At 67.0% G+C, this 44,482-nt stretch carries 45 protein-coding genes, 4 tRNA genes, 1 other RNA gene and 1 pseudogene (1 of these 51 running past the window's edge); 29 read left to right on the top strand and 22 right to left on the bottom strand.

All coding sequences use genetic code 11. The annotated features are described in order from the left end of the window. Window positions 1-407: pseudogene (locus BLR03_RS14580) on the top strand (NADP-dependent phosphogluconate dehydrogenase); the annotation flags it as partial. Between the two features lie 90 nt (window positions 408-497). Continuing rightward, entirely contained in the window at window positions 498-1,331 is an 834-nt protein-coding gene (locus BLR03_RS14575; RefSeq protein WP_091253807.1) for an oxidoreductase, read from the top strand. Window positions 1,332-1,337: 6 nt separating this feature from the next. Here the strand turns inward: BLR03_RS14575 and epsC are convergent, their stop codons facing one another. The 3 genes from epsC to msrA all read right to left on the bottom strand — a co-directional run bounded on the left by epsC (window position 1,338) and on the right by msrA (window position 3,486). Next, window positions 1,338-1,922, bottom strand: coding sequence for a serine O-acetyltransferase EpsC (gene epsC / locus BLR03_RS14570; RefSeq protein ID WP_091253804.1), 585 nt, complete (start codon window positions 1,920-1,922; stop codon window positions 1,338-1,340). Between the two features lie 38 nt (window positions 1,923-1,960). Then, the gene (gene cysK / locus BLR03_RS14565) at window positions 1,961-2,896 is read right to left on the bottom strand and encodes a cysteine synthase A (protein WP_091253801.1); all 936 of its coding nucleotides are present in this window, start codon (window positions 2,894-2,896) and stop codon (window positions 1,961-1,963) included. A gap of 65 nt (window positions 2,897-2,961) precedes the next feature. Next, window positions 2,962-3,486: a peptide-methionine (S)-S-oxide reductase MsrA gene (msrA, locus tag BLR03_RS14560; RefSeq protein ID WP_091253799.1), complete on the bottom strand. Its 525-nt coding sequence runs from the start codon at window positions 3,484-3,486 to the stop codon at window positions 2,962-2,964. A gap of 99 nt (window positions 3,487-3,585) precedes the next feature. Between msrA and BLR03_RS14555 the strand changes: the two genes are divergently transcribed. Both BLR03_RS14555 and BLR03_RS14550 read left to right on the top strand, forming a co-directional pair. Continuing rightward, complete coding sequence (locus BLR03_RS14555) at window positions 3,586-4,515, top strand: Nif3-like dinuclear metal center hexameric protein (RefSeq protein WP_091253796.1); 930 nt, start codon at window positions 3,586-3,588, stop codon at window positions 4,513-4,515. A 61-nt stretch (window positions 4,516-4,576) separates the two neighbouring features. Continuing rightward, window positions 4,577-5,314, top strand: coding sequence for a zinc ribbon domain-containing protein (locus BLR03_RS14550; protein WP_091253793.1), 738 nt, complete (start codon window positions 4,577-4,579; stop codon window positions 5,312-5,314). 22 nt (window positions 5,315-5,336) lie between these two features. Here the strand turns inward: BLR03_RS14550 and yaaA are convergent, their stop codons facing one another. Both yaaA and BLR03_RS14540 read right to left on the bottom strand, forming a co-directional pair. Next, window positions 5,337-6,101, bottom strand: coding sequence for a YaaA family protein (gene yaaA / locus BLR03_RS14545; RefSeq protein ID WP_091253790.1), 765 nt, complete (start codon window positions 6,099-6,101; stop codon window positions 5,337-5,339). Window positions 6,102-6,348: 247 nt separating this feature from the next. Then, window positions 6,349-7,314 (bottom strand): slipin family protein, encoded by a 966-nt coding sequence (locus BLR03_RS14540; protein WP_091253787.1) that lies wholly within the window; start codon window positions 7,312-7,314, stop codon window positions 6,349-6,351. Between the two features lie 72 nt (window positions 7,315-7,386). Here BLR03_RS14540 and rnpB point away from each other — a divergent pair. From rnpB to BLR03_RS14515, 5 genes are all read left to right on the top strand, one after another. Continuing rightward, window positions 7,387-7,779, top strand: an RNA gene (gene rnpB / locus BLR03_RS14535) — RNase P RNA component class A. Window positions 7,780-7,970: 191 nt separating this feature from the next. After that, window positions 7,971-9,638: a GMC family oxidoreductase gene (locus BLR03_RS14530; protein ID WP_091253785.1), complete on the top strand. Its 1,668-nt coding sequence runs from the start codon at window positions 7,971-7,973 to the stop codon at window positions 9,636-9,638. 231 nt (window positions 9,639-9,869) lie between these two features. Next, window positions 9,870-11,360 carry a glyceraldehyde-3-phosphate dehydrogenase gene (locus tag BLR03_RS14525; protein WP_091253782.1) on the top strand — a complete coding sequence of 497 codons (1,491 nt, stop codon included), beginning with the start codon at window positions 9,870-9,872 and terminating at the stop codon, window positions 11,358-11,360. Between the two features lie 95 nt (window positions 11,361-11,455). Next, window positions 11,456-11,665: a hypothetical protein gene (locus BLR03_RS14520; RefSeq protein WP_091253779.1), complete on the top strand. Its 210-nt coding sequence runs from the start codon at window positions 11,456-11,458 to the stop codon at window positions 11,663-11,665. 148 nt (window positions 11,666-11,813) lie between these two features. After that, the gene (locus BLR03_RS14515) at window positions 11,814-12,611 is read left to right on the top strand and encodes an HNH endonuclease family protein (protein ID WP_091253774.1); all 798 of its coding nucleotides are present in this window, start codon (window positions 11,814-11,816) and stop codon (window positions 12,609-12,611) included. A 48-nt stretch (window positions 12,612-12,659) separates the two neighbouring features. Here BLR03_RS14515 and BLR03_RS14510 read toward each other — a convergent pair whose 3' ends face one another. After that, window positions 12,660-13,628 (bottom strand): 1-phosphofructokinase family hexose kinase, encoded by a 969-nt coding sequence (locus tag BLR03_RS14510; protein ID WP_217639795.1) that lies wholly within the window; start codon window positions 13,626-13,628, stop codon window positions 12,660-12,662. Between the two features lie 127 nt (window positions 13,629-13,755). Here BLR03_RS14510 and ppk2 point away from each other — a divergent pair, with 127 nt between their 5' ends. Further along, complete coding sequence (ppk2, locus tag BLR03_RS14505) at window positions 13,756-14,673, top strand: polyphosphate kinase 2 (RefSeq protein ID WP_091253769.1); 918 nt, start codon at window positions 13,756-13,758, stop codon at window positions 14,671-14,673. Window positions 14,674-14,778: 105 nt separating this feature from the next. After that, on the top strand, window positions 14,779-15,483 hold the full coding sequence (locus BLR03_RS14500; protein ID WP_091253766.1) for an alpha/beta fold hydrolase: 705 nt from the start codon (window positions 14,779-14,781) through the stop codon (window positions 15,481-15,483). A gap of 138 nt (window positions 15,484-15,621) precedes the next feature. On the opposite strand, the gene def is transcribed toward BLR03_RS14500, so the two are convergent. From def to orn, 4 genes are all read right to left on the bottom strand, one after another. Then, window positions 15,622-16,194: a peptide deformylase gene (gene def, locus BLR03_RS14495; RefSeq protein ID WP_091253763.1), complete on the bottom strand. Its 573-nt coding sequence runs from the start codon at window positions 16,192-16,194 to the stop codon at window positions 15,622-15,624. 38 nt (window positions 16,195-16,232) lie between these two features. Then, window positions 16,233-17,387, bottom strand: a complete 1,155-nt coding sequence (locus tag BLR03_RS14490) for an acyl-CoA dehydrogenase family protein (protein WP_175460560.1) — start codon at window positions 17,385-17,387, stop codon at window positions 16,233-16,235. 93 nt (window positions 17,388-17,480) lie between these two features. Next, a tRNA-His gene (locus BLR03_RS14485) sits at window positions 17,481-17,553 on the bottom strand. 162 nt (window positions 17,554-17,715) lie between these two features. Next, window positions 17,716-18,363, bottom strand: a complete 648-nt coding sequence (gene orn / locus BLR03_RS14480; RefSeq protein WP_091253761.1) for an oligoribonuclease — start codon at window positions 18,361-18,363, stop codon at window positions 17,716-17,718. A gap of 158 nt (window positions 18,364-18,521) precedes the next feature. Here orn and mptB point away from each other — a divergent pair, with 158 nt between their 5' ends. Further along, window positions 18,522-20,183 (top strand): polyprenol phosphomannose-dependent alpha 1,6 mannosyltransferase MptB, encoded by a 1,662-nt coding sequence (gene mptB / locus BLR03_RS14475; RefSeq protein ID WP_091253758.1) that lies wholly within the window; start codon window positions 18,522-18,524, stop codon window positions 20,181-20,183. 5 nt (window positions 20,184-20,188) lie between these two features. Here the strand turns inward: mptB and BLR03_RS14470 are convergent, their stop codons facing one another. Next, window positions 20,189-20,875, bottom strand: a complete 687-nt coding sequence (locus tag BLR03_RS14470; protein ID WP_091253755.1) for a DNA alkylation repair protein — start codon at window positions 20,873-20,875, stop codon at window positions 20,189-20,191. 77 nt (window positions 20,876-20,952) lie between these two features. Here BLR03_RS14470 and map point away from each other — a divergent pair, with 77 nt between their 5' ends. After that, window positions 20,953-21,720 carry a type I methionyl aminopeptidase gene (map, locus tag BLR03_RS14465; RefSeq protein ID WP_091253753.1) on the top strand — a complete coding sequence of 256 codons (768 nt, stop codon included), beginning with the start codon at window positions 20,953-20,955 and terminating at the stop codon, window positions 21,718-21,720. 257 nt (window positions 21,721-21,977) lie between these two features. Here map and BLR03_RS14460 read toward each other — a convergent pair whose 3' ends face one another. Further along, a complete protein-coding gene (locus tag BLR03_RS14460; RefSeq protein ID WP_091253749.1) occupies window positions 21,978-22,475 on the bottom strand; it encodes a LapA family protein in 498 nt (165 codons plus the stop codon). 165 nt (window positions 22,476-22,640) lie between these two features. Here BLR03_RS14460 and BLR03_RS14455 point away from each other — a divergent pair, with 165 nt between their 5' ends. Next, entirely contained in the window at window positions 22,641-23,657 is a 1,017-nt protein-coding gene (locus tag BLR03_RS14455; protein ID WP_091253745.1) for a magnesium and cobalt transport protein CorA, read from the top strand. A gap of 140 nt (window positions 23,658-23,797) precedes the next feature. On the opposite strand, the gene BLR03_RS14450 is transcribed toward BLR03_RS14455, so the two are convergent. Then, window positions 23,798-23,870: transfer RNA gene (locus BLR03_RS14450), tRNA-Arg, on the bottom strand. 254 nt (window positions 23,871-24,124) lie between these two features. Here BLR03_RS14450 and BLR03_RS14445 point away from each other — a divergent pair. Continuing rightward, window positions 24,125-24,703 (top strand): single-stranded DNA-binding protein, encoded by a 579-nt coding sequence (locus BLR03_RS14445; RefSeq protein ID WP_091253742.1) that lies wholly within the window; start codon window positions 24,125-24,127, stop codon window positions 24,701-24,703. Window positions 24,704-24,879: 176 nt separating this feature from the next. Next, the gene (ettA, locus tag BLR03_RS14440) at window positions 24,880-26,562 is read left to right on the top strand and encodes an energy-dependent translational throttle protein EttA (protein WP_091253738.1); all 1,683 of its coding nucleotides are present in this window, start codon (window positions 24,880-24,882) and stop codon (window positions 26,560-26,562) included. A 76-nt stretch (window positions 26,563-26,638) separates the two neighbouring features. Here the strand turns inward: ettA and BLR03_RS14435 are convergent, their stop codons facing one another. Continuing rightward, the gene (locus BLR03_RS14435; protein ID WP_091253735.1) at window positions 26,639-27,547 is read right to left on the bottom strand and encodes an acyl-CoA thioesterase; all 909 of its coding nucleotides are present in this window, start codon (window positions 27,545-27,547) and stop codon (window positions 26,639-26,641) included. Between the two features lie 62 nt (window positions 27,548-27,609). Between BLR03_RS14435 and BLR03_RS14430 the strand changes: the two genes are divergently transcribed. Both BLR03_RS14430 and BLR03_RS14425 read left to right on the top strand, forming a co-directional pair. Beyond that, window positions 27,610-28,269 (top strand): DUF8185 domain-containing protein, encoded by a 660-nt coding sequence (locus tag BLR03_RS14430; RefSeq protein WP_091253733.1) that lies wholly within the window; start codon window positions 27,610-27,612, stop codon window positions 28,267-28,269. A gap of 79 nt (window positions 28,270-28,348) precedes the next feature. Further along, the gene (locus BLR03_RS14425; protein WP_091253730.1) at window positions 28,349-29,056 is read left to right on the top strand and encodes a Pr6Pr family membrane protein; all 708 of its coding nucleotides are present in this window, start codon (window positions 28,349-28,351) and stop codon (window positions 29,054-29,056) included. Between the two features lie 24 nt (window positions 29,057-29,080). Here the strand turns inward: BLR03_RS14425 and BLR03_RS14420 are convergent, their stop codons facing one another. Together BLR03_RS14420 and BLR03_RS14415 are read right to left on the bottom strand one after the other, a co-directional pair. Beyond that, window positions 29,081-29,539, bottom strand: coding sequence for a globin (locus tag BLR03_RS14420; protein ID WP_091253726.1), 459 nt, complete (start codon window positions 29,537-29,539; stop codon window positions 29,081-29,083). A 4-nt stretch (window positions 29,540-29,543) separates the two neighbouring features. Beyond that, the gene (locus BLR03_RS14415) at window positions 29,544-30,203 is read right to left on the bottom strand and encodes a mechanosensitive ion channel family protein (RefSeq protein WP_091253723.1); all 660 of its coding nucleotides are present in this window, start codon (window positions 30,201-30,203) and stop codon (window positions 29,544-29,546) included. A gap of 229 nt (window positions 30,204-30,432) precedes the next feature. On the opposite strand from BLR03_RS14415, the gene BLR03_RS14410 reads away from it, so the two are divergent. Then, the gene (locus BLR03_RS14410) at window positions 30,433-30,885 is read left to right on the top strand and encodes a hypothetical protein (protein WP_254788503.1); all 453 of its coding nucleotides are present in this window, start codon (window positions 30,433-30,435) and stop codon (window positions 30,883-30,885) included. A gap of 43 nt (window positions 30,886-30,928) precedes the next feature. On the opposite strand, the gene BLR03_RS14405 is transcribed toward BLR03_RS14410, so the two are convergent. Both BLR03_RS14405 and pepN read right to left on the bottom strand, forming a co-directional pair. Beyond that, window positions 30,929-31,408: an OsmC family protein gene (locus BLR03_RS14405; RefSeq protein WP_091253719.1), complete on the bottom strand. Its 480-nt coding sequence runs from the start codon at window positions 31,406-31,408 to the stop codon at window positions 30,929-30,931. Window positions 31,409-31,488: 80 nt separating this feature from the next. Further along, on the bottom strand, window positions 31,489-34,044 hold the full coding sequence (gene pepN, locus BLR03_RS14400; RefSeq protein WP_091253715.1) for an aminopeptidase N: 2,556 nt from the start codon (window positions 34,042-34,044) through the stop codon (window positions 31,489-31,491). 238 nt (window positions 34,045-34,282) lie between these two features. On the opposite strand from pepN, the gene BLR03_RS14395 reads away from it, so the two are divergent. The 3 genes from BLR03_RS14395 to BLR03_RS14385 all read left to right on the top strand — a co-directional run bounded on the left by BLR03_RS14395 (window position 34,283) and on the right by BLR03_RS14385 (window position 36,929). Then, complete coding sequence (locus tag BLR03_RS14395; protein WP_091253713.1) at window positions 34,283-35,284, top strand: hypothetical protein; 1,002 nt, start codon at window positions 34,283-34,285, stop codon at window positions 35,282-35,284. 206 nt (window positions 35,285-35,490) lie between these two features. Next, window positions 35,491-35,982, top strand: a complete 492-nt coding sequence (locus BLR03_RS14390; RefSeq protein ID WP_091253711.1) for a ribose-5-phosphate isomerase — start codon at window positions 35,491-35,493, stop codon at window positions 35,980-35,982. Further along, the gene (locus BLR03_RS14385; protein WP_091253709.1) at window positions 35,982-36,929 is read left to right on the top strand and encodes an Fpg/Nei family DNA glycosylase; all 948 of its coding nucleotides are present in this window, start codon (window positions 35,982-35,984) and stop codon (window positions 36,927-36,929) included. The genes BLR03_RS14390 and BLR03_RS14385 overlap by 1 nt, the downstream gene beginning before the upstream one ends. A gap of 73 nt (window positions 36,930-37,002) precedes the next feature. Here BLR03_RS14385 and BLR03_RS14380 read toward each other — a convergent pair. After that, window positions 37,003-37,076, bottom strand: a tRNA-Gly gene (locus BLR03_RS14380). Window positions 37,077-37,248: 172 nt separating this feature from the next. Between BLR03_RS14380 and BLR03_RS14375 the strand changes: the two genes are divergently transcribed. From BLR03_RS14375 to BLR03_RS14350, 6 genes are all read left to right on the top strand, one after another. Further along, window positions 37,249-37,323 (top strand) — tRNA-Pro (locus BLR03_RS14375). A 67-nt stretch (window positions 37,324-37,390) separates the two neighbouring features. Next, window positions 37,391-38,785: a trigger factor gene (gene tig / locus BLR03_RS14370; RefSeq protein ID WP_091253708.1), complete on the top strand. Its 1,395-nt coding sequence runs from the start codon at window positions 37,391-37,393 to the stop codon at window positions 38,783-38,785. 238 nt (window positions 38,786-39,023) lie between these two features. Beyond that, on the top strand, window positions 39,024-39,662 hold the full coding sequence (locus tag BLR03_RS14365) for an ATP-dependent Clp protease proteolytic subunit (RefSeq protein ID WP_091253706.1): 639 nt from the start codon (window positions 39,024-39,026) through the stop codon (window positions 39,660-39,662). Window positions 39,663-39,700: 38 nt separating this feature from the next. Then, window positions 39,701-40,360 carry an ATP-dependent Clp protease proteolytic subunit gene (locus BLR03_RS14360; protein WP_091253833.1) on the top strand — a complete coding sequence of 220 codons (660 nt, stop codon included), beginning with the start codon at window positions 39,701-39,703 and terminating at the stop codon, window positions 40,358-40,360. A gap of 131 nt (window positions 40,361-40,491) precedes the next feature. After that, the gene (clpX, locus tag BLR03_RS14355) at window positions 40,492-41,781 is read left to right on the top strand and encodes an ATP-dependent Clp protease ATP-binding subunit ClpX (RefSeq protein WP_091253704.1); all 1,290 of its coding nucleotides are present in this window, start codon (window positions 40,492-40,494) and stop codon (window positions 41,779-41,781) included. A gap of 70 nt (window positions 41,782-41,851) precedes the next feature. Continuing rightward, window positions 41,852-42,469, top strand: coding sequence for a mycothiol-dependent nitroreductase Rv2466c family protein (locus BLR03_RS14350; protein WP_091253701.1), 618 nt, complete (start codon window positions 41,852-41,854; stop codon window positions 42,467-42,469). Between the two features lie 418 nt (window positions 42,470-42,887). Here the strand turns inward: BLR03_RS14350 and BLR03_RS24455 are convergent, their stop codons facing one another. Together BLR03_RS24455 and BLR03_RS14345 are read right to left on the bottom strand one after the other, a co-directional pair. Next, the gene (locus BLR03_RS24455; RefSeq protein ID WP_156135027.1) at window positions 42,888-43,043 is read right to left on the bottom strand and encodes a hypothetical protein; all 156 of its coding nucleotides are present in this window, start codon (window positions 43,041-43,043) and stop codon (window positions 42,888-42,890) included. Between the two features lies 1 nt (window position 43,044). Next, the gene (locus tag BLR03_RS14345; protein ID WP_091253699.1) at window positions 43,045-43,524 is read right to left on the bottom strand and encodes a DUF6325 family protein; all 480 of its coding nucleotides are present in this window, start codon (window positions 43,522-43,524) and stop codon (window positions 43,045-43,047) included. Window positions 43,525-43,819: 295 nt separating this feature from the next. Between BLR03_RS14345 and BLR03_RS14340 the strand changes: the two genes are divergently transcribed. Next, window positions 43,820-44,113 (top strand): putative quinol monooxygenase, encoded by a 294-nt coding sequence (locus BLR03_RS14340; protein WP_091253697.1) that lies wholly within the window; start codon window positions 43,820-43,822, stop codon window positions 44,111-44,113. Between the two features lie 99 nt (window positions 44,114-44,212). Here BLR03_RS14340 and valS read toward each other — a convergent pair whose 3' ends face one another. Next, window positions 44,213-44,482, bottom strand: partial view of a valine--tRNA ligase gene (gene valS, locus BLR03_RS14335; RefSeq protein WP_091253694.1) — the final stretch only. 2,349 nt of this gene lie beyond the right edge of the window; 270 of the gene's 2,619 nt are visible here — the last part of the coding sequence; the start codon falls outside the window, past its right edge; it ends in the stop codon at window positions 44,213-44,215.

The raw sequence follows: 44,482 nt of genomic DNA, 5'->3' as shown, positions 1-44,482 counted from the left end.
AGGAATACGGCTGGGACCTGAAGCTGGACGAAATCGCCTCGCTGTGGCGCGGCGGCTGCATCATCCGTGCCGAACTGCTCAAGGAGATCACCAAGGCCTACGCCGCGGCGGAGAAGCCGGCCAACCTGCTCTTCGCCCCGGCCTTCACCAAGGCGATCGCCGACGTCCTCCCGGCATGGCGCCGCGTGGTGTCCACCGCGGTCCAGCTCGGCATCCCGGTGCCGGTGTTCTCCTCCTCGCTGGCCTACTACGACGGCCTGCGCCGCAAGCGCCTCCCGGCCGCCGTCATCCAGGGCCAGCGCGACCTCTTCGGCGCGCACACCTACGGCCGCGTCGATGCCGAAGGCACGTTCCACACCCTCTGGGGCGAGGACAAGTCCGAGATCGAGGCAGTCGACACCCACTAGCGTGACCCCGGACGGCCGGCCCCTTTCCAGATACTCTGGGAGGCGCCGGCCGTCCGTGTTTCCGGCGACACCTGCCAAGGAGTTCAGCCCATGTCCCAGCCCGTAGCGTTCGTCACCGGTGCATCCACCGGGATCGGCTTTGAAACCGCGAGGAAGCTCGCCGCGGCCGGCTTCACGGTCTACGCCGGGGCCCGCCGGGTGGAGAAAATGGAGCCGCTGAAGGCCTCCGGCGTCAACGTGGTGGCCCTGGACGTGACGGACGAGGACTCGATGAGCGCCGCCGTCGGGGAAGTGCTGGCCGCGCACGGCCGCATCGACGTCCTGGTCAACAACGCCGGCTACGGGACGTACGGCTCGCTCGAGGAAGTGGAGCTCGCCGAGGGGCGGCGGCAGTTCGACGTGAACGTCTTCGGCCTGGCGCGCATGACGCAGCTCGTGATCCCGGCCATGCGGGCCGCCCGAGCGGGGAGAATCATCAACATCTCCTCCATCGGGGGAAAGATGTACGAACCGCTCGGCGCCTGGTATCACGCGACGAAGTTTGCCGTGGAGGGCCTGAGTGATTCGCTGCGGCTCGAGCTCAAGCCGCACGGCATTGACGTGGCGATCATCGAGCCGGCCGGGACGCAGTCGGAGTGGGGCGCCATTGCGGCGCAGGGCCTGTTGGACAGTTCCGGGAGCGGCCCCTATGCGGCCCAGGCCAGGGTGGTGGCGGCCGCACTGGGCACCACGGACAACCCCGCCAGCTCGACCCGGCCGGAGCTCGTCGCGGAGGCAATCCTGCACGCGGCCACCGCCCGCCGGCCCAGGACGCGGTACCCGGTGGGCGCCAGCGCCCGGGGGATCCTGCTGCTGCGCCACCTGCTGCCGGACCGTGCGTTCGACGCCGTCCTCTGGAACATCTACAAGCGGTTCCCCGGGTAAGTCCGCCTAGATGCGGTATTCGATCAGGTACTCGGCCGGGTCGACGGCGGGTTTGGTCTCGCGCTGGGCGTCGCGGTGGCGCCAGGTGGCGGGCACGCCGGTGACGATGGATTCGGCCGGGGCGTCTTTGACCACCACGGCGTTGGCTCCGATGGCGCTGTCGCGGCCGATCGTGATGGGCCCCAGGACCTTGGCGCCGGCACCGATCACGACCCGGTCCTCGATGGTGGGGTGGCGCTTGATCTTCGCGAGCGAGCGGCCGCCGAGGGTCACGCCGTGGTAGATCATGACGTCCTCGCCGATCTCGGCGGTCTCGCCGATGACCACGCCCATGCCGTGGTCAATGAAGAAGCGCCGGCCGATGGTGGCTCCGGGATGGATCTCGATGCCGGTGAGGAACCTGGCCAGCTGGGAGATGAGCCGGGCCGGGAACCGCAGGGCGGGGTTTTGCCACAGCCGGTGGGTCAGGCGGTGGAACCAGATCGCGTGCAGGCCGGAGTAGGCGAAGAAGTTCTCAAAAGAACCCCGCGCCGCCGGGTCGTGGGACCGGGCGGCGTCGAGGTCTTCCTTCAGTCTTGCGAAGAAGCTCACAAAGACCTTTCTGGGGAATCGTGGGGCAGCGGCCGGACTTAGCCGCGGATGTCGTCGTACAGCACGGTGGAGATGTAACGCTCACCGAAGTCGCAGACGACGGCAACAATGAGTTTACCGGCGTTCTCCGGGCGCTTGGCGAGCTCCAGGGCCGCCCAGACGATGGCGCCGGAGGAGATGCCGCCCAGGATGCCTTCCTTGATGCCGAGATCGCGCGCGACGCGGACGGAATCCTCCAGCGTGGCGTCGATGACCTCGTCGTAGACGTTGGTGTCGAGGATATCGGGGATGAAGTTCGCGCCGAGGCCCTGGATCTTGTGCGGGCCCGGGGCGCCGCCGTTGAGGATGGGGGAGTCCTTGGGCTCGACGGCGATGATCTGGACGTCCGGCCTGCGCTCCTTCAGGACCTGCCCGACGCCGGTGACGGTGCCGCCGGTGCCGACGCCGGCGACGAAGATGTCCACCTTGCCGTCGGTGTCCGCCCAGATTTCCTCGGCCGTGGTGCGGCGGTGGACCTCCGGGTTGGCCTCGTTGGCGAACTGCTGGGCCCAGATGGAGTTCTCCGTGTTGGCCACGATCTCCTGGGCCTTCTCCACGGCCCCGCGCATGCCCTCGGAACCGGGAGTCAGGACAATGTCGGCGCCGTACGCGCGCAGCATGACACGGCGTTCCGTGGACATGGTTTCCGGCATGGTCAGGATGACCTTGTAGCCGCGGGCCGCGCCCACCATGGCCAGGGCGATTCCGGTGTTGCCGGACGTGCCTTCGACGATCGTACCGCCGGGCTTGAGGGCCCCGGACTTCTCCGCAGCATCGACGATCGCGACGCCGATCCGGTCCTTGACGCTGTTGGCCGGGTTGTAGAACTCCAGCTTGACTGCCACGGTGGCGTCAAGGCCTTCGGTCAGCCGGTTCAGCCGGACCAGCGGAGTTCCGCCCACCAGCTGGGTTACATCGTCATAGATCGGTGCCATGTATGTATGCCTGTCTTTGAAGAGGGATAACTGAGGTCAGCCTAACGAGCGCGTGCAGACCCTAGCTAAGCATTAAGCCATGCAGAGTAATATTTCCTCGCCTTGGCCAGCTTCGGGTTGATGATCACCTGGCAGTAGCCCTGCTCGGGGTACTTGGCGAAGTAGTCCTGGTGGAAATCCTCGGCCACATGGAACTTCGGCAGCCGGCTGACCTCGGTGACGATCGGATGCCGCCACAGGGCCTGGTTACGTTCGATGGCGTCCTCGAACAGGATCTTTTCCTCGGTGGTCTCGTAGAACATCGAGGACCGGTACTGTGTCCCGACGTCATAGCCTTGCCGGTTCAGGGTGGTGGGGTCGTGGAGGGCGAAGAACATGTCCAGGATGACGTCGGCGGGAATGACGTCCTCGTCGAACGTCACCGCCACCACCTCGGCGTGGCCGGTGGTTCCGGAGCATACGGAGTAGTAGTCGGGGTTGCGGTCATGGCCTCCGGTGTAGCCCGAAACGACCGAGCTGACGCCCTTGGTTTTCTGGTAGACGGCGTCGAGGCACCAAAAGCAGCCTCCGCCGAGGACAAAAGTTCTCATGATCTCTTCAATGGTTCGGTGCCTCCGATGATTCCCCAGCCACCTTACGGGAGTGTTACAGGTGACGGGGCCGGGCGCGGATAGGGTAAAAATGGGGGTATGGAACCTGTGAACACCGATGTTTCAGCTGAGTCCGACGGCGTTGCTGTCGCCGTCGACGGCGCTACCGGCACCGGGGAGGCCCCTGGCACGGCGACGCTGGGGGCGATCCAGCTGGCGGTGGAGGAGCTCTGGCCCGAATCGCTGGCCGAGGACTGGGACGAGGTGGGCCTCGTGGCGGGCCACCCGAACGCCGAGGTGCACAGGGTCCTCTTCGCCGTCGACCCCACCACCGAGGTGATCGAGGAAGCCATCGAATTCGGCGCCGAGCTGCTCATCACCCACCATCCGCTGCTGCTCAAGGGCGTCACGAGCGTCGCGGCGAACACGGCCAAGGGCAAAGCCGTTCACCGCCTCATCGAGTCCGGAACCGCGCTGATGACCGTGCACACCAACGGTGACTCCGCCGTCGGGGGCGTCTCCGACGTCCTGGCCGATGCGCTGGGCCTGCAGAACGTGGCCCCGCTGACCCCGGCCGCGAACGGGCTGCCCGAGGAAGGGATCGGCCGGGTCGGCGATCTTGAAGAGGTCCTGACCCTGGGTGACTTCGCGGCCCGCGTGTTCGGCATCCTGCCCTCGGTGGCCGGCGGCGTGCGTGTTTCCGGGGACCGGGACGGGCTGGTCCGCCGGGTGGCTGTCTGCGGCGGCGCCGGCGATTCCCTCTTCGGGGAGGTCCGGGCCAGCAACGCCGATGTCTACCTGACGGCGGATCTGCGCCACCACCCGGCGTCGGAAGCCCGGGAAGCGGCGGTCAACGACCGGCCCTACCTGATTGACGTCTCACACTTCGCCAGCGAGTGGCTGTGGCTGCCTGCAGCCGCCGAAGCGCTGGGCAATGTGCTCGCCGATCAGGGGCACGACGTCGAGATCCGCGTCAGCACCACCAACAGCGACCCCTGGGACTTCATTCTGACTCCGGGCGGGGACTAGAGTCTTAGGAGCGCCGGTACGGTGCCCGGCTCCGGCCGGAAGGGAACAAGCGGAGGTAATAGTGGCCAAGGCAGCACCGGCGGAACAGTTGAAGTTGCTCGAATTGCAGGGACTGGACGCCAAGCTCAAATCCCTGTCCAACCGCCGCCGAAGCCTTGAAAGCGACTCCCGGATCACCGACCTGGAATCAGCCCTCGGCATCGCCAACGGCGAACTTGGTGCCGCCAAGGTGGCAGTCCACGACGCTGAGCTGGAACTCAAGCGTGCCGAGGCGGACGTAGAGCAGGTGGCCTCGCGGATCGAACGCGATGAGGCCAAACTCAACAGCGGCACAGGCCTGTCCAAGGACCTCGTCGCCCTGCAGCGGGACCTCGTCTCCCTCAACAAGCGCCGCTCCGACCTCGAGGACGTCGAGCTCGAAGTCCTCGAACGCCTCGACTCGCTCCGCGCCCGCCAGGCCGCGCAGCAGCAGATCGTCGACGACATTCAGGGCTCCTTCGGCTCCATCCGCGCCGAACTCGACGAGCAGCTGGCCGAGATCGACGCCGAAGCCACCGTGGTGCGCGGCAAGCGTGCCGAGTTCGCCGCCGGACTCGACGCGGGAATGCTCGCGGTCTATGAGAAGACCCTGGCCAAGCGAGGCGTGGGTGCGGCGCGGCTGTTCCACGGCACCTCCGAAGGCTCCGGCATGCAGCTCAGCCCGGGCGACCTCGCCGAGATCAAAGCCGCCGCCGAGGACGACATCGTCTTTTGCCCGGACTCCGGCTGCATCCTGGTCCGGTCGGCCGAGTGGGCCTAGGCGGTTCCTAACTCAACTCCCATCAGCCGGGCAGGATGATGTTCAGGGTGTGCGGCTTCCTGGCCGTGCCCTCGACGAGTTCCGCAACCCACTTCTCGGCCGCCGCTTTCTGCAGCTGGGCGGGCGTCCGGGGCGCGTTGCCCCTGCGCGTGAGCAGGTGCCGGGCCAGCTCACCCCGGGTGTGTTTGGCGAAGTGGCTGACCACCTTGCGCACGCCGGCGTTCTCGGTGAAGACGTTGACGGCGACTGTCTGTTCCGGCGGGGGAGTCCAAGCCGCGGCGTAGGTGCTGGACCGGCAGTCCACCAGCAGCTCGCCCGCGGTGGCCGCCGCCAGGGCATCGCCCAGTTGCGGCTTCCAGAACGAGGCGAGCCGTCCGACGTCGGGCAGTGAGGTTCCCATTGACAGCCGGTAGGCCGGCACGCGGTCCGCGAAGCGGATGGCACCCCACAGCGCCGAAATCACCAGGACTGATGCGTCGGCCTTCTTCCGCTGCGCCGGGGTCAGGGAGTCATAGCCCAGGGCGTCATAGAGCACCCCGGAATACACCTGGTGGGCCGGGGCGGCCGGTTCTGCGTGCAGGCGTGTGTTGCGTTCGACGTCGGCACTCAGCGACGCGCCGACGCCGAGCAGGGACAGGGCGTCCTCGTGGGCGCTGACGGTGCCGAGGGCGTCCAGGACCTTGGCCCGGGCGCCGTTGAGGACGGAAAAGCTCAGGGTGTTCCAGTCGGCGGCGTCCCCGCCCGTCGCGGGAGTCTTGCCCTCCGAGGGCGGCAGCAGAATTAGCACCGTACGATCTTACCGGCGGGCCCGCTGCCCGGGATGTCAGCTCACCGGACGTGACCGGCGGCCCCGCTGCCGGTGCGGGCCGGCGCACGATGACACTGCGGCGGCACCCAGTAGGCCGGCCCCAAGTTCCAGCATCCTCCGGCGTCCCGGCAGCGGCCTCTGCATCGTCTGATCATAGGGGGCTGATCATTTGGCCGTCTGTGGACCTTCGGGGCGTGTGTGTTCCCAGGGTGCGCCGCCCTGGACGCTACGCGGCCTTGATCGGGGACTCCGGGGGCTCCGGGGACGCTGCCGGTGGCTCCGCGGGTACAGGTGCCGGTGACTCCGGTGGTGCCGCGCCCGGTGCCGCTGCCGGGTTGCCCGCCAGCCACGCTGCCGCACTCCCGGTCCCTGCCCTGGCCGCGAGGTCCTCGCGCGCCAGGAAGGCGCCCAGCTCGGCGATGGTGCTCATCAGGGGAGCCGGGAAGACGACGGTGGAGTTCTTGTCCACCCCGATCTCCACGAGCGACTGCAGGTTCCGCAGCTGTAGGGCCACGGGATGGGCCATCATCGTGTCGGACGCCTCGCCGAGGGCCACGGCCGCGATCGACTCGCCTTCGGCCGAGATGATCTTGGCCCGCTTCTCCCGCTCCGCCTCGGCCTGACGGGCCATGGCCCGCTTCATGCTGTCCGGGAGCTGGATATCCTTGAGCTCCACGAGGGTCACTTCAACGCCCCACGCCAAGGTCAGGGCGTCCAGGATTTCCCGGATATCGGTGTTGATGCGCTCGGTCTCGGACAGCGTCTGGTCCAGGCTGTGGCGGCCGACCACCTTCCGCAGGGTGGTCTGGGCGATCTGGTTGATGGCCGCCGCGACGTCCTCGATCGCCACGACGGACTTCACGGCGTCGATCACGCGGTAGTAGGCCACGGCCGAAATGTCCACACTGACGTTGTCCTGGGTGATGATGCCCTGCGACTGGATCGGCATGGTCACGATCCGCAGGCTCACCAGCTGAAGGCGGTCCACCACCGGGATGATGAGCCGCAGGCCGGGCATCCGGACCGCGACCACGCGCCCCAGCCGGAACAGGACGCCTTGTTCGTACTGGCGCACAATCTTGATCGACATCCTGGCGACAATAAGCACCAGGACGAGCGCGAGCAACCAGCTGAAGATGGCGGTCCAGTTCATCGAAATCGCTTCCTTGGCTAGCAGGAATCCTGGTCCCATTCTCCCACCGTGCGCCCCAAAAGGCTCCGGTGGGGCGGCGACGCCGGGCGAGACCGTAGAATGAACTGCGGATGGGTTGACCAGGCGGCCGCGCGTCACGCAAGTGGCTCGAGGAACGTCCGGGCTCCGCAGAGCAGGGTGGTGGGTAACGCCCACTCGGGGTAACCCGCAGGCCAGTGCCACAGAGAACAGACCGCCTGCGTGCGGCGTGTGCTTGCACAGGCCGCAGGCAGGTAAGGGTGAAACGGTGGTGTAAGAGACCACCAGCTTCCCGGGTGACCGGGAAGGCTAGGTAAACCCCACCCGGAGCAAGGCCAGACAGGGCACGATTGAGGGCTGCTCGCCCGAGTGTCCGGGTAGGCCGCTGGAGGGCGTCGGCAACGGCGTCCGTAGATGGATGGCCGCTACTCCCGCGCCGGCAACAGCGCGGGAACACAGAACCCGGCGTATCGGTCAACCCATCCACACACACCGCCGGGAATCCCCGTGTTCTGGGCGGGATTCGGCCGTCGCGGGCTGCGGACCGGGGGTCGCGCGCCTGCAATGGTGAAACCTTGAGGAAACCTTGAGGCATCCTTGACTTCATCCGGGCGGCACCCGAGACTTCAATGAACGTTTCAACTCATGGTGCATTCGGTGATGGTTGAGGAGTCATAGTGCCGAACGACCTAGCATACGACTATGTGATCGCCGGCGGCGGTACCGGTGGCAGCGTCCTGGCCGGCAGGCTGAGTGAAGATCCCTCAATTCGCGTGCTGCTGCTCGAGGCGGGCAGATCCGACCGCCACCCGTTCATCCACGTGCCCGCCGGCTTTCCCAGACTCAAGGGAGGCCCGTACCAGTGGGCATACAACAGCATTCCGCAAGAACACAGCAACGGCCGCAGCATCCCGCTCCCTCAAGGCCGCGGGCTCGGCGGCGGCGGCTCCATCAACTCCCAGGTCTTCACGCGGGGCGTAGACGAGGACTATGACGGATGGGTCGCGGACTACGGATGCGAGGGCTGGACCGCCGCTGAGGTGTCCAAGTATTTCGTCCGATCGGAGTCAAACAGCCGGCTCTCGGCACCCCACCACGGAATCCAAGGGCCGCTTAGTGTCTCGGACCCCCGGCGTCCGCACACGCTCTCGGCGGCATTCGTGCAGGCTGGCCGGGAGTTCGGCCTACCCTACAACAACGATTTCAACGGCGCGGAGCAGTACGGCGTCGGTTTCTACCAGACCACCACCAGGAACGGCCGTCGGTGCAGCGCCTCCGCCGCCTACCTGAAACCCGCGCGCAAGCGGCGCAACCTCACGGTTCGCGTTAATGTGTCGGTATCAAAGGTGGTCATCAGGAACGGACGCGCCGTCGGCGTCCAGGCGGTCGAAGATGGAGTGGCACGAACCTACAGCGCACGGCGCGAGGTCATAGTCGCCAGCGGCGCTTTCGGATCTCCTAAGTTGCTGCAGCTCTCCGGCATTGGCGACCCGGCAGACCTTGCAGCCGCCGGCATCGACGTTCTCCATGCTCTGCCAGGTGTCGGGAAGAACCTGCAGGACCATCTGGACCTGGACATCATCTATGAACTCACCGCCGACCACAGCCTGGACCGGTTCAATCGCGTGCGCCCGGCGACCGTCCTGGCCGGCCTCGAGTACCTGGCCTTCCGGACGGGACCGTTTGCGTCCAACCTTGTGGAGGCCGGCGCCTTTAGCTATGCCAACAAGCATGAGACGACCCCGGATCTGCAGTTCCACTTCCTGCCCGCAGCGAGGTCGGAGCCGGGTATAGCGTCGCTGCAGCCCGGGTTCGGCATGACGCTGAACTCCTATTTCCTGCGCCCACTCAGCCGGGGAACAGTCCGGGTCGCGTCCGCAGACCCCGCACAGCTACCGCTCATCGATCCGAATTTCCTCGCGGAAGACTACGACCTCGAGATGACGATCGCCGGCGTGCAACAGAGCCGCCAGATCATGGAGCAGCCATCTATGGCAGCCTTCATCAAGAGAGAGCACATCGGCGACGGTTCACGGGTGGAGTCCCGCGACGAGTACGTGAACTTCGTGCGATCCTACGGACGGACCTCGTACCACCCGGTGGGCACGTGTTCCATGGGCACCACCGATGAGTCCGTCGTCTCCCCCCGGCTTACGGTCCACGGGCTGGAGGGACTGCGAGTGGTCGATTCCTCGATCATGCCCCGCCTGATCAGTGCCAACACGCAGGCGCCCACCATCATGATCGCGGAAAAAGCCGCCGACATGATCCTCGAGGACGCGGGCAGGCTGACGCCAGGCGTGAGTGGTTTCGCCGGCTCGTCCAGGGCCCCGGATGGTGTGTGAGTCATTTCACGCGTAACGGGGCACCGGAGGCCGCCGGGCCGCCCGTAGAATTGATGGTGAACGTAGAAGTTCCGCCGCCGGGTCTGCGTTCGCAGCCGGCGGATTTTCTTTGCGTTCAGTGAGGCGCCCGGGGTGGACCGAATCCCTGGTGACGCCAAGGTACCGGACACCCTCCGGCGGCCGACTTCCCCGTACGAGGACGTATGGGGTGGATTCTAGGAAGGTAGTTCTGTGAGCCAGACGTCAGATTCTTGTCTTGATACGTGGATGGGCCGTGAGGCGCTCGCCGAGGCCATGATCCCGGTGATCGGCCGGCTGTACCGCGAGAACAACGTGGTGACCTCGATCCACGGACGCAGCCTGATCAACAAGTCCACCATGAACATCCTCAAGGCACACCGTTTCGCCCGCCGGATGAGCAAGGAAGAACTGCGCCTCGAGGAAACGGCCCCGCTGCTGGAGGCCCTGACCAAGCTGGAGCTCGGCGCTGCGGCGATCGATATTGCCCGCCTCACCGAGAAGTACCGTGCCGAGGGCGACGGCGCCAGCCTGGACGATTTCCTGCGCGAGGAACTCGCGGAGATCGTCGGCAAGCGCGGCGGCGACGACCGCACCAGCACCGACGTCGTCCTCTACGGCTTCGGCCGCATCGGCCGGCTCCTGGCCCGCCTCCTGATCGAAAAGGCCGGCGGCGGCCACGGCCTGCGCCTGCGCGCCATCGTGGTGCGCCGCGGCTCGGACAACGACCTCGCCAAGCGGGCCAGCCTGCTGCGCCGCGACTCGGTCCACGGCTCCTTCGAGGGCACCATCAAGGTGGACCTGGAAAACGACACCATCACCGCCAACGGTGTCCAGATCCAGGTCATCTACTCGGACAACCCGGCCACGGTCGACTACGCCGCCTACGGCATCCACGATGCCCTGGTGGTGGACAACACGGGCCGCTGGCGCGACGCCGAGGGCCTGTCCCAGCACCTGCAGAGCACCGGCGTCTCCCGGGTCCTGCTGACCGCTCCGGGCAAGGGCGAGCTGAAGAACATCGTGCACGGCATCAACCACGGCACGATCACAGACTCGGACAAGATCGTCTCCGCGGCCTCCTGCACCACCAACGCCATCACCCCGGTCCTGAAGGCGATCAACGACCGCTACGGCGTGGTGCACGGGCACGTCGAAACCGTCCACTCCTTCACTAACGACCAGAACCTGATCGACAACTTCCACAAGGGTGACCGGCGCGGCCGCTCCGCCGCGCTGAACATGGTGATCACCGAGACCGGTGCCGCCAAGGCCGTGGCAAAGGCCCTGCCGGAACTGCTGGGCAAGCTCACCGGCAGCTCCATCCGTGTCCCCACCCCCGACGTGTCCCTGGCCATCCTGAACCTGAGCCTGGAGAACGGCACCACCAAGGATGAGGTCAACGACTACCTGCGGGAAATGTCGCTGCACTCGGAGCTGCGCAAGCAGGTCGACTACATTGATTCGCCCGAAGTGGTCTCCACGGACTTCGTCGGCTCGCGCCGTGCAGGCATCGTCGACGGCCTGGCCACCATCTCCAACGACAAGAACCTGGTGCTCTACGTCTGGTACGACAACGAATTCGGCTACTCCTGCCAGGTGGTCCGCGTCATGGAGGAAATGGCCGGCGTCAACCCGCCGTCGTTCCCCGCCAAGGACGCGGCCGCCATCCTCGAGGCCGCCGGGCTCCCCGTCGAGGTCTAACCGGCTGGCAGAACCTTCGTCCCTGACCGGGACACGTTCGTCCTTTCCCGGCCGATGTACTGGAATCGGCCGGGAAAGGGAACCACAATGGAGCCATGGAACAGAACCCGGTTATTGAGCACGAGACCACCCTGGAACACGCGCTGGACGTCGCGCGGAGCAACGCGAAGGAAGCGAAGCGGCTCCTGGACGACGCCGTCGCCAAACGCCAGGCGGGCGAAGTCAATGACGACCGGGTGAACCAGCTCCAGGATTTGATGGACCTCGCCAACGAGGACCTCAAACGGGTCACGCGGGAACAGTAACGCCCCGGCGCCTGCGCCACTGATTATGCGGGCGCCTGCGTCACCGGTCCTCACCACTGGTCCTCACCACTGGGGATAACGTCCCGGGTGTCGGAGCGCCCGCGTAGGCTCAGGGTATGCAGCCACAACTTCGTCAGCGGCAGCCCCCGTGACCGTCACTTGGGCGGAGTTCCGCCGCGCCCGGCGCCGCTCCCGTCAGGCCTGGCTCCTCCTGGCCGCAGCGTCCCTGACCGTCTTCGGCGGCCTGGCGTGGTTCTTCCTGGCCGGCCAGTTTTCCCTCGCGGAACCGCAGACCGCGGGTCCACGCGAGGCCCCCGTGCTTGCGGACGGGTGGATGAAGCCCGTGGAGTCCGTCCGGGCCGTCCCGGCCGGAGGCGCCGCCGCCGTGCTCGAGACACTCGCGGTCAAAGGCCGGTCGGCCAAGGACACCTATGACCGCAGTGCGTTCGGCCAGGCGTGGCTCGACGTCGACCGCAACGGCTGCGATACCCGCAACGACATCCTCCGCCGCGACCTCGAAGCCCCGGAATTCGTGAACGGCTCCCGGTGCCAGGTTGCCGGCGGCACCCTCCGGGAACCGTATACGGGCTACGAGATCCCGTTCCGGCGGGGCGCCGAGACCAGCGCAGCCGTGCAGATCGACCACGTCGTGGCGCTCGGCGACGCCTGGCAAAAGGGGGCCCGGCAGCTCACCGCGCAGCAGCGTGAACACCTGGCCAACGATCCTCTCAATCTGATCGCCGTCGACGGCCCCGCCAACCAGGACAAGAGTGCTTCCGACGCCGCCACCTGGCTGCCGCCGAACAAGGCCTTCCGCTGCCACTATGTTGCCCGCCAGATTTCCGTCAAGGCCGCCTACCGGCTGTGGGTCACGCCCGCGGAGAAGGAGGCAATGAAGCGGATCCTGGCCTCGTGCCCCGGGCAACAGACCATCGTCCCGCGCTAACTGCACCCCGTAGTGACCGGGGCTGTCCGGCTGCGGCGCTCCTGCCGCCTACGGCGCGAATGCCTGGGCGGCGAGCTCGGACTCGAGACGTTCGACGTCGGCCCGGCTGCACAGCTCCGTGGCCGTCGTCGTCACGGTGGCGGTTCCTGCGGCGACCGCGGCCCGGAACGCGTCCTCGAGACTGCGGCCCTGTGCCATCCGGAGCACGAAGGCGGCCAGAAAACTGTCGCCCGCTCCGACCGTGCTGCGGACCTGCACGTGCGGCACCGCCAGGCGGAGGACGCCGGTCCGTGACGCAAGCACCGCTCCTTCACCACCGAGGGTCAGGGCGACGTGCTGCGATGACCCGTCCGCCACGAGCGAGGACGCGGCCTCAACCTGGCTCGCCTCGCTGTCCAGCGTCCTGCCGAAGTGTGCGCCGAGTTCCCGCCGGCTGGGCTTGACCAGGAAGACCCCCTCCGCCAGGGCCGCGGCGAGGGGCGCTCCGGAGGCGTCCACGATGCAGCGAGCCCCGCGCTCGTTCGCCAGGCGGGCCACCCGGGCATAGAAGTCGTCCGGGACGCCCTCCGGCAGGCTTCCGCTCGCCACCACGTAGCCGCCTGCCGGGACGCATTCCGCGACCACAGCCAGGCACTCCCGCCACTCCGGCTCGCTGAGCCCGGGCCCCTCAAGGACAAAACGGAACTGTTTGCCGGTGCTCGTCTCATCGACCGTGAAGTTCTGGCGCGTGCTCCCGCTGATCGGCACCACCAGGGTGGGGATGCGTTCGGCTTCGACGAGCCGCCGGTACGCCTCGCCGGTCGGACCGCCGGCCGTGTAGGCCGCGATGGTCTGCCCTCCGAGCCGGTGCACCACGCGCGCCACGTTGACCCCGCCACCGCCCGGGTCCAGTCGACCGGTATGGCAGCGGAGCTTGTGCTCGCCGATCACCTGGTCGGTGACCGCGCTGGCATCAAGGGCCGGGTTCACGGTGAGCGTGAGGATGGGCAGCATTGCCGTCGGCGCGGGGGATTCCATGGCCCAAGCATAGGAGTTCCGGCCGGTACGGTTCCCGGGCTGGATGACTCTTGTCGCCGTTCTGTTGCCCGGCGGAGAATGGGCGCGGCAGGGTAAACCGCCACGCCGGAGCACGGGAACGGGAAACATGGCACATGACAGCGGCGGCGCAGGCAAGGGGCGCGACGGGCACAGAGACGGGCACAAAGACGGACGCAAAGACGGTCCTGGAAAGGGTTCCGGTCGCTCGGCGCGCAAACGTGCCCGGCTCGACGCCGGCCTCTACGAAGCTGAATTGTTGCGACTCCAGGCGGAACTGGTGGCGCTGCAGGAGTGGGTGCGGAGCACCGGGGCGCGGGTCCTGGTGATTTTTGAGGGCCGGGACGCCGCCGGCAAGGGCAGTGCCATCAAGCGGGTGACCGAATACCTGAATCCGCGCTTTGCCCGGATCGTTGCGCTCCCGGCACCGACCGAGAGGCAGCGGGGGGAGTGGTATTTCCAACGGTACGTGGCGCATCTGCCCGCCGCCGGTGAGATTGTCCTGATGGACCGGTCCTGGTACAACCGGGCCGGCGTCGAGCACGTCATGGGCTTCTGCACCCCCGCCGAACACAAGCGCTTCCTGGCGCAGTGCCCGGTCTTTGAACGGCTCCTGGTCCAGGACGGCATTCTGCTCCTTAAATACTGGTTCTCCATCAGCCACGCGGAGCAGGAGCGGCGGTTCAAATCCCGCCTGGACGACCCCATGCGGCAATGGAAGCTCTCGCCGATGGACCGGGAGGCAATCCTGCGGTGGGAGGACTATTCGCGGGCCAAGGACGAAATGTTCGTCCAGACGGACACGGCGGAGTCGCCCTGGTACGTGGTGGAAGCGGAGGACAAACGCCGGGCCCGGATCAACCTGATCGCCCACCTGCTCGCCAGCATCGACTACACCGAGGTGCGGACCGAACCGGTGACGCTGCCGGAACGGCCCCGCGCGATCAATTACACCCGGCCGCCCAGGGAACTCTTCCGCTACGTTCCGGACCACGCGGCCAACCTGGAAAACCCGGTCGACGACTGACCGGTCGGCTTATTGTCCGGGCTAAGACACGCTGCCGGTCCGGGACACGCTGCCGGCCGTGTGGAGCCCGTGCCGCGGATCCGACCGGGCAGGTAGGGTACCGGCATGGATATCATTCTGGTTCCCGGATTCTGGCTGGATGCGTCGTCGTGGGCGGAGGTGACGCCCCCGCTGGTGGCGGCGGGGCACGCGGTGCACCCGCTGACGCTGCCCGGGCTCGAGTCGGCGGACGCGCCGCGGGCGGACATCGGCCTGCGCACCCACATCGACGCCGTCGTTGCAGCCATCGATGCCTTCGACGCGCCTGTGGTCCTGGTGGGGCATTCGGGCGGCGGCGCCATCATTCATGGCGCGGCGGACGCCCGGCCGGACCGGGTGGCCCGCGCCATCTATGTGGACAGCGGACCGCTGGGCGACGGCGGGGTCATCAACGACGAGCTCCCGGCCGACGGCGACGCCGTTCCGCTGCCGCCATGGGAACTCTTTGAGGATGAAGACCTCACCGACCTCACCGATGAGCTGCGGGCCATGTTCCGCGCCCGCGCCGTGCCGCAGCCGCGCGGTGTTGCCCAGGACCGGCAGCAGCTAAGTGACGAACGCCGCTACGAGGTCCCGGCCACCATCATCGCCTGCGAATTCCCGTCCTCGCTGCTGACCCGGATGATTGCCGAGGGCCACCCGTATGTGGCGGAGCTCGGCCGTGTCCGCGACGTCGAATACGTGGACCTGCCCACCGGGCACTGGCCGCAGTTCACCAGGCCCGCCGAGCTCGGCGCCGCCATTCTGGCCGCTGTCGACCGGACCGCCTGAACCCGGCCTGACCTGACGGAAATTCCCCACCTATGGCGGGGTGCCGACGGCGTGTCGGGCGAATCGCCGGAGTTCCTGGCCGCGGCCGGGTCAAAGGTGGGGAGAACAGGCGCGTTGGCCGGCAGCCCGCCGGACGCGTCAGTGGCCGAACGGGTCCGGGTCAACGCCCGGCATCCAGGTCAGGCCGGGGACGCCCCAGCCGCTCCGTTTGGCCTGCTTCATGGCCTTGCGCGCATAACGGTCGACCAGCCGGTTGACGTAGAGCTTGCCGTCGAGGTGGTCGTACTCGTGCTGGATCACCCGGGCGAACCAGCCGGTCGCCTCGAATTCCACCGGCTTCCCGTCGCCGTCGAAGCCCTGGACGCGTGCCCATTCGGCCCGCTTGAGCGGATACTGGCCGCCCGGGAAGGACAGGCAGCCTTCCTCGTCCTCGTCCGGGTCCGGCAGCGCGCCGGAGACCTTGGAGAGGGTCAGCACCGGGTTGACCACGACACCGGTGGGCGGGGCGCCGTCGTCGTTCTCGTACTTGTACACGAAGAGCCGCTTGCCCACCCCCACCTGGGGAGCGGCCAGCCCGACGCCGTTGGCGGCGTCGTTGGTCTCGAACATGTCGGCGATCAGGGTACGGAGCTCGTCGTCGAAGACGTCGACTTCCGCGGCCCGGCGGTGCAGCACGGGCTCGCCCCAGATCGTGATGGGCAGGACGGTCATGTCAGGTGATTCCTCGGGTGCTGGTGGCGACGGGCGGATCAGCCGGCGATGGTGCGGCCGACGACGTCGCGCATGATTTCGTTGGTGCCGCCGAAGATCGTGAGCAACCGGGCGGCGAGGTAGGCCTGGGCCACCGGGTATTCCAGGATGTAGCCGTAGCCGCCGTGCAGCTGCAGGCACCGGTCCGTGACGGACTTGGCGCGCTCGGAGGCCCACAGCTTGGCGCGGGCAGCACCTGCGGCGTCGAGTTCGCCGGCGTTGAAGGCCAGGATGGCCTGGTCCACGTAGGCTTCGGTGACCTCGACCTCGGTGAGGATGTCGGCGAGTTCGAAGCGGCTGTTCTGGAAGTCGATGATCCGCTCGCCGAACGCGTTGCGCTCCTTCGTGTAGCGGACGGTCGCCTCATAGACGGCGCGCACGACGGCGGAGCTCGCCACCGCGATCGCCAGGCGGCCCTGGGGGAGCTGTTCGGCCGCGTACTGCAGGCCCTTGCCCACCTCGCCCACCAGATCGGCGTGCGGGACTCGGACGTTGTCGAAAAACAGTTCCGCTGTGTCGGAGGCCTTCAGGCCCATTTTGTCCAGCTGCTTGCCGGTGTTGTAGCCCTCACCCTTCTGGACCATGAAGAGGGAGAACGAGTCGTGGTTGCCGCGACCGGTGCCGCCGTCGGTGCGGGCCAGGACCAGGGAGGCGTCGCCGGAAATGCCGTTGCCGATGAACGTCTTCTGGCCGCTGATCAGCCAGTCATCGCCCTCGCGGACGGCCTTGGCACGGATGCCGCGAAGGTCGGAGCCGGCGCCCGGCTCGGTCCACGCAATCGAGGTGACCTTTTCGCCGGAGACCATGGCAGGCAGCCAGCGGGACTTGAGGTCATCAGAGCCGTAGGCCAGCAGGTGGGGGAGGACCATGTCGTCGTGCAGGTGGAACGCCAGGCCGACGGCGAGGTGGTTGCTCTTGGCGAACTCCTCGTCCAGCACCGCACGGAAGCGGTAGTCGTTCATGCCCATGCCGCCGAACTCCTCCGGCACGGCCAGGCCCAGCAGTCCCTGCTCGCCGGCCGCCGACCACAGGTCCCGGGACATCATGCGGTCCTTGTCCCACTGGGCATAGTGGGGGGCCACCGCGCGCGAATTGAACTCGGCAGCCATCTCGCGGAACATCTCGTGGTCTTCTTCAAAGAGCTTGCGCTTCACTGCGTTTCCTTCCAGTACAGACAACAAAGGCCGCACCGGATAACCGGTGCGGCCTTTGGAAAAGGTCGGACAATCACTGCCGTCCTTCATGAGGGTGAGCGACGGGGGTTGAACCCGCGACCTCCTGGACCACAACCAGGCGCTCTGCCAACTGAGCTACGCCCACCATGTGCCGTATCAGGCCCTCCGGCGAACCGGCGGGCTGGAAAGGCAACGACAAATAGCTTACCTGTTGTTTGGGGGTGGTTTTGCCACTTTCGCGATTTTCACCGAAATTTCCGCCAAACGTGGCGCAGATTACTTTTCTGCGCCACGGTCCCCGGTGCCGCTACTCGGCCGGGGTGGACTCCGCCGCGGTGCCCTCGGCCGGGCCGTCGCCCATGACGTGCTTGGCAATCCGCTGCGCCGTGGCGCTGTCCGGGCCGGGCGCGGGGACGAACACCGCCTCGCGGTAGTAGCGGAGTTCGTCGATGGAGTCCTTGATGTCGCCGAGCGCCCGGTGTCCGCCCATCTTGGCGGGGGACTGGAAGTAGGCCCGGGCAAACCAGCGGCGGGAGAGTTCCTTGATGGTGCTCACGTCGATGACCCGGTAATGCAGGTGCTCCACCACCTCGGGCATGTCGCGGACCAGGAACACGCGGTCGGTGCCCACGGAGTTGCCGCCGAGCGGGGCCTTCCTGGGGTCCGGCACCCACTTCTTGATGTAGTCGAGCACGACGGCCTGCGCTTCGGCCATGGTCTTGCCGTCCGGGAGCTCCGCCAGGAGGCCGGACCGGGTATGCATGTCCCGGACGAAGTCGTTCATCTGGGCCAACGCGGCGTCGTCGGGCTTGATGACGACGTCGACGCCGTCACCCAGGATGTTGAGCTCCGAATCGGTCACCAGGGCGGCGACCTCGATCAGGGCATCGTTCTTGCTGTCCAGGCCGGTCATTTCGCAGTCGATCCAGACGATGCGTTCGTTAGTTATAGGCACCCGCCCAGCCTACCGTTCCGACGTCACAGGGCCGTCCGGTGCTAGGATTTCGGGTACGCGGCCGTCGAAGTATTTCGTCAAGCCGGCGCGCCCCGGGCCGGACAATTCGGCCGACTGCGGGCGGAAAAGTGGCCCACGACAGATTGGACGATCCTGACATGACGGCGCCTGTGCCTGCGGCGGGGGAAACGGCTGCCGGTACGTCCCGCCCGACTGACTCCCGTCCGACCGAGACCCGCGAGGCGGGGTCCCGCCCCGCCGACCTCCGCCCGGCTGACGTCCGCCCCGCCGACCTCCGCCCGGCTGACGTCCGCCCCGGTGCTGTCGACGACGTCGACAATCCCCGGTCCCCGATCCTTGCCGGGTTCCTCGGATCGCTGTTCATGGCGATCGGTTCGATCGGCGTCGGCTGGCTCGCCCCCGTGTCCGGGCTCCGCCGCGTTCCGCTGTTCATCTGGATGCGCACCGAAGCCATCGGCGTCGCCCTGTCCATTGTCCTGCTGGCCTTCGGCGGCATGCTCCTGGTCCGCGCCTGGCTGCGGCTGGGCCAGCGCGTGCGGGTCTGGGGGCCCGGCGCCCGCAAGGCCACGCTCCAGGCGACCGTGGCCTGGGGTCTGCCGCTGATGTTCTCCGTGCCGCTCTTCAGCCGGGACGTCTACGCCTACATCGGCCAGGGCCGGCTCATGGTGGAGGGGTTCAACCCGTACGAAAACGGCATTTCGGCGCTGTCCAACTACTTCCAGCTGGGCGCGGACAAGATGTGGACCGAGGCGCCCGTTCCGTACGGCCAGCTCTTCCTGTGGATCGAGCAGTTCGTGGTCTGGGCCACCAACGTGAACCCCGAGGGCAGCATCATGCTCTTCCGGATGGCCGCGCTGGCGGGCATCGTCCTGTGCGTGATCTACGTGCCGAAACTGGCCGAACTCCACGGGGTGAACCCGAACCGGGCCCTGTGGCTGACGGCCGCCAACCCGCTGTTCCTCACCAACTTCATCGCCAGCGTGCACAACGACGCCCTCATGATCGGGCTGGCCCTGGCCGGCCTGTATTACTGCGCCACGCGCCGGGTTATCCGCGGAATCGTGCTGGTCACGCTCTCGATCGCGGTGAAGCCCATCACGATCGTCTTCCTGCCGTTCATCGGCCTGCTCTGGGCGGGGAAGAACGCCAGCTGGCCGCGCAAGTTCCTCTTCTGGGGCCTCACGGCCGGCATCAGCCTGGCCCTGCTGTACCTCATGAGCCGGGTCAACGGCTTTGGCTTCGGCTGGATCAACGGCCTGTCCGCCCCGGGCAGCATCTGGATCTGGTACGCGCCCGTGGGCCTGATGGGCCTGGTCGTCGCCTCCATCTCCAACGCGTTCGGCCTGGACGGCTGGGGACTGGCCAAGTGGGCGTTCGACGCCGGCAAGCTGGTCGCCGTCGGGATCGTCGCCTGGCAGATCTTCCGCGGGGACTACGACCGTCTGATGCGCCGTCTCACCCTGGCGTTCGCCGCCGTCGTGCTCCTGTCCCCGATGATCCAGTCCTGGTACATCGTCTGGCTCATTCCGCTGTTCGCGGTCACGGGCATCCGCGACGACTGGCAGGTCAAGGCGCTCTACTTCATCGTGTCCTTCTTCATGGTGTACGCGATCTCGGACCAGCTGGACGTCTTCCCGTACCTGCAGACCGCCGACCTCGGCCTGGCCCTGGCGCTGGCCCGCAACGCCGCGGCCATCATTGCCCTGCTCTTTGCGCTGTACCTGATCTTCCTGGACCCGAAGACCAAGCTGCTGTTCAGCAAGTCGGACGAGCCCGTCACTACACGGCCGATCATCTAGGCCGGTTATCCGGGCGGCAGGTTCTTCAGCGCTTCCCTGCGGGAGAGCGGACTGAGCTCGTCCTGGTGCCGCTGCACAAACGCCACCACCCAGTCCGGGTCCGTCCTGGCGTACTGGCGCAGCGCCCACCCGATCGCCTTCCGGATGAAGAACTCCTGATCGCCCAGGTTGGCCTCGATCACGGCGGCCAGGAGGGCCGTGTCCGTGGTGGCCTTCGCCCCGAGCTGCGCCGTGATGGAGGCCCGCCGGATCCAGAAGTCCTCATCCTTGCTCCAGCGCCCCAGGACCGGCGTCAGTTCTGCCCGGTGCGCCTGCAAGAGCCCGCCCAGCCCGTGCGCCACCCCGTCCACCAGGTCCCACCAAGCCCCGGTGCGGATGATTTCCTCGTACACGGCCAGCATGCCGAGCTCCCGGGCCGCAAGTTTCAGCCCGGTGAGTTGGATCGCCGCGTAGCGTTCCTCACGACAGCCGCAGTCTCGCCACAGTTCGAGCACTGCGGACTGCAATTCCGCGATGCTGCCCGGAGGATGCTCGGCGGCCGCGGCTTTGACGATTCTGCGGACTTCGGGAACCCGCACGCCCAGGAACGGCAGCTGCGACTTCATATAGGCCTGTGCCCCGGCGGCGCGGCCGGGATCGGCTGCAGCCTGCAACCGGGCGCGGATCGCATCAATCAGTTCGGTGGTGACCATGAGGCCACTGTAGACATCCTGCGGCGGGCTTTAGAGTTGAAGCCAGCAAGCCGCGGATCCGCGTCGGAAGGAAACCCATGTCCATGATCAAGAGTCCCGAAGAGATCGCCCTGATGCGCGAGGCCGGCCGGGTGGTCGCCACTACGCTGGGCCGGGTCCGGGACGCCGCCGGCGTGGGTGTCTCGCTCAAGGAACTGGACGAGGTCGCCGCGGCGTCCATCGCCGACGCCGGTGCCACGCCGGCGTTCCTGAATTACCGGCCCCGGTGGGCATCCGTCCCGTTTCCCGGGGTCATCTGCACGAGCGTCAATGATGCCGTCGTGCACGGCATTCCCAACGGCTACCGGCTGCAGGACGGGGATCTGCTGAGCGTGGACTGTGGCGCGTTCCTGGACGGCTGGTGCGGCGATGCCGCCGTTAGCTTCGTCGTCGGCACGGCGGCCCCGGTGGACCAGGCCCTCATCGACGCCACGGACGCCGCCCTGGCCCGGGGGATCGAGGCTGCCCGGATCGGGAACAAGATGGGCGATCTGGGCTACGCGATCGGCGGGGAAGCGCGCCGGGCGGGCTACGGGCTCCTTGCCGACCACGGCGGCCACGGAATCGGCCGGACCATGCACGCCGAGCCGCACGTGCCCAACGACGGCCGGCCCGGCCGCGGTATCAAACTCACCGAGGGCCTTGTGATCGCCATTGAGCCGATGCTTATTCTCGGCCGCAAGGACGACTACTACCATGACGAGGACGAGTGGACCCTCCGCTCCGCGAACGGGCGCCGCGCCGCGCACAGCGAGCACACGGTTGCCATCACGAAGGGCGGCCCGGTCATCCTGACGCTGCCGTAGTGGCAGTCGGAGCTGTCAGGGCGCCGTGAGGCGGACGACGGCGCGTCCGGACACCGCGTCGCTGACCACTTCGAAACCAGCGGCCAGGAAGAGCCCCAACGTGCCGTGGGGCGAAGAACCGGCACCAGCAGCGCGACGGTTCACCGCGGCCGCCAAAGAGGCGCTCGACGTCGGGCCAGTCCGCCGCCGCGGTGGTGATGGCCTCCGGCCCCCGGGGTTCTGCTCCGCCCATGGAAACAGGCTAGCCCCCGCCGGCGTCAGCGCGTGCGCGCGACGGCGCCGGACTGACGGCCGGCACGCTGACGGTGCGCGGCCAAGCGCAGTTGGATGATGCGGGCGGCTCCCGCGATCGCGACCAGCACGCCGCCGCCAACGGCCGCGATGAACAGTGCAATGCCCAGCGGGACCGAGCCCGTGAGGCCAAAGAACTTAACCTGCACATATTCCTGGTTCTGCAGGATGAAGGCGATGAGCAGGATCAGCACCACCAGCGCGCAGGCAACCGCGGCCCAGACCATTCCCGCACGGGTGACCTGGCGTGCCTCCGGTGCAGGAACCGGTGTTCCGGGCGTCTCTGCCCGGGGCGCTTCCACGCCCGTCGCCGCGTCCGGGGCAACAAGGTCCGGGCCGGCCTGGCTTCCGGTGGTGGCGCCTTCCCCGGCGGATCCGGACGTGCGGTCAGCGGCCCTCGGGTACTGGGTGGTCGGGGCGTCGTACGAATCGTTGGGATCAAATCCGCGGGGTGTGTGAGTCATGGCGGCCGTACCTTTCGGTTGCGGGCAGGGAGCACAGGCGTTCCCTGGTGCCCTGTCTGTCCCCTCAATACTAAGCGTGCTGATGGCTGATGGCGGGTTGTTGGCACCGGGCCGGGCACGGTATAACGTCACAGCCAAGGGAAGCCTTGAAGAGGAGGCGCGGCCGTGACAATCATTGACAACGCTGTTTATGTGGACGGTCGCCGGACCGCCGACCCGGAAGATCTCGAGGAGACGTATTTCCTGCTGCGGCAGCGCCAGGGCATGGCGTGGATCGGGCTCTACCGGCCCGAACCTGACGAGCTGCGATCGGTGGCCCAGGAATTCGACCTGAGCCACCTGGCCGTAGAGGACGCGCTGGCCGGCCACCAGCGGGCGAAACTGGAGCACTACGGCGAAACCCTGTTCCTGGTTTTGCGGCCGGCCCGGTATCTGGATGATGTGGAGAAGGTCGAGTTCGGCGAGATCCACGTCTTCGCCGGCCCGGACTTCGTGGTTACCGTCCGCCGTGCCGAGTCGCCGGATCTGGCCCGGGTGCGCCGGCGCATGGAGTCCGAACCGGACTTCCTGGCGCTTGGACCGGATGCGGTGCTCTACGCGATCGTGGACCAGGTGGTGGACGAGTACGAGCCGGTCGCCGCCGGGCTGGAAAACGACATCGATGAAATCGAAGATGATCTGTTCGCGGCCGATCCCGGCGTGTCACGCAGGATCTATGAGCTCTCCCGCCAGGTCATCGGATTCCAGCGCGCCACAGCCCCTCTTGCCGGAATCCTGCAGACGCTCATGGCCGGCGGACCGGACGGGGTGCCGGATCCCGAACTGCAGGACCACTTCCGCGATGTCCTGGACCATGCCCTCAGGCTCGGGGAACGGGTGGCGGCCTTCCGTGCCCTGCTGCAGAATGCGCTGGCCGTCAACGCCGCGCTCGTGGCACAACGGCAAAACGATGAAATGCGCCTCCTGACGGAGTCGAGTTTCGCCCAGAACGAGCAGGTCAAGCGGATTTCGTCGTGGGCTGCGATCCTGTTCGCCCCGACGCTGATCGCGTCAATCTACGGCATGAACTTCCGCCTCATGCCCGAGCTCGACTGGTTCTTCGGCTATCCGATGGCACTCGGGCTCATGGTGGTCATGGGCTTGATCCTGTACCTGGCGTTCAAACACAACAAGTGGATCTGACGCCCCGGCACAGCCGGATGGGGAACCGCAGCCGGACGCGGGGAGTGTGGCCGTGATGTGCGGTGGCGGTTACTGCGGCGGCCAGGTCCCTGACGGGACTCTGGGCTGCGGAAGTCCGCAGCCCAGAGCCTCTCTTCTTGTGCCCCAGGAGGGAATCGAACCCCCGACCGGCGGATTAGAAGGCCGCTGCTCTATCCCCTGAGCTACTGGGGCACGCTGGCTGCCCGCCGGCTGCTGCCGGGGACGCCTCAAAAAGTTTACAGTGCCGGACGGCCGGCGACGGTCAACGCCGGCCCCCGGCTTGTCGGTAGTCCGGGCCGCTCGCCAACTCCTCCCCAACACCTCCCTGGCGCGGCTGCCGGCGGCAGGTTTTCCACATGGCACAGCCGGGCCCTCCCCGGCGACCGTCCAGCGCAGGATGCTGGAACTGCCCGCCAGGGCACGACAATTCGAGACAGGACATGAGAATGAGTGACAACATTACGGTCCGCGGCTTCGTGGCCACGGAGATCAGAAGTTCGACTACCCCCGGTGGGGTGGCCACGGCGTCCTTTCGGCTCGGCGCCACGGACCGCCGTTACGACCGCGCGACCAGCACCTGGGTGGACGGCAACACCAACTGGTTCACCGTCCAGGGCTACCGGCAGCTGGCCGGCAATCTGGGCTGCAGCGTCAAGAAGGGCCAGCGGGTCATCGTCGTTGGCAGGCTAAAGATGCGGAGTTGGGAAAAAGACGGCCGGATTTACCACGCCGCAGAAATCGACGCCGAGTCGGTTGGCCACGACCTCATGTGGGGATCCGCCAACTTCACGCGCACGGCCGGAGCCGGAACCCAGGCGGCCGCCGGGCCCGGCGCACCCGGTGCACCCGGTGCCGGTGCCGGGGACAGCGACGGGGACGGCGGCCCAACACCGGCGGAGTCCGGTGATGCCGACGGAAACAGCGACGGCGGCCCCGAGCACGACGCGACGTACATCGATGACGCGACCGGAGAAGAAGAGGAAGTGGACCAGGAAACCGGCGAACTGAAAGGGGCCGCGGCCTGAATCACCGCAAGACGCCGGCGGCGAGCCCGGAAGCGACGATATCCGCGTCCCTGATTGGCGCGGGGATTCCGGGCAGCTCCGTCCAAGGCCCGCGGGCGCCTTCCATCGTCGTCAAAGGACTGATTGGGGGCGTCCGGAATGTGAGTTATCCCGGCCGAGCCACTAGATTTGTAGGCATGGCGGAATTTATCTACACAATGACCAAGGCCCGTAAGGCTGTCGGCGAAAAACTCATCCTCGATGACGTAAGCATGTCCTTCTTCCCGGGGGCCAAGATCGGCGTTGTCGGCCCGAATGGTGCCGGTAAGTCCACCATTCTCAAGATCATGGCAGGCCTGGACACTCCCTCCAACGGCGAGGCCCGGCTCAGCCCCGGCTACACGGTCGGCATCCTGCTGCAGGAGCCGCCGCTGAACGAAGACAAGACCGTCCTGGGCAACGTCCAGGAAGGCGTCGGCGAAATCTACGGCAAGATCCAGCGCTTCAACGAGATCTCCGAGGAAATGGCCAGCCCCGATGCTGACTACGACGCGCTCCTCGAGGAAATGGGTCAGCTGCAGGAAGCAATCGACGCCGCCGACGCCTGGGACATCGATTCCCAGCTGGAACAGGCCATGGACGCCCTGCGCTGCCCGCCGGCCGACGCCGATGTCACCCTGCTCTCCGGTGGTGAGCGCCGCCGCGTCGCCCTCTGCAAGCTCCTGCTGCAGAAGCCGGACCTGCTGCTGCTCGACGAGCCCACCAACCACCTCGACGCCGAAAGCGTGCTGTGGCTTGAGCAGCACCTCTCCAGCTACCCCGGCGCCGTCCTCGCTGTCACCCACGACCGCTACTTCCTCGACCACGTGGCCGAATGGATCGCCGAAGTGGACCGCGGCCACCTCTACCCGTACGAGGGCAACTACTCCACGTACCTGGAGAAGAAGCGTGCCCGCCTGGAAGTCCAGGGCAAGAAGGACGCCAAGCAAGCCAAGCGCCTCACCGAGGAACTCGAATGGGTCCGGTCCAACGCCAAGGGGCGCCAGACCAAGTCCAAGGCCCGTCTGGCCCGCTACGAGGAAATGGCTGCCGAAGCAGACCGCACCCGCAAGCTCGACTTCGAAGAGATCCAGATCCCGCCGGGACCGCGCCTCGGCGGACTCGTGCTGGAAGCCAAGGACCTCCAGAAGGGCTTCGATGACCGCACGCTGATCGACGGACTGTCCTTCAGCCTGCCCCGCAACGGCATCGTTGGCGTCATCGGCCCCAACGGCGTCGGCAAGTCCACCCTGTTCAAGACCATCGTGGGCCTGGAGCCGCTCGACGGCGGCGAACTGAAGATCGGCGACTCCGTCAAGATCTCCTACGCCGACCAGAGCCGCGGCGGCATCGACCCCAACAAGACCCTGTGGGAGGTCGTGTCCGACGGCCTTGACTACATCCAGGTCGGCCACGTCGAAATGCCGTCCCGTGCCTATGTGGCCGCCTTCGGCTTCAAGGGCCCGGACCAGCAGAAGAAGGCCGGAGTGCTCTCCGGCGGTGAGCGCAACCGCCTCAACCTGGCGCTGACCCTCAAGCAGGGCGGCAACTTGCTGCTCCTCGACGAACCGACTAACGACCTCGACGTCGAAACCCTCAGCAGCCTCGAAAACGCCCTGCTCGAATTCCCGGGCTGCGCCGTCGTCGTCTCGCACGACCGCTGGTTCCTGGACCGGGTGGCCACCCACATCCTCGCCTACGAAGGCGACGAGGAAAACCCGTCCAAGTGGTACTGGTTCGAGGGCAACTTCGAATCCTACGAGGAGAACAAGGTGGAGCGCCTGGGCCCGGACGCGGCCAAGCCGCACCGTGTGACGCACCGCCGCCTCACCCGCGACTAAGCACCGCAACGCAGAAGGCGGGCTCCCCCCGGGGGGAGCCCACCTTCTGCGTTAAGCCGCGTCGTATTGTGTGATCTTAGGGTCTCGGGACGCGGATCATGCCTTCCTGCGCCACCGTTGCCACGTGCCGGCCGTCGCGGCTGAAGATCTTGCCCGTGGCCAGGCCCCGCGCACCCTGGGCGCTGGGGGACTCCTGGACATACAAGAGCCATTCGTCCACCCGGACCGGCCGGTGCCACCACATGGCGTGGTCCAGGCTCGCCACGGACATCCCGGGCGTAATCCAGCTCATCCCGTGCCGGCGGAGGACCGACTCCAGCAGGGTGTAGTCGCTCGCGTAGGCCAGTGCGGCCCGGTGCAGGCCGGCGTCGTCGGGCATCGGGCCGAAGGTCTTCATCCAGACGGCGTTGCGTGCTTCCTTGGGCCCGTTGGCCGAAACGTACAGGGCCGGGTCGACGTGGCGGATATCGAAGGGCCGCTCATAGGCCCAGTGCCGGGCCACGGGGTGGTCGAACTTCCCCAGCAGGTCGGCGGTGCTGGGCAGCGATTCGGGGTCCGGGATGCCGGCCGGCATCTCGGACTGGTGCTCGATGCCTTCGTCTTCGGCCTGGAAGGACGCGATCATCGACAGGATGGGCATGCCCTCCTGATAGGCGTGGACCCGGCGGGCCGAGAAGGACCGGCCGTCGCGCAGGCGCTGCACCCCAAAGGTGATCGGCTGGTTGGCGTCGCCCGGTCGGAGGAAATAGCCGTGCATGGAGTGCACGCTGCGGTCCGGATCGACAGTGCGGCTGCCGGCAATGAGAGACTGCGCCAGCACCTGGCCACCGAAGACGCGCTGCCGCGGCTGCCGTTGGGAGGGACCCATGAAGATGTCCTCGTCGGTCCGCGCGCCCTCAAGCTCGCCGAGGTTGAGGAGTTCGATGAGCGAGGAGGTGGGGTCCTGCGTGGGAAGTCCCCGCAGTCCGGCTTCGGCTTCAGTCATGCTCTGACTCTAGACGGACGCCCGCGCCGCTCCAAAGAAGCCAAGCCGGTAGAGTCGGTAGTGTGTCTGATGTCCTAACCCAGCCCCTGCAGTTCACCGATCCCCGTGACCTCGCCGACCTTCGCACCTTCGCGACGCGCGCCAGGTCCATCGACGACGGCGCCATCCGGCTCCAAGCCGCGGGCCCGGTCCTGGCCGCCTACGTCTGCGTCCTGCGGCCCCGGCTCCTCGGCGAATCCACGCCCACCATCCTCGGCTTGCGGACCATGGCGCTGGCACAGCCGGCGGACACTGACGTGACCGTGCCGCTGTCCGCCGTGCTGGACCGTTTGGCACGGGCGGGGGAGACCGACGTCGAACTTCCTGTGCCGCCGATGACCGTCAGCGAGTCGTGGGCCGGGATCGGGGCGCCGCGTGCCGGCTGGGAACCGCTCGGCACCCTCCGGGACACCGTCCTGCGGGACGCCGCCGAGGCCGGCATCCGGGAGATCGCCGCAATCATCCCGGACAAGCCGGGCGCGCTGATCGTCAACAACGCCCGGGCAACGGTCTGGGGCCGTGAACTGCCCGACGCCGGCGGCCTCCCGGCCGGTGCCGCGTTCGCCGCGCTCACCCTGGGCTTCCTCGCCGACGGCGACCAGCGGCTCTTCCGGGCCGGGCGCTGGTTCCGGCTCAGCGGCACCCGCGGCCACGTGCTGGTCCGGACGGGTTCCGGACTTTAGGACTCTGGTAGTCGGCGGCGGAATCCCGGATCGCCGTCGTTGCCCGTCCCCGCGTTGACCGGCCTGCCATACTGGGCGCATGAGCGGTGTATCGGTGCTGGATCCCCCGATCGGGCGACACTTTGGCTTCAATGATGCGCTGCATCCGGACCGGAGGTGGATCCGCCTGCCCCGAGCCGCGGTGGGCATCTTCGTACTCATCGCCGTCGCCCGGAGGACGTACGACGCCACGCTGCCCGGCAACGACGTCGACGTCTTCCAGCTCTATTCGGAATTCACAGTCCAGTCGAACCTCGTCCTCGGGCTAGTGCTCATCGCGTCCGCGGCCAGGCCGCGGACGCGGCTTCCGGAGTGGTGGGACCACCTTTTCGGCGCACTAGTTTTCTATCTGGTGATGACCGGCCTCATCTACGCGGTGCTCGTCGCCCCGCCGGGTGAACCGTGGTGGAGCTGGGACATGTACTGGCCCCAGCTGGCACACCATCGCCTGGCTCCGTTGTTCGTCGTCCTCGACTGGATCCTCGTCACGAAGACACTGCGCGGCAGATGGTGGCGGCCGCTGGTGTGGCTCTGTTACCCGGCCGCCTTCCTGGTCTTCTCGTGGGTGCGCGGCGGGATCGACGGCTGGTACGTCTACGACTTCCTCGACCCGACGCTCGACGGCGGGTGGCCCGCCGCATTGACGACGACGGCGCAGGTGCTCGCCGCGTTCCTGCTCATCGCGTTCCTCGTGCACGGCGCCGGCAACGGGCGCGCCGCGCTGGCCGCGGGGCCCGGGCGGCGCTGATCCTGCGTCCGGACGCGACGGCGCTTAGGCCTCCGACGGGCTGTTGACCATGGAGAGGGCTGCCCGCTCCATGTAGTCCCACAGCGTTCCCTCGTACAGCGGCGGAAGCGCCAGGGCATCCACCGCGGTGCGCATGTGGTGCAGCCAGCGTTCCTTGGCCTCCGGCGTCACGCGGAAGGGCACGTGGCGCATCCGCAGACGGGGGTGACCCCGCTCCTCGCCGTAGGTCGTCGGGCCGCCCCAATACTGTTCCAGGAACATCAGGAAGCGCCGCTTGGCGGGGCCGAGGTCTTCTTCCGGGTACATGGGGCGCAGCACCGGATCGGTCGCGACGCCGTCGTAGAACACATCGATGAGCTTGACGAAGGTCTCATGGCCGCCCACGGCGTCGTAGAAGTTGTCCGTGTAGCCGGGCTGGCTGAACGGATCGTTCTGCAGCAACTGGCGGGGCTGCCGGGGCTCGCCGGCGATGGGGATCGTCATTTCTCTATTCTCCGGCCTGCTGCTGCGGCGTGGAACCGGCCTCGTCGGCCGGCGGGGCGGAGGGCCCGATGTAATTGCCCTGTGAACGGTTGCCCACGCGCAGGATTTCGCCGTTGCGCAGGTACCAGATGGCGCCGTCGTCAGCCCGGACCCGGGTGATCCGCAGGTTCATGGACTCCACGACGCCCACCACTTCGGAGGTCTCGATGACATCGCCGATTCCGTACTGGTCCTCGAGCGTGATGAAGATGCCGGCGAGGAAGTCGCGGATCAGCTGCTGGGCGCCGAAGCCGATGGCGATACCGAGGATACCGACGCTGGTCAGCAGGGGTGCAATGTTCACGTTCAGGTTGTTGAGCACATACATGATGGTGAATGCAGCGACCAGGACGCCCACCACGCTCCTCAGCAGCGCACCGATCGTGTTGGCGCGCTGGACCCGGCGTTCGTGGTCCAGTGCCCGCAGGGCCGGAGTCACCCAGCGGAAGTGCCGCTTCTTGAAGAAGGTGCTGCCCTCGGCGACACGCTTGGTAATTCCGGAGATCACGAACGACGCCACCAGCCACACCGCAACGCCGACGCCGATGCTGATGAGGACGCCCGGCAGGTTGATCGCCGAAATTTCCTGCGGCGTGATGGGCTCGACGGCTGTCATGCTGTACATCGGTAGGGTTTGCTCCTTGCAGTTGTTGGCTGTGGGGCCGGCGTTCGCCGGCCGCATAACACTCTGTTCCCCTTCAACATTAGCGCCGTACCGTGGCACCCATGCGCATCCTCATCCTTGGCGGCACAGCCTTCCTCTCCGCCGAAATAGCCCGGCAAGCCCTCACTTCCGGACATGAGGTCACCTGCCTGGCCCGCGGAACCAGTGCCGCCCCGCCCAGCGGAGCCGCATGGGTGCGGGCGGACCGCTCGCAGGGAATGGCCGCCTATGCGCCCGTGCGGCAGGCCGGCCCGGCCACGTCGGATGGGACGCCGTTATCGACGTCGCGCGGGATCCCACACAGGCCCGTGAGGCGCTGGTTCGGACCGGTACGGGCATTGGGCCGCCCGCTTCGCCCGGGACGGTGGCGGCGCGGGGGGAGTGGCTGGCCGGGCACGGCGTGAACTACTGGGCCGGGCCCGACTCGCTGCCGTTGCGGCTGCCGCCAGGTCACGACGGCTTCTCGGCCCGAAGCAACAGCGCCGCACGGGCCGCCGGGCTGCGGCTGCGGCCCTGGACACAGACCCTGCGCGACACCCTCGAGGACGAACGACGGCGCGGCCTCACCCGGGAACGCAAGGCCGGCCTGTGCCCGGAAACGGAGCGGACGCTCTTGGCCGCCTACCGGGCGCAGCCCGCCTGAGCTGCCGCCGCCTCCTCAGGGGCCGCACGCCGTCTGGGCGCGATCAGGCCGGTTCCGCCACGGGCACGGGCTCGTGCAGCACGGGGAAGTTGACGCTGCGGGCGATGAAGCAAACTTTGTTGGCCTCGGCATGGAGCTCCTCGAGAAGCTCCGGGGCCGCAGGTTCCGCCACCGTCACGCGGGGCTTGAGCGTGACGGACTCGAATTGCCCGCTGCCGTCCCGGTTGGTCCGCATCAGCCCCTCGGCCCGGTCCTCATAGCCGGTCACCACCACGCCATGCTTGACGGCCACGTGCAGGAAAGAAAGCATGTGGCATTGCGAAAGCGCCGCCAGGAGGAGCTGTTCGGGGTTGTAGCGCTGGCGGTCACCGTGGAATGTCGGATCGGCCGAGCCGCGCAGCACCGGCAGCCCGGGGATCTCGACGTCGTGGTCCCGTGAGTAGCCGCGGTAGGAGGACGTCCCGGACCCGAGATTCCCGGTCCAGCGGACAGTCAGCGTGTAGCGGTGTTCGTCAAGGCTCATGACGCCAGTTTAGCGGCGCCTAAAACGCCGGAGTCCCGGTGCCGCCGGAGGGCGGCGCCGGGACTCCGGGAGAAGGCGTCCTAGCCGACGTCGGCCTGGCGGGCACGCAGGGACCGGACCACGCCGTCGCGGTTTTCCAGCATCATCCGGCGCAGCGCGGAGCTGCCTTCCGGCAGCGAGGCCAGGAACTCATCGGTCCGGTCCACAGTGGCCTGCGTGGTGAGCAGGGCCGGGTAGAGCCCGACGACGATCTGCTGGGCCAGCGCGTGGGTGCGGTTGGCCACGATCTCCGGGACGGCCTCGAAGTATTTCTCGGCGTAGGGCTCCAGGAGGGAGGTGTCCAGGACCCGGGTGAAACCGGTCACGGCCGAGCCCTGCAGGGCGTTGGACAGATCGCCCTTGACCACAATCGATTCCCAGGCTTCGGCCTTGGCCTCAGCGGTGGGAATGGCCGCCTTCGCCAGGGCTGCCGCGTTCTGGCCGTTGGAGGTGTTGTCGTGTGCAAGTTCCTCGTCGATCCGCTCTTGTCCGGCGCGGCCACCTGCCACGAGGCACGCCAGCAACTCCCACCGCAGGTCCTGGTCAACGGTCAGCCCGTCGAGCATGCGGGAACCGTCCAGCAGCCCGGTCACCGTCTCCAGCTGCCCGGCGCTGCGGGCCAGCAGTGCGTAGGACTTCACGAACTGCAGCTGGGCGTCGGAGCCGGCAGGCACGGTCGAGGCCAGGTCCCACAGGGTGTCGGCCGCGGCCACGGCGGTGGCTTCCTTGTGCTCCTCGGCCACGTAGAAGGCCAGCGTCGTGGCAAGCTGGCGGAGCTGGACCAGGATCACGGAGGAATCGGATTCCTCGGCAATGTTGGCCAGGATCAGGTCCACGTAGCCGCGGGCCGGGGTTTCGCCGTCGCGCGCCGCGTCCCAGGCCGAGCCCCACACCAGGGTGCGCGGGAGGCTCTGGCTGAAGTCCTTCAGGTGGGCCGTGGCCGTGGCCAGGGACGTCGGATCGAGCCGGACCTTGGCGTAGGCGAGGTCGTCGTCGTTGAGCAGGATCAGGTCTGGCCGGGCAAGCCCGGCCAGGGCGGGAACCTCGGTGCGCTCGCCGTCGACGTCGAGCTCCTCCCGGTGGACGCGCTCCAGCTTGCCGGCGCTGTTGAGGTCATAGAAGCCGACGGCGAGGCGGTGCGGCCGCAGCGTCGGCTCGCTCTCGACCGCCGACTGCACGATCGCGAAGGAACTGATGGTGCCGTCCGCCGCTGCCGTGATTTCCGGGGTCAGGGTGTTGACGCCGGCGGTCTCCAGCCAGAGCTGGCCCCACTTTTCCAGGTCGCGGCCGCTGGCCTTCTCGAGTTCGGCCATGAGGTCGCTGAGCTCGGTGTTTTGCCAGGCGTGCTTGCTGAAGTACTCGCGGACGCCGGACATGAATTCCTCCGGGCCCACCCAGGCGACGAGCTGGCGCAGCACCGAGGCGCCCTTGGCGTAGGTGATGCCGTCGAAGTTCACCTCGACGTCCTGGAGGTCGTTGATCTCGGCGAAGATCGGGTGCGTGGTGGGAAGCTGGTCCTGGCGGTAGGCCCAGGATTTCTCCATCGAGGCGAACGTGGTCCAGGCGTGGGCAAACTCGGTGTTCTCCACGGCGGCCAGGTGGGACATGTACTCGGCGAAGGACTCGTTGAGCCAGAGATCGTTCCACCAGCGCATCGTGACGAGGTCGCCGAACCACATGTGTGCGAGCTCGTGCAGCACGGTGATGGCGCGGCGCTCCACCTGGGCGTCGGCGACCTTGCCGCGGAAGACGTAGCCTTCCAGGATGGTGACGGCCCCGGCATTTTCCATGGCGCCGGCGTTGAACTCCGGCACGAAGAGCTGGTCGTACTTCTCGAACGGGTACGGGCAGCCGAACTGCGCCTCGAAGAACTCAAAGCCCTGCCGGGTGAGTTCGAAGATGTTGTCCGCATCCAGGTACTGCATGAGTGACTTGCGGGCGAAGATGCCCAGCGGGGTGACGCGGCCCTCCGCCGAGGTGACCTCACTGCGGACCGACTGGTACGGCCCGGCGATCAGGGCCGTGACGTACGAGGAGAGCCGGGGCGTGGGCGTGAATTCCCAGACGGAGCGGGCACTGCCGTCCTCGCCGGGGATGGTCTCCACCGGCACCGGGGTGGGGGAGTTGGAGACCACGTCCCAGTGCGAGGGGGCCGTGACGGTGAACGTGAAGCTGGCCTTGAGGTCGGGCTGTTCGAACACGGCGAACATGCGCCGCGAATCCGGGACCTCGAACTGCGTGTACAGGTAGACCTCGTTATCCACCGGATCCACAAAGCGGTGCAGGCCTTCGCCGGTGTTCATGTAGGGCGCCTCCGCGACCACGAGGAGGTGGTTCTCGGCCTCCAGGTCCGGCAGCTGGATCCGTACGCCGTCTGATACCTCTGCCGGATCCAGTTCGCGGCCGTTGAGGCTCACGCTGTGCACGGCGTGGGTCACGGCGTCGATGAAGGTCGAAGACCCCGGCTTGGCGGTGAACTTCACGGCCGTGGTGGACCCGAAGACTTTCTCGCCGCGCGTCAGGTCCAGGCTGACCTCGTAGGACTCGACGTCGATCAGGGCGGCGCGCTCGCGGGCTTCGGCGCGGGTCAGGTTCATACCGGGCAAGGGGGCCTCCAAAAGAGTCGGATACTGCCGGCCGGCCGCAGCCGCCGGCGATACTGTGAAATTATTCTTTCACGTCAGCGGCCGATGGCAAGGCATCCCGGTCCCACTGTCTGCCGCCGCGACGGTCCTGATGGCCGGCTTCCGCTGCGATTTCCGTCGCAAATTTCCGTTTCGGGCGTTCGCGCCGCACCTGGATGGCTCCACGTCCGGGCGGGGGTAGCGTTGGAGCATGGGAAAGTTTCGGGACTCAGTTGATGTCAGGGCGCTGCGCTTTGCCATCGGTTTCCCCCTCATGCTGGCGGCCGGATTCGTGGTGTGTGCGCTGCTGGTGCGGCCGGACCTGCCCGAGCCGCTGGCCGTCCGCTGGACCGACGCCGGTGCCGTCGACTTCGCTCCGTTCACGGCCGTCGCGGGCGCCGGTGCGGCGCTGATCGTGGTGGTGGGCTGGGCCGTGCTGCTTCAGGCCGTGCCGCTGTCCCGCCCCGCGATGATGCGCCGCATCATGATGGGCGCCGGGTTCTCCATGAGCCTCTTCATCACCACGGTCCTCGCCGCTGTGCTCGTGGGCCAAATGGGACTGCCCGACGCGCGCGAGTCCCACGTTGATGCCACGGTCCTGGCCCTCGGAAGCGGAGCCGCCCTGGGGCTGGGGGTCGTGATGGGCTTTGTCTTCAAGGCCGACGAACGCTGGTCCGTCGACGACGACCTCGCCATGCGGCAGGCCCTCGAGCGGGAACAGGATGCGGAACTGGCCAGGGACCGCATCAGCCTCTGGGTGCACGCCCGCAGCTCGATCTTCGTCATGCTCGGCATCGCGACACTGCTGCCCGCGGCCCTCCTCACCCTTGCCGTGCCCTGGCTGGCTGCGCTCCTGGTGGCCGCGGCCCTGGTAACGGCGGCGTTCCTGTTTGCCCGGATCCGGGTTGACCGAAGCGGGCTGCGGGTCTTCGCGGCGGGGTTCGTCCGGGTCATGGACGTTCCGGCCGCGGCCATCGACGCTGCCACACCTCGGGATGTCCGGGCTGCCGACTACGGCGGGTGGGGGTACCGGATCCACGGCAACACCACGGCGCTGCTGGTCAGCAGCGGGCCCGCGGTAGTCGTCGACCGCCTGGACGGCCGGCGGCTGGCCGTGAGCGGCGGAAGTGCCGCCTCGGCGGACAACATCGCCCGCACGCTTTCCCGGGTGGCGGACAGGGCCCGGCGAAATGGCGATGCACCCGCCGTGTGACGCAGCCCGGTGGCACAGCGCCGTAACACGAAGATGTGACACAAAGATGTGACACAGCGCCGTAACACGACAGCGCTGTAACAAGACAGTGCAGTGCGGAGACCGGCGCGGTCCGGCGCCGCCCCGAAAGGCCCGGCCTAGTAGGCTTGGAACAGCCCCCAACCGCCCCCGGCCGCCGCCCGGCGCCGCAACTGAACGGAACCGCCGTGACCCTTTCTGACTTCCCGCGTGTGCACATCGCCACCGACCACGCCGGCATGGAGCTCAGTGCCCACCTCGTCAGCCACCTCAGCGCCAAGGGCTACGAGGTGGTGGATCACGGACCCAAGGTCTACGACGCCCTGGATGACTACCCGTCGTTCTGCATCAATGCCGCCCTCGCCGTCGTCGCCGACCAGGAAGCCGGCACCCACGCCCTGGGCATCGTCCTGGGCGGTTCCGGCAACGGCGAACAGATTGCCGCCAACAAGGTCAAGGGCGTGCGCGCCGCCCTGGCCTGGAACCTGTCCACGGCGCAGCTCGCCCGCGAACACAACGATGCGAACGTGGTTGCCGTCGGCGGCCGCCAGCACAGCGTGGACGAGGCAACAGCCATCATCGAGGCCTTCCTGGCCGAGCCGTTCAGCAACGACGAGCGCCACGTCCGCCGGATCGGCAAGATTGCCATCTACGAGCGCACCGGCGAGGTTGTCCAGTAGTGCCGGAAGGGCACTCCGTCCACCGGCTGGCACGCCAGTTCGGTGACGTTTTCGCGGGGGAGAAGCTGAGCGTCTCGAGCCCGCAAGGACGGTTCGCGCCCGGCGCCGCGTTGTTGGACGGGCACGTCATGATGGCCGCGACCGCCCACGGGAAGCACCTGTTCCTCGAGTTCGACCACGGACTGGTCCTGCACGTCCACCTGGGCCTCTATGGAGCGTGGGATTTCGGCGGGGACGACACCTTCCGCGGTGCGTCCAGCATCGGCGCGCCCCGGAAGGTGGGGGAGCGGGAGGTGTACGACGACGGCGACGCACCGGCAGCCGCTCTTCCTGAGGACGCCGCGCCTGCTGCTGTCCCTGCACCCGCGTCTGCATACGCAGGGCCGCCGGCACCGGTGGGCGCCGTCCGCGTCCGGCTGGTGAGCGGGCACGGCTGGGCGGACCTGCGCGGCGCCACCACCTGTGAGGCGATCACCGGGGAGGAGGCCGAGGGCGTCCTCGGCCGCCTTGGCCCGGACCCGCTGCGCAACCTGCCGGGGGACCGCGACGCCTTCACCGCCACCCTGGCCGGCAGACGCACGCCCCTGGCAACCCTGCTCATGGACCAAAAGGTGATTGCCGGCGTCGGGAACGTCTACCGCGCCGAACTGCTGTTCAGGCAGCGCCTCAATCCCTGGCTTCCCGGGGCCGGGCTGGCACCTGACGCGGCCCGCCGTCTCTGGGACGACACCGTGGCGATGATGTCCGACGGCGTCCGGGACGGCCGGATTATTACGACGCCGCCCCGGTACTGGGACGGGCAGCCGGACGTCCTTCCGGACCCCGATGAGGCGCACTTCGTCTACCGCAGGCACGGACTGGACTGCCGCGACTGCGGGACCTCCGTGGCGCTGACGGAACTGGGAGCCCGGAAACTGTACTGGTGCCCGCAGTGCCAGCGGGCCTGAACGGATTTCGCCGGGCCGCGCATGAAAAAAGCCCCTCCGCAGAGGGGCTTTCTTGTGTGCCTAACGGCTGTGATGGAGGGGACGACGGGAATCGAACCCGCGTAATCAGTTTGGAAGACTGAGGCTTTACCATTAAGCTACGTCCCCGGGGTGATGCTGGATTTCAGCGTTGAATGTACAGGTTTGAATGTACAGCGTTGGATTTCCAGCAAAACTTCCGGTCGGCTGTTCAAGCCGGATACAACTAAACCTAATGCAGGGCCCCGGTGTCAAATGTGCAAATCGGCATAGTATGACCGTAGACTGTTCTGTGCACTTACGGGGTGTAGCTCAGCTTGGCTAGAGCGCCTGCTTTGGGAGCAGGAAGTCGCAGGTTCAAATCCTGTCACCCCGACTCTGCAAGCACTGCCAGTCCGTGGCAATGCAGAACCCCATTCCCCCACACCAGGAGTACTTAGACTGTGAAGAGCGCTGTCGAGAACCTCACCCCCACGCGGGTCAAGCTCAATGTTGAGGTCCCCTTTGAGGAATTGAAGCCCAGCATCGCAGAGGCATACAAGACTGTTGCTTCGCAGATCCAGGTCCCCGGTTTCCGCAAGGGTAAGGTCCCCTCCAAGCTCATTGACCAGCGCGTTGGCCGCGGCTACGTCCTGGAGACGGCCATCAACGATGGCCTCAACGGCTGGTACCAGGCTGCCGTGCAGGAAACGGGCATCCGCCCCCTGAGCCGTCCCGAGGTCGAAATCACCGAGGTTCCGGACCCGTCCGCCACCGATGGTGAGCTCAAGTTCCACGCCGAGGTTGACGTCCGCCCCGAGATCGAACTGCCCGACTACGCCGGCATCAAGGTTGAGGTTGCCGCCGCCGAGTCGTCCGACGCCGACGTCGATAAGGCCCTGGACGAGCTCCGCGGCCGCTTCGGCACCCTGAAGACGGTGGACCGCCCGGCCGCGGACAAGGATTTCCTGACGATCGACATCGCCGCCTCGATTGACGGCGCCGAGGTTGACTCCGCAGCAGGCCTGTCCTACCAGGTCGGCGCCGGCACCATGCTCGAAGGCCTCGACGAGGCCGTCACCGGCCTCAGCGCCGACGAGGACGCCATCTTCGACACCACCCTGGTGGGCGGCGAGCACGCCGGCGAGTCGGCTCAGGTCAAGGTCACCGTCAAGGCCGTCAAGGAGCGCGAGCTCCCCGTCGCCGACGACGACTTCGCCCAGCTGGCCAGTGAATTCGACACCCTGGCCGAGCTCCGCGAGGACCTCGCCAAACAGGCTGCCGAGTCCAAGGTCGTAGAGCAGGGCGTCGAGGCCCGCGACAAGGTCCTGGACAAGCTCGTTGAGCTCGTTGCGGTTCCCGTCCCGGAATCGATCGTCGAAGAGCAGCTCGAGCAGCACTTCAATGCCGAAAACGCCCACGGTGAAGGCGAGCACGACACCGAGGAGCACCGCGCCGAGGTCAAGGCCAACACCGAGCGAGCTTTCCAGAACGAGATCATCCTTGACGCCATCGCCGAAAAGGAAGAAGTCAACGTCAGCCAGAACGAGCTGATCGACTACATCGTTACCACCGCCAGCCAGTACGGCATGGACCCGAACCAGTTCGCCCAGATCATTGATCAGAGCGGCCAGGTCCCCATGATGGTGTCTGAGGTCCGCCGCCGCAAAGCTCTGGCCGTCGTCCTGGGCCAGGCCGAGGTCACCGACTCCGAAGGCAACAAGGTTGACCTGAGCGACTTCGTCCGCCCCGGCGACGAGGCTGCCCCGGCCGCTGAGTCCGTCGAGGAAGAGGCTTCCGAGGAAGCAGCTGCCGCCGACGCCACGCCGAGCGACGACCCCGCAGCAGTGAAGTTCTAGCATTGCCGCTGACGGCCCCCGGATCACCGATCCGGGGGCCGTCTGTTTTAAGTCCCTGGACCCGGCTGGCAGGCTCCCGGCAATCGTGCGCCGTCAGCGAACAGCCCTGCGCCTGCGCACAAACGGGCAGTGAAAACCGTTAGTGTCCATGTAGGAAAGTTCAGTGATGTCGTTCAGTGACGTCACCGTCGCCAGCGAGAGGTAAGTACATATGTCACAGCACGCAGGGGCACCCCGGATGGCCACGGTCGATCCGGCGGCCCAGGATAACTACATTTACAACCGCCTGCTGAAAGAGCGCATCATCTGGCTCGGCTCCGAGGTCCGCGACGAGAACGCCAACGCGATCTGCTCGCAGCTCCTGCTGCTCTCGGCGGAGAACCCTGAAAAGGACATCTACCTCTACATCAACTCTCCCGGCGGCTCCGTCACCGCCGGCATGGCCATCTATGACACCATGCAGTTCATCCCGAACGATGTTGTCACCGTGGCCACCGGTCTGGCCGCATCCATGGGCCAGTTCCTGCTCTCCTCCGGCACGAAGGGCAAGCGCTACGCGACGCCCAACGCCCGCATCCTCATGCACCAGCCCTCCGGCGGCATCGGCGGCACGGCCTCGGACATCAAGATCCAGGCCGAGCTGATCCTGCACATGAAGAAGGTCATGGCCGAGCTGACCGCAGACCAGACCGGACAGACCGTGGCGACCATCCTCAAGGACAACGACCGCGACAAGTGGTTCACGGCAACTGAAGCCCTGGAATACGGCTTCTTTGACAAGATCGCCGCGCACGCGGGATCCGTGGCCGGCGGCGGCGGAACCAACGCCAATGGCTCCGGCAACGGCGGCGGCGCTGCGACAGCCACCGAGAACTGACCGGCACGTAGACAGCAATGAATTCAGGAGCAATGAACATGAACTACAACTTCGGTTCGACTGCCGGTAACCTGCCGGGCAGCCGCTACGTGCTGCCGCAGTTCGAAGAGCGCACCCCTTACGGCTTCAAGCGCCAGGACCCGTACACCAAGCTGTTCGAGGACCGCATCATCTTCCTGGGTGTCCAGGTCGACGACGCCTCGGCCGACGACGTGATGGCCCAGCTCCTGGTCCTCGAGTCCACGGACCCGGACCGCGACATCACGCTCTACATCAACTCCCCGGGCGGCTCCTTCACCGCCATGACCGCGATCTACGACACCATGACGTACATCCGACCCGAGATCCAGACCGTCTGCCTCGGCCAGGCCGCCAGTGCCGCAGCCGTGCTGCTCGCGGCCGGCACGCCGGGCAAGCGTCTCGCGCTGCCGAATGCCCGTGTGCTTATCCACCAGCCCTCACTCTCCGGCGGGCAGGGCGGGCAGGCCTCAGACCTGGAGATCCAGGCCGCCGAAGTCATGCGCATGCGCTCCTGGCTTGAGGACACGCTGGCCAAGCACTCCGGCCGGACGCCGGATCAGGTCAACAACGACATCGAGCGGGACAAGATCCTCACCGCCGCCGAGGCCATGCAGTACGGCCTCATTGACCAGGTGCTGGATTCCCGCAAGATCAAGCCCCAGGCCATCACGCGCTAATCAGCACAACGCGACGCCGGTGCGGCACCTTCAGATGGCCGCACCGGCGTCGGCATTCCACCCAACAGGCCCAAAGTGACCTAGAGTGGAACATGTCACAGCCAGCAGCAAGCTACTAAAGGGGTTCACACATGGCTCGGATTGGCGAGAGCACTGATCTGCTGAAGTGTTCTTTCTGCGGAAAGAGCCAGAAGCAGGTCCGCAAGCTCATTGCCGGGCCCGGCGTCTACATCTGCGACGAGTGCATCGAACTCTGCAACGAGATCATCGAAGAAGAACTCGCGGAAGTAGCTGACCTCGGCAGTTTCGAACTGCCCAAGCCCCGCGAGATTTTCGATTTCCTGCAGGAATATGTGATCGGACAGGAACCCGCCAAGCGGTCGCTCGCCGTCGCTGTATACAACCACTACAAGCGCATCCAGGCCGGCCACGCGCCGAAGAGCGGCAGCCTTGCCGACGGCGTGCACCACGACGACGTCGAGATCGCCAAGTCCAACATCCTCCTGATCGGCCCCACCGGCTGCGGCAAGACCTATCTGGCCCAGACCCTGGCGCGCCGCCTCAACGTCCCGTTCGCGGTGGCCGACGCCACGGCCCTGACCGAGGCCGGCTATGTCGGCGAGGATGTCGAGAACATCCTCCTCAAGCTCATTCAGGCCGCCGACTATGACGTCAAGAAGGCCGAGCAGGGCATCATCTACATCGATGAGATCGACAAGATCTCACGCAAGAGCGAAAACCCGTCCATCACCCGGGACGTCTCGGGCGAGGGCGTGCAGCAGGCGCTCCTGAAGATTCTCGAAGGCACCGTCGCCTCGGTCCCGCCGCAGGGCGGACGCAAGCACCCGCACCAGGAATTCATCCAGATCGACACCACCAACGTGCTGTTCATCGTGGCCGGTGCCTTCGCGGGGCTCGAGGACATCATCGGCTCACGCTCCGGACGCAAGGGCATCGGCTTCGGCGCCCCGCTTAACGAGGTCAAGAACACCACGGATTCCTACGGCGAGGTCATGCCCGAGGATCTGCTCAAGTTCGGCCTGATCCCCGAATTCATCGGCCGGCTGCCCGTCATCACGACCGTGTCGAACCTGGACCGTGCTGCGCTCATCCAGATCCTCTCCACGCCCAAGAATGCCCTGGTCAAGCAGTACCAGAAGATGTTCCAGCTCGACGGCGTGGAGCTGATCTTCGACGAAGAGGCCCTGAACCTGATCGCCGACCAGGCGCTGGAACGCGGGACGGGGGCCCGCGGGCTCCGGGCCATCATGGAGGAAGTGCTGCTTCCGGTCATGTTCGACCTCCCCAGCCGCGACGACATCGCCAGCGTAGTGATCACGGCCGATGTGGTGGCCAAGAAATCGCAGCCCACGATGATCGCCCACGACGTCGTGGCCAAGCGCAGGAATAAATCCGCTTAGTTCATCGCTATACATTACTGGTGCGCGTTGAGTGTGCCATGCCCCGAAGATTTTCCTGAGGAGACCGCCTGTGTCTGAAACCGCTCCCAATAAGGCCGATTTCTGGTTCGACCCGATGTGCCCCTTCGCCTGGGTCACTTCGCGTTGGATCGGCGAAGTGGAAGACGTCCGCGACATCAAGACCGAGTGGCATGTGATGAGCCTCGCCGTGCTGAACCAGGGCCGCGAAGAACTGCCCGAGCAGTACAAGGAGTTCCTGACGAAAGCGTGGGCTCCCGTTCGCGTCATCACGGCCGCCGCCGAGCAGCACGGTGCCGAGTACATCAAACCCCTCTACGACGCCATGGGCACGAAGATCCACAACGAAGGCATCAAAGACATCGATGAGGTCATCGCCAAGTCCCTGGCCGAGGCCGGACTGCCGGCCGAACTTGCCGCGGCCGGCCAGTCGGAGGAGTTCGATGCGCAGCTGCGAGCCAGCCACGAGGCCGGCATCTCGCTGGTAGGACAGGACGTCGGCACGCCGGTGGTAGCTTTCAACGGCACCGCGTTCTTTGGCCCGGTCCTGACCCGCATCCCGCGCGGCGAGGAGGCAGGCCGCCTCTGGGACGCCACCGTGACTCTGGCGTCGTTCCCGTACTTCTTCGAGATCAAGCGCAGCCGGACCGAAAGCCCCGTCTTCGACTGAGCCCCGGCCGCCGCGGCCAGACTCCGGAGGCCGGGAAGAATTACTGCGATGTAGTTCTTCCCGGCCTCTTGTGCATGTCGGGGCCGAGGAGAACAATGGAACTTACCCACTTCGAAAGAAGAGGGACGCAGGAACCAAAGATTCAGTGACACTCATCCGACGCAGCCTTCGGCAAAGTCAGATGATGGCTACCAGTGACGAGGTAGGAAGACCTGGAAATCTAAGGATCCCGCCAGATTGTCTAAGACGTCACGTGACAATCGAAAAGTCGAAGCCCCACCAACGGCTAACGCTGATGGGGCTTCCCCTTTGCCCAAAAACAGGTCGCCCAAGAAAAGGGGCCCAAAACTCGGATCCACTTTTGGTGAACGTCGTGAGGTGCGCATGACCGCAGACGGGTCATGCGCACCTGCGGGTGTCAGTCGCGGCGGTCGCGGCGATCTTCCCGGCGGTCGCCGCGGTCATCCCGGCGGTCCTCACGTCGGTCACCGCGACGGTTAATCCCGTGGGCGACGACAATGGCCCCGCCGACGGCGGCGGCGGTCCTGCGCCTGCGTCGTGCTGCCAGTGGCATGTCAGGCTCCTTCTTTCGCTTCTTCGGAGGGCTCGGCTTCGGCGTCGGCGTCGGCCTGGAAGGCGGCAATGACGGCTTGGGTCGGGATCCGGCCGCTGGCCACCAGTTGGCCGCCGGCCTTGCGGACTGCCGTGCCGAACGGGGCCGCCCACTGGTTCTCCCAGACGAGCACCGCGGCGGAGTGGCCGGGCGCGATCGTCTCGGCCAGGTCCATGACGTCCTGCTCAGAGAGCACCATGGCCAGGTCGGCCTCGGCCGTGCGCACCTCGCCGAGTTCGCTTGGGTCGAGGTCGGAGATCTCCGCCGTCTCGAGCGTGCCGTCCTCGGTCTTCCTCAGGAACACCATGTCCAGCACCCTGATCAGGTCTCGCTGGACCAGGTCCTCCAGGAACGGGGCGATCTGGCCGTTGCCGAAGTTGGGACCCGGGAACTCCACGACGAGCCAGTCCACCGGCCCCAGTTCATCGAATGTGTCAGCCATGCGAATGACCTCCGTTTCTCCTTGGGTAGTATGCGATCCGACGGACCGCCGCAGCTTCATTCTGTGCCCCCAGGGAGGGGCGGCGCCTCACCCGCACCGGGTGACCTCTCGCAGGGGCGCGGTATAGCCGGCGTTCGGGCGTCTGGCCGCGAAAGAAGACCCGGGTCCAGTGCCGAGGGAACATGCCCGGCGCCCTGGCTGTTGCTTCCAATGCAAGGGCAGCGGTCCCCGTGCCGTGATCGCCGGGCATCCTGCCCGGTTGTGTCCTGTGCCCACCTGCGAACATTGGAGCGCCATGCCCGTCACAGCCCACCTTGACTTGAAACTTAAAGCGGAAGCCCTGCCCACGGCACCGGCAGTCCTCCGCGACATTCTGACTGACACACGGGCCTTTGACGGCTGCCTCGGGGTCGACGTGCTCGTCGACAGCAACGATCCGGCGCATTTTCTCGTGGTCGAACAGTGGGCGTCGCTGGAACACGACGCCGCATATCGCACCTGGCGCGCGGGCGACGGCGCGAGCGGGCTGGGAGAACTCCTGGCCGCCCCGCCGGTCCTGACCCACTTCGAGACCTCCTTCGAGGTCTGAGGACAACCAAACCAGCACAAACACAGCGAGGGCCCTCCGCCCGGCCTGAGCCGGGCGGAGGGCCCTCGTCCTGGTTGCCGGGACTACCTCGCTACCCCGCTACGCGTGGGCGGGCTCCTCGGGAGCTGCCAGCACGACGCCGCTGACGGCCAACTCGCCGTCGCCGGCCACGAGCGAAATGTCACGCGCATTGGCCGCGGCCTTGAGGTCGGCCAGGCCTGCCTTCAGCTGGGTGATGATCGCCTCCGGTGCCGTGATGGCGGCAGAGAGCACCTCGGTGCGCTGCTTGACCTTGGCCTCGGACTTGGCCTTGCGGATGCCGCTGAGCGCGGTGCCGACCGTCGCCAGGAGGTTCGTGTCGCCGTCGAT

It is taken from the genome of Arthrobacter sp. ok909, assembly GCF_900104405.1.
GTDB lineage: Bacteria > Actinomycetota > Actinomycetes > Actinomycetales > Micrococcaceae > Arthrobacter > Arthrobacter humicola.
This window is presented reverse-complemented; position numbering and strand designations above follow the sequence as displayed.

What these genes read in the sequence shown, in the direction of transcription:
- BLR03_RS14415 (WP_091253723.1), bottom strand. Translation starts at nt 30,203, where the DNA reads ATGTACAGCATGACAGCCGTCGAGCCCATCACGCCGCAGGAAATTTCG.
- ppk2 (WP_091253769.1), top strand. Translation starts at nt 13,756, where the DNA reads ATGGCACATGACAGCGGCGGCGCAGGCAAGGGGCGCGACGGGCACAGA.
- BLR03_RS14410 (WP_254788503.1), top strand. Translation starts at nt 30,433, where the DNA reads ATGGGTGCGGGCGGACCGCTCGCAGGGAATGGCCGCCTATGCGCCCGT.
- BLR03_RS14555 (WP_091253796.1), top strand. Translation starts at nt 3,586, where the DNA reads ATGGAACCTGTGAACACCGATGTTTCAGCTGAGTCCGACGGCGTTGCT.
- BLR03_RS14470 (WP_091253755.1), bottom strand. Translation starts at nt 20,875, where the DNA reads ATGGTCACCACCGAACTGATTGATGCGATCCGCGCCCGGTTGCAGGCT.
- def (WP_091253763.1), bottom strand. Translation starts at nt 16,194, where the DNA reads ATGACCGTCCTGCCCATCACGATCTGGGGCGAGCCCGTGCTGCACCGC.
- BLR03_RS14405 (WP_091253719.1), bottom strand. Translation starts at nt 31,408, where the DNA reads ATGAGCCTTGACGAACACCGCTACACGCTGACTGTCCGCTGGACCGGG.
- ettA (WP_091253738.1), top strand. Translation starts at nt 24,880, where the DNA reads ATGGCGGAATTTATCTACACAATGACCAAGGCCCGTAAGGCTGTCGGC.
- pepN (WP_091253715.1), bottom strand. Translation starts at nt 34,044, where the DNA reads ATGAACCTGACCCGCGCCGAAGCCCGCGAGCGCGCCGCCCTGATCGAC.
- mptB (WP_091253758.1), top strand. Translation starts at nt 18,522, where the DNA reads ATGACGGCGCCTGTGCCTGCGGCGGGGGAAACGGCTGCCGGTACGTCC.
- BLR03_RS14340 (WP_091253697.1), top strand. Translation starts at nt 43,820, where the DNA reads ATGCCCGTCACAGCCCACCTTGACTTGAAACTTAAAGCGGAAGCCCTG.
- cysK (WP_091253801.1), bottom strand. Translation starts at nt 2,896, where the DNA reads ATGGCACCGATCTATGACGATGTAACCCAGCTGGTGGGCGGAACTCCG.
- BLR03_RS14510 (WP_217639795.1), bottom strand. Translation starts at nt 13,628, where the DNA reads ATGGAATCCCCCGCGCCGACGGCAATGCTGCCCATCCTCACGCTCACC.
- BLR03_RS14420 (WP_091253726.1), bottom strand. Translation starts at nt 29,539, where the DNA reads ATGACGATCCCCATCGCCGGCGAGCCCCGGCAGCCCCGCCAGTTGCTG.
- BLR03_RS14460 (WP_091253749.1), bottom strand. Translation starts at nt 22,475, where the DNA reads ATGACTCACACACCCCGCGGATTTGATCCCAACGATTCGTACGACGCC.
- BLR03_RS14360 (WP_091253833.1), top strand. Translation starts at nt 39,701, where the DNA reads ATGAACTACAACTTCGGTTCGACTGCCGGTAACCTGCCGGGCAGCCGC.
- clpX (WP_091253704.1), top strand. Translation starts at nt 40,492, where the DNA reads ATGGCTCGGATTGGCGAGAGCACTGATCTGCTGAAGTGTTCTTTCTGC.
- BLR03_RS14365 (WP_091253706.1), top strand. Translation starts at nt 39,024, where the DNA reads ATGGCCACGGTCGATCCGGCGGCCCAGGATAACTACATTTACAACCGC.
- BLR03_RS14425 (WP_091253730.1), top strand. Translation starts at nt 28,349, where the DNA reads ATGAGCGGTGTATCGGTGCTGGATCCCCCGATCGGGCGACACTTTGGC.
- BLR03_RS14435 (WP_091253735.1), bottom strand. Translation starts at nt 27,547, where the DNA reads ATGACTGAAGCCGAAGCCGGACTGCGGGGACTTCCCACGCAGGACCCC.
- BLR03_RS14445 (WP_091253742.1), top strand. Translation starts at nt 24,125, where the DNA reads ATGAGTGACAACATTACGGTCCGCGGCTTCGTGGCCACGGAGATCAGA.
- map (WP_091253753.1), top strand. Translation starts at nt 20,953, where the DNA reads ATGTCCATGATCAAGAGTCCCGAAGAGATCGCCCTGATGCGCGAGGCC.
- BLR03_RS24455 (WP_156135027.1), bottom strand. Translation starts at nt 43,043, where the DNA reads ATGCCACTGGCAGCACGACGCAGGCGCAGGACCGCCGCCGCCGTCGGC.
- BLR03_RS14500 (WP_091253766.1), top strand. Translation starts at nt 14,779, where the DNA reads ATGGATATCATTCTGGTTCCCGGATTCTGGCTGGATGCGTCGTCGTGG.
- BLR03_RS14540 (WP_091253787.1), bottom strand. Translation starts at nt 7,314, where the DNA reads ATGGGACCAGGATTCCTGCTAGCCAAGGAAGCGATTTCGATGAACTGG.
- BLR03_RS14575 (WP_091253807.1), top strand. Translation starts at nt 498, where the DNA reads ATGTCCCAGCCCGTAGCGTTCGTCACCGGTGCATCCACCGGGATCGGC.
- msrA (WP_091253799.1), bottom strand. Translation starts at nt 3,486, where the DNA reads ATGAGAACTTTTGTCCTCGGCGGAGGCTGCTTTTGGTGCCTCGACGCC.
- BLR03_RS14395 (WP_091253713.1), top strand. Translation starts at nt 34,283, where the DNA reads ATGGGAAAGTTTCGGGACTCAGTTGATGTCAGGGCGCTGCGCTTTGCC.
- BLR03_RS14520 (WP_091253779.1), top strand. Translation starts at nt 11,456, where the DNA reads ATGGAACAGAACCCGGTTATTGAGCACGAGACCACCCTGGAACACGCG.
- BLR03_RS14345 (WP_091253699.1), bottom strand. Translation starts at nt 43,524, where the DNA reads ATGGCTGACACATTCGATGAACTGGGGCCGGTGGACTGGCTCGTCGTG.